Here is a 57,671-nt window from a genome sequence, read left to right as displayed (position 1 = left end):
GCGATCCGGAGCAACCGATATGCCCAGATCCGTTCATTGTCCGTAATGTGTCCGAGCACTTCCTTAATGCTCCATTTGCCATCGGCATAACGAAATTCAGATTGCTCTTCGTTAATCGGCTCAAGCAGCGCGGATAACTGTTCGGACTGCTGTGCAAGAATATCGGCAAAGTTGCCTTCAGGCACAAGTTTCGTATAGCGTTCAAAATAAGGGGCGTACTCGCTTGGTTGCAGACGTTCGTTGGTAGACATCGGTTACTCCTCCATTCCTATAATTAGACATTACTATAAGGAAATCCGATCCATTTGGCAATAAAATGTTAATGCCTGCCCATGAATGCCTGCATGAATGCAGCTAACGCTTCGCAAGCTGCGGCCGGAACGGCGTTATAAACCGAAGCGCGAAGGCCGCCGACGCTGCGGTGGCCTGCCAGCCCTACGAAGCCCCGTTGCTCCGCTTCTAATACGAATTGCCGCTCGAGCTCCTCACTCGGCAGCCGCCAGGTTACATTCATATCTGAGCGGTGTTCTGGATCGATCATTCCTTTGTAAAATCCGCCGCTCCCGTCGATCACCGAGTAAAGCAGAGCTGCTTTGGCTCGGTTACGCTCCTCGAGATGGCCGATCCCGCCTTGCTGCTTCGTCCATTGGAGCATGCGCTCTAATACATACAGCGAGTGAACAGGGGGCGTATTGTATAACGAATCGTTGCTGGCATATGTTGCATAACGCCATATAAGCGGTATTTGTTTCGAGCAGCGTGCAAGCAGCTCCTCACTAAGGATAACGGCGGTAATTCCCGCCGGACCGATGTTTTTCTGCGCCCCGGCATAGATCATATCGAACTGGCGATAATCGATTCGGCGGCTTAGCAAATCACTTGTCATGTCTGCGATAAGCGGTACGCTGCCTGTCTGAGGAATCGCGTTGAAACGCGAGCCTTCAATTGTGTTGTTTGTCGTGATATGCACATAAGCCGAGTCCGAAGGAATTGCAATGTTGCCTACATCAGGCACTTGCCGCCAGTGTATCGCTTTGGTGCTTCCAGCAATGCGAGTCTGTCCGATGAAACGGGCTTCCTGCACGGCCTTCTCCGAGAAGCTGCCCGATAGGATATAGTCCGCTGTAGCGCCCTCAGCCAGCAGGTTCAATGGCAGCATCGCGAATTGCATGCTGGCGCCGCCGCCCATGAACAGTACGCGATAGCCGCTAGGAAGTTCCATTAGCTCGAGCAGCAGTTGCTCCGCGGTGGCGGCCAGCGCCTCAACCGGTGCACTGCGATGCGACATCTCCATAATAGAAATGCCTCGCCCGCCGAATTCCACAGTCGTATCCCGCACTTCCTCAAGTACGCTTAGCGGCAGGGCAGCCGGTCCCGGATTAAAATTGTACAGCCTTGCTTGCATGTCCCCGTTCTTCTTCATTCCGATGCGCCTCCTTCAAAATAAACAAAAAACGCCCCTCATCCCATTGGGACGAGGAGCGTATGCTCGCGGTGCCACCCAAATTCGGAGAACGGTTTCGTTCTCCATCTTTGATCCGCTATAACGGGCGGGCCCGGTTAACTTAGGACAGCACGCGCGGAAGGCGCAGGCTTCTTGGCGAAAACGCCTCGAGGTTGGATTCCCGTCATCGGCATAGTGCATGTAATGAAGTTGGTGCCATTATAATCCGCATCCAGCTTCTGGTCAATAGGTGAATCTGGTATACTGATAGGAATGGATTCCGAGAGGGGAATGGCGTGTGGCTTTTAATCGATGGTTTGAAAAATGGATGTTTCTGCTTATCCCTGGCTCGCTAGTTCTAGGGTTTCTGTGTTCGCATGTGTTATCGCCATTTACAGGCGCAGTGCCTTATTTGTTCGCATACGTCACGTTAACGATGGCAATTGGCTGCGGGCTGTCGCAGCTTAAGGAGGTTATGCGCAGGCCGGTTGTAATGGTGTGGACATTTGCATTGACGCATATTCTAGCTCCGTTTATTGCATACGGCATTGGCTCGGCTTTTTTTGGCTCAAAGTCGCCTTATGTCGTTGGGCTTGTCTTATTCGCTATTATTCCACTAGGTGTTTCCTCTGTCTTATGGGTGGGCATGTCAGGGGGCAGCGTACCGCTTATGCTAGCGCTGGTCGTACTGGATTCTGCGCTTAGCCCCCTCGTCGTTCCTGCGGGCATTCATCTGCTGTTCGGGGAAGTCGTGCAGATCGATACGATGCGCCTCATTCGAGATCTTGTGCTTATTATTGTTGCGCCTACCGCCGTCGGCGTATTGCTGCATCAGCTGTCGCGCGGGCGGCTTCAAGCTAAAGTGCAGCCGTATGCAGCGCCATTGTCCAAGCTTTGTTTTGTCGGTGTAGTTGCGCTTAATGCAGCCGCGATTGAGCCGCATGTGCAGCAGCTGAAGGATGATATGGTGCGTTTAGTGCCGCTCTGTATTCTGTTAGTAGCGATCTGCTATGCGATTGGCTATGTCGGGGCCATGCCGCTGCGAAACCAAGAGACTCAAGTTACGATGTCATACGCTTCAGGAATGCGCAACATCTCGCTTGGCATCGTCCTGGCTATGGGCTATTTTAGCCCACTGTCTGCGGTTCCTGTCGTGCTGTCGATTCTGATCCAACAGCCGATGGCGACGCTGCACCATTATGTTTTACAAAAACTTAACAAACGTGGTGCTGGCGCATCCTCGCCCCTGCATGTACGATAGAAATCGTATGTTGAACAAACGCGACGAACGGGGGATGACACGAAGCATGAATCACTTTCGCACGCGGTTAACGCTAATCATGATTGCATTAATCGGCTTATCCGTGCTGGCATCGGGCCTTATTATGGCACAGACTTTCAAACGCAACCATATTCACGCTTTAGAGGAAAGCATGGTACGGGAAATTCATATTATCGCTTCGAATACGCAATGGGCTTCGGATAATGTGGAGCTGGGCTCACAGTATAGTTACTATACCGAGATCGCCAAAAGCTTGAAGAAAGATGCAGGGTCACGCGTCACCTTCATACGGGCCGATGGTGTCGTATTAGGCGACTCTGATCATGACCCTCATGGAATGGACAACCATTTGCAGCGTGTCGAGGTACAGCAAGCGCTGCATGAAGGGGTTGGGCGGGGAATACGGCTCAGCGACACGGTTAATCAAAATATGCTGTACGTTGCCGTGCCAATTACGAAGGGCAATCACCAGTATTTTATCCGGCTCGCCATGAGCCTGCAAGATGTCGAACAGAGCGTTCGCGACCTGTGGACAGCACTCATTATTTGGCTTCTTGTCCTGTTTGTCGTCGCAGCGCTGGTCAGCTACCGCATTGCGCTTGGCATGACACGGCCACTGGAGCAAATTACGAAGGTGGCTAAGCGCATACAGCGGATGGATTATCTTGCGCGGGTCGAAGTGAAGAAGAATGATGAGATCGGCGATTTGGGCTATGCGATTAATGCGATGGCAGACAGCTTGCAGGTACAGATGGAGCGCATTCGGCAAAATGAAAGCCAGCTGGAGAGCGTGCTCGACAATATGATTAACGGCATCATCATGATTGATCGAAGCGGGCACATCGTGCTTCTAAGCCGCAGGGCTGAAGAAATACTCGGCATATCGGCACGCGAGATGGTTGGCCGCCATTATACGGAGGCCCGGCAACAGCATGAGCTGTCGCAGCTCATTTCGGAAGCGTTCGATAAACAGGCTTATATTCACGAGGAAATGACGTTCTATTATCCGGAGGAGCGGCTTCTTGAGCTGAATATTGTGCCGATGCTGCAGGACAACGATGATTTTGTTGGGGTGCTGCTTGTGTTGCAGGACGTGTCGGCGATCCGGCGGCTGGAGCGGATGCGCAGCGAGTTTGTTGCGAACGTCTCCCATGAGCTGAAAACGCCGGTTGCTGCGGTTAAAGGGTTCGCTGAGACGCTGCTTGGCGGCGCCGTTAACGATGAAGAGACTGCGCGTTCGTTCCTGCAAATTATTTATGATGAGAGCGAACGTCTCAATCGGCTTATCGGCGATATTTTGGAGCTGTCCAAAATCGAATCCCGGCGAGTGCCGCTTATGTTATCGCCAGTGGAGATGGATTACTTCGCAGCGAAGACGGTCCAGTTAATGGAGGCGGAGGCCACTCGCAAAGGGATTACGCTGGAACTGAAGGCCGATGGCGAAATCTATGTAGAGGCTGACGAGGACCGACTGCGCCAGATTATGATGAATTTGCTTTCTAACGGCATTAACTATACGCCTGAGGGCGGCAAAGTGACAGTGACAGTAGAGCCGGTGTGGCCAGCTTCGACAGGCGTTTCGTTGCTTACCGATGAGGGGCGCGATGATTACGACCGGATTCGCATTACGATTAAGGATACGGGCATTGGCATTCCAAAGAAGGACTTGCCGCGCATATTCGAACGCTTCTACCGAGTGGATAAGGCCCGTTCCCGCAGTTCAGGCGGCACCGGGCTTGGCTTATCGATCGTGAAGCACTTGGTTGAAATGCATAATGGATCGATAGCCGTAGAGAGTGAAGTGGGGGTCGGTACCAAATTTATTATCGAACTTCCAGTGCTGCACCCGTAGCTGTTGCAGAAAAGCTTGACCGCTCTTTACAAAAACGTGATAAAATAGTTTTAAAATTGTAATCAACGCAAATTGTCGCTAGCCGGCGATACGCGAGTTGGAGGTTTCCATGTCGCATAAGGTGCTTGTCATCGAAGATGAACCGACATTAGCGCGTCTGTTGTCGTATAACATGACCCAAGAGGGCTATGAAACGACTGTGATTGACCATGGCGCCGAGGGGCTGCAGGCTGCATTGCAGCACAGCTTTGACCTGATTATTCTGGACATTATGCTCCCAGGCATGAATGGATTCGAGATCTTGACGAAGCTGCGCCAGAATGGCATTCGAACGCCGATTATTATTTTGACGGCACGCAATGCAGAAGAGGAAGTTGTGCAGGGCCTGAAGCACGGCGCGGATGACTATATTACGAAGCCGTTCGGAGTAGCGGAGCTTCTGGCAAGGGTATCAGCGGTGCTACGGCGGACGCAGTTGGATGAAGGGAAGTCGGCTATTGAGTCGAATGAGAAAGTGATCTCGGCTGGTGAGCTCTCGATATTCCCTGAAAAGTACGAAGTCATCTTGAATGGCGAATCCGTTCCGCTGCGGCCCAAAGAGTTTGAAGTGCTGCTTTATCTCGTCCAGCGCCCAGGCATGGTCGTAACACGGGATGACCTCATGAATATTGTGTGGGGCTTCGACTACATCGGCGGCCAGCGCACGGTTGATGTTCATGTTAGCTCGCTGCGCAAAAAGCTGGAGCTGGGCCAGCAATCGGTGCAGATTGAATCGATCCGCGGAGTCGGCTATAAGCTGGTCATGCCCAAGAAACTCGGTTCTTCATCGAAATGATGAGGGTACCGGGTTTTTTTGGTTATAGATAAATGTTAAGCCGGCATTAGGAAAACAAAATAATTTTTAACGGTTATTCGTTTTTGATCCTAATAGTCTTGCCTTATAGTATGGGGAGAACGTACAACGGATCGGAATAGGCAACAGTTCGCAAGAACAATTCTCGGGGAAAGAGGATCGAATGAACGGACTTGAACAATTGGAAGATGAGCAATGCCGGTTGACGAAGCGGGAGTTTGAAGTTGTTTCGCTCCTCGTGTTCAATGGCTATTCGAATCAGGAGTTGGCGGAGAGTTTGTGCATTAGCGAGAAGACGGTGAAAAACCATGTCGCTAACATTTTTCGAAAAATGAATATTAACAGCATACGGAAGCTGATGTCGATCTGCATGAGCAATCTGTTAGCAATAGACGAGATCGGCGGCGGAACGGCAGAAAGCCAGAAGGAACAATTGAAAATAGCGTTGCAGAAAACGATCCAGGCGTCTTGATGCAACAAAAATAGAGGGGGATGCCCCCTCTATTTTTTTATATATTTGTAGCCAACGCCCCAAACCGTTTTGATATACTGCGGTTCCTTCGGGTTCTGTTCGATTTTTTTGCGAAGATTCGTAATATGCACATCGATGGCACGTTCATTAATATAGGAATCGATGCCCCTGATCGCATTGATCAGTTCTTCACGGCTGAACACCTTGCCCGGATTGTGGTACAGCAACTTAATAATTTCGAATTCGGAGAAGGTCGTTTCGATCTCATTCCCATTGCAAATAAGCAATCGGCGAGCCATGTCCAACACGAGCGTCCATTCGTCAGCGCTTGGAGCCGCTGGCGGAGCGATATTGGCTGATTGCATATTTGTGCGGCGCAGCACAGCCTCGATCCGTGCCTTTAACTCCTGCATGCTGAACGGTTTGCATAAATAATCATCTGCCCCTTCGCTTAGCGAGAGAATCCGCTCAGACACTTTCGTTTCTGCTGAGATGACGATAATTGGAACCATCGTAAATCCTCGTAGCATCGCGCATGCATTGATGCCCTCTGTATCCGGCAACATCAAATCTAAGAGAACGACATTAGGTGCAAATTCTTGTAGTGCGCGCAGCCCCTCGCCAGCGCTTGGTACGCGTGTGACTTCATACTGCTCTTCCGTTAGATACAGGCTCAGCATGTCACCAAAGATGTTGTCATCTTCAATAATTAGTACTTTCGTCATGAATGCCCCCGCCTTAAATGAAACATTGTTAGCAAAACTAATACTTTCCTAATATTTCATAGGTAAGATCATTATATAATGTCGAAATATGCTCGTCTATTATAATTTGGATATAATAGAATAAGACTTTAGTTGGAACCTGACAGGAGGCAGCCGTATCTTATGTTTGAGCACTTGATATTAAATCTTTCCTTGTTGGCCATCTTTACGTTCATCGGTGTACAGCTGTTTCAACAAAACTTTGTCCGCCGCCGGTCAAATGCTATAAAGATGTTATCGGTCGGTATATATATCGGATTAATAGGAACATCGTTGTTATTTTTTAGCGTCCCATATCATACAGATGCTGAATTGGACTTACGCTCCATCGCGCTATTAGTCGCTGTCCATTTTGGTGGGGGAATATCGGGGTTAATTACGCTCGTGGTGATGACAATGCCAGAGGTGCATGATCCTGCAGTGTGGTTGAGGGCAATAGTGGTTGGCTTGTTCGTCCTGCTCGGAGCAGTCGTATTGAGAAAGCAGGTGCGGTCTTATTGGTACCGCTGGACCTTGCTGTCCCTTATGCTCGTATTCATCTTCATGGCGGCATGCTGTGCCGCAGGTTCCGAAGGGTTTGACCGGCAGCTCGGCGCTTTCGTGCTGACTAGTTTTTTCGGCAACCTATTTATAGCAGCATTACTGCGTTACCTCATGAAAGTGGACGATTGGCAAACGAAGCTGAAGGAAACGAAGGACGAACTAAGCAGTACGCTTCGGCTGCAACATGGCATTACGTTTAAGCTCATTCGAGTGGATGGACAGTTTCAATATAAAATGATTAGCGGAAAGCTGCTGGCAAGGCTCGGAATGCCAAATCGGCCGGAAGAGCATTTTTATGAGGATATGAAACCTTTTACGCTTCTTTCAGAAGAGGCTTCCCGCCGATTGGAGCGGCATTATGAGCGGGTATGGGAGAGTGCGGCACCTTTTGCGTTTGAAGGCATGCTTGGCGGCACCAACGTATGGGCTACATTGGAGCCGATTATCGAGGATGGCGCCGTCACTTCCATCATTGGCGGAGTAGTCGATATTTCGGAACGGAAAGCGGCGGAACGCAAAATGATCGAGAGCGAGGAGCGGTATCGCTCGCTGGCGGAAAATCCGCAGGATTGCATTTTGGAGCTGGATCAGGAAGGCCGCATTTTGTTCGCCAATAGTTATTTTTGCAAGATTGCCCGAATTGAATCTGAGTTAGCTGCTGACCAGCACTTGTTTGGCTTGAAGCTTATTTTTAACGAATCCCAGTGGAACAAACACTTGAATGAGACCGCGACATCCGGCAAAAAATCGCGATTTGAGACGAGCATCGTGCTCATGGATGGCCGCGTAAGCGAGTATTATGTGACGATATCAGAAATCAAAGGGCCATTGGAAAGCTCCAAATCAATGATTTGTAGCATGCATGAGATTACCGAATTGAAACAAGCGGATCAGGAAAACCAGGCGAAGAGCCGGTTCTTAGCGAGGGTAAGCCATGAGATTCGTACGCCGCTCAATGGCATTATCGGCATGACGCAGCTGATGCAGCATACGGAGCTGACGGACATTCAACAAGATTACGCTCACAAAATTTTATCATCGTCCCATTTGCTGCTCGGCATCATTACGGACATTCTTGATTTATCGAAAATTGAAGCAGGCAAGCTCAATATGGAGCAGCTCGAATTCCAGATTGATGAGCTGTTATATGAGCTGACCAGCACGCTTGGAGTGCTCAAGGGCATTAAGCAGATTGAGGTTATTCTGGAGTCGGAAGCGGGACTGCCGGATAAAGTTGTGGGCGACCCGATGCGCTTGAAGCAAATTCTAATGAATTTGTGCAGCAATGCGATCAAATTTACCGAATACGGCCACGTATTGGTGCGTGTAGAACGTGTGATTGAAGCCGATGGCATTGTAAGGTTAAGCTTTACGGTTGAGGATACTGGAATTGGGATGACGGATGACCAGATTAATATGCTGTACGAGCCATTCTGGCAAGCCGAGTATGCGAGCGCTAGCAAGCTGGCTGGAACAGGGCTCGGGCTGCCAATCGTGAAGGAGCTCGTGCAATTGCTTGGCGGTGAGCTGCATGTGGAGAGCAGCCCAGGCATCGGAAGCCGCTTCCGCTTCGAGATGGAATTTGAGGTGCGCCAGCAAGGGGATCGTCTCCAATGGCTGCTTCCTTCACAGGACGAGCCTTACCATATTCATATCGTGGAGGATTATCCGCTGATGCGAGAGGTGCTGGCTCGCTCATTGAACTCCTTTGATTGCCGAGTGACTGCATCATCAAATTGGGAATCGCTCTATCGTTTCCTCGATAAAGCCGAGCGTACAGGGGAACGGATTCATTGCCTGATGTTGGATATGGAAATGGATGATATGTATGGGGAGCATACATGGAATCAGGTCATGGGGCTTATTCGCGACAAGGAGATTGCGGTTATTACGTTTACTTCCGCGTATGCGCGGGAGGAGATTTTGCATATCATGGGCGATCGGTATGCGGATGCCTTGCTTAACAAGCCGACTAGCCGCTTGGAGCTGTTCCGGTCGCTGCACCGAATTGTCCATCGCAAGGAACAATTTGTCGAAGATGAGATGAAGGCTTCTCGTGATTATGGAGCATCAGAGGGACCGGAAAGGGCACATCCAGCAGTGGCCCGCAGAAGCGTTCTGCTTGTAGAAGATAATGTAATTAACCAACAAGTGGCAATTGAACTGCTCAAGATGAGAGGGCTGGACGTGCATGTGGCTGGCAACGGGCTGGAAGCGTTAGAACTGCTGCAGCGCCAAGCCGTCGACCTCATTCTTATGGACATGTATATGCCGCTCATGAATGGTTACGAAACATCCAAGCGGATCCGGGAAAATTCGGCATATGCGGAAGTGCCGATCATTGCTCTGACCGCTAATGCGATGCAGCAAGACCACGAAACCTATTATGAGGTCGGCATTAATGAGATTTTGCTTAAGCCGCTTGAGGCGGAACGGTTAAACCATTGTTTGAACAAGTGGCTCGCCCCACGCTCAAGCAGCAAGAGGGCAATAGAGCAGCGCACTGCTGATGAGGTCATTCAATTAGGCATCCAAGGCATTGAGGCAGGAAGCATTCTACAACGGCTGGAAGGCAAAGTCTCCATACTCATGCATATCCTTCATTTGTTCAAGAAGGAGTATACTTCATTCGCTGATCGCCTGATTGGCCATATGGAAGCCGGACGTTTCCGTGATGCCGAGCGCGAGGCGCATACGTTGATCGGCGTGGCCAAAAACTTATCTGCACATCGCCTTACCGTTACAGCGATTCAGCTGGAGGCGACGCTGCTCGACAGCCCGGCGGCATATCGAACGGCACTGGAAGCCGCTGTAGCTGAAATAACGAATATTATCGATTCCTTGCCAGAGAACCTATGATGGCTTGAAAGCAGAACAGAAGTGAACCGTTTTCCGATTTTGAATCGGGGGACGGTTTTTTTTATGTAGATTAATATCTATCAAATAGTTACAGAAGAACTTTTTTAACAATTAATGCTTATACTTCAAATTGAGAACACGGAGGTGTAACGATGAATTTGTTGCCTTACTATAGGAGTCAATTCATTGCAAATTGTATACAGCATGAGACGGATTGGCGCGAAGAACTGCTAAGCGGCATGGTTAGCCATTGGCATCGCAAGAGGGACCGGTTTGACGAATTGTTCCAAATCTCGGTTCGGGAGGATCAGGTATGGTTTGAATATTCCATTACGATTCTTAAGAAATACGTTCGCACAGAGCAGCTTTCAGGGCTGTCGGCCCGATGCAACGAGGAATATATCCTTCTTACGTATGCAATGGACTGTGAACAGATCGGCGGCTCGGTATTGCGGTTTATGTTCAAAGCGAGAAGCGAGATCGCTCAGAAAATCGATTTCACAGATGCGAATGATTATTGCGGGAGGCAAGATAAAGTCGTGTGAGGGGGCTGAACGTGGATCGGTATAGAGGTGCTGATGCTGCAACGCAATATATCCAGCAGGTGTTGGATGTTCAAGGCGGAGACGGGAGAACGATTGCGTTGTTGTACATCGGGCTGGATCAATTTAAGCGAATTAACCAATCATTCGGGCACAATATTGGCGATCAGCTTCTATACAGCATAGGGAGAAGATTGCATCGGCTTGTTACGCTTCATGCACATGCGGTTCGAATAGGCGGGGATACGTTCGTCTATCTGTTTGCTTATCAAACGGTTGATGATATTCACGAGGTGATTGAGCAGCTTCATGCGCAATTGAGGTTGCCCTTCCGGATGGGCGAACAAGACATTTATATCGGAGCAAGTATCGGCGTTAGCCGGTTTCCAGAGCATGCGGACAATGCTGAACAACTAGTGAAGGCAGCAGAGATGGCGATGGCCGACATCAAGGAGCAGATAGGAAGCCGTGTACAGATGTATGATGAGAAGCTGAATGAGAAGCTGGAACGAAGGTTTCAGATTCATGCCGAGCTAGCTAGAGCTGTACAGCAATGGCCGTTCACGCTCTATTACCAGCCGATCATAGAGTTGGAGGATAAGCGTCCCGTCGGGATGGAATGCCTAATTCGATGGTTTCATCCGGTGCTTGGCGCAATTCCGCCGAGCGAATTCATTCCTTTAGCAGAGGAAACAGGGCTTATCGCACCGATTGGCATGTGGGTGCTGGAGGAAGCCTGTGCGCAAAATAAGCAGTGGCAGGACGCAGGACTGCCTCCTATTGTCATGAGCGTTAACCTATCCTCTCGGCAATTTTACGACCCTAGTTTCCTTGGCGCGCTGATCGGCATTTTGCGGCGAACGGGCCTTGCGCCCCAGTGGCTCGAATTGGAGATTACGGAAGGTGTCATGATGGACATCCACGCGGCTCTGCCGATTCTCAGGGAGTTAGGCGCGCTTGGCATCCAGCTGGCGATTGATGATTTTGGCACGGGCTATAGCTCGCTTAAATATTTAAAGGAGCTGCCGGTCAACAAGCTGAAGATTGACCGATCGTTTATTCAACATATTGAAACCGATGCGGTACATGCGGCAATCGTTCAAGCATTACTGGCGATGTCCGCACAGCTCGGCCTTCACGTCGTAACAGAAGGTGTTGAGCGTCCCGAGGAGCTGGAAGTGCTGCAGCAGCTGGGGTGCAAGTTCGCCCAAGGTTACTTATTCAGCCGGCCTGTGCCTGCTGAGGCAGCATTTGAGCTATTGCAAGGAGTTCCGATATCGCCTTAAAGCTGTACAAAGAGCTGAATTAAGCCGTGATTTCATTGCATTTGTTTTCATCCCCATGCTACGATCAACTTATTCATCCATTTATGGGAGCTGGGGCGTTTTCTTATGAACACCAATGTACTTATCTACTTCGGCCAATATAGCGCGCTGCTAATTGCGTTAATTATTGTGACCCGATGGATCTATCCATACTTGTCGAAATCCGTTGTCGGATGGAAAACGATTAGCTTCGGGCTTCTTTTTAGCATCTTAGGGCTGCTCGTCATGCAGATGCCCCTTGAGACGAAGCATGGGCTTCATATGGACGTGCGATTAGTCAGTGTCGCGCTCTCCGGCATTTTTGGCGGTCCATGGTCGGTGCTTATCACCTCGATTATTGTTGGAGGTTATCGCATATCGCTAGGCGGCGCTATCCTATTCCCGACCGGAGCTTTAATTGTTACCGCTATACTGAGTGCGGCTGCTTATCGCGTGCGGCTGCGCAATGAGAAGCGTTTCCTATACATAGCATGGGCGCTTGGCTTGGTTATTGGGATTCAGACCATTCTATGGTCATTCCTTGCCCCTGCAGAAAGCATGAAGCTGTTCCAAAGCGAGTTCGCTACAACGTTTATTATTTTTCATACGATTGCCGTACCGCTCTTCTACTCTGTTATGAATTATGAGATAAAGCGGTATGAGACGGAGCAGACGCTTATGCACTATAAGGAGCATCTAGAAGAGCTTGTTGCGGTTCGGACGCAAGAGCTGGCCGCCAACAATCATGAACTGGTCGAAGCGAAGTTATCTGCTGAAGATGCGAATCGGGCAAAAGGCGAGTTTCTTGCGAATATGAGCCACGAAATTCGTACGCCGATGAATGGCATTATTGGCTTGAACCACTTGCTTCGCCAGACAGAATTGACGGAACAGCAGCTGGATTATTCGAACAAGATGATGCTGTCCGCGAACAATTTGATCACCATTATTAATGACATTTTGGATTATTCCAAAATTGAAGCAAACAAAATCGTTCTAGAGCATATCGATTTCGACCTGTTCGAGGTGCTCCATAACGTTTCTAATATAGTGAATGTGAAAGCGCACGAGAAAGGGTTGAATTTTCATTTCTCGATCCATCATGAAGTGCCCCAGATGCTGGTGGGCGACCCGCACCGGTTCGGGCAAGTATTAGTGAATCTATTAAACAACGCGGTCAAATTTACGGAGCAAGGCGAAGTTACGGTTGCGATCGACCGGCTGCCTTCGGAAGGTGCAATGCTGCTTCGGTGCGCTGTGCGCGACACGGGGATCGGCTTGTCACAGGAGCAGCAGTCCAAGCTGTTCCGCCATTTTACACAAGCAGATATGTCAACAACCCGGAAGTATGGGGGCACGGGCCTTGGCTTGGCCATTAGCAGGGAGCTTGTGCAACTGATGGGAGGCACGTTAACGGTCGAGAGCGAGCTTGGCCGAGGGAGCTGTTTTACGTTCACGGCGAAGCTTGCGCCCTGCTCGCAAACATTTGCCCATATTCAGCCTGAAAATCCGTTAAGCTTCCTGCATGTCCTGCTCGTATGCGATGAGCCAGAGATGCTAAAGGTGCTGCGAAGCCAGTTAGAGCAATTTCAGTTTCATGTCACTGTGGCGGAAACCGAGCATTCGGCAATCCAGCAGCTGTATAAGGGGACAAGGCATGATCTTGTTATTGTCGACTGGAAGCTGGAGCATGCAGACCCCATTCGGCTAGCTGAACGAATGAGGCAGTTTGGTTCATCGCCGATGCAGGTGATTGTGCTTGTTAGTGCGTATCATGACCTCTCGCTTCAACAACGGGTTCGCCATACGCCGATCGAGAAGGTGCTGTATTATCCGATGAGCCAGTCTCAGCTATACAATGAGCTGGTTGGTTTTTTCCGCAAGCATGTATTGGATAAACAGCTTCCGGGACGGGAGTTAAATCATGCTGAGAAATACCCGGCACTTCGCAATGTGAACATTTTATTAGTTGAAGATAATGACATTAACCGGCAGGTCGCATTCGAGATGCTCCATGGGATGGGAGCAACCGTCTGCCTTGCCTCTAACGGCGTTGAAGCGTTAAGGCAGCTGGAAGATAAACGATTTGATGTCGTTTTGATGGATTTGCAGATGCCGGTAATGGATGGCATGGAAGCATCACGACGGATTCGGGAGCGGGAGGACTTGAACAATATGCCGATAATTGCAATGACCGCCGATGCGATGAAGGGCGTGAAGGAAAAGGTGCTGGAAAGCGGGATGAACGCGTATCTTACGAAGCCGTTTGATCCTGCTTCGCTGTATGAGCTGCTGCAGCGATTGATGCCAGAACGTGAGCAAACGGAGCAGCCTGTTCGCGATACGCCAGCGATACCCGATCAATTGCCTGGGCTCCAGCTGAAAGAGGCGATTCATCGGCTGGGCGGCAATGTTAGGCTCTATCTGGGGATCTTGCGCCGCTTCGCAAGCGATCATGCGGGGGATGTTGGGAAAATCCAAGCGGCTCTAGCGGCTAGCGATAATCGCCAAGCAGAGCTATTGGCGCATACGCTCAAAGGGGTAGCGGGCAACTTAGGCGCAGTTGAGCTAATGGATGCGGCAGCAATGCTGCATGAATATTTGCGTAGCGATGGAGCTGAACATACGGTTCAGCTAGTGGGCCAATTGGACGCGCATCTTAGCCTTGTGCTTCAATCGATTGAGGAAGCTGCACCGTCGTTGGAAGCAGCCATGCGGGGAACAGCATGAAGGATACAGGTGACGTAAAATATAACCCCATTATCGGCTCGTTGTCCTCGCGCACAGGCGACCGGACCCAGCAGTCCAACCAGGCTGTTGCAGAACAATGCTTAGCTGATCCGGCTTTGCTCATGCCGATCGCGGAAGCGCTAAGCGGCAAGGACAACGCATTGGTCGGTGATTGCTGTGAAGTGATGGCGCTCGTTGCTGCCCAGCAGCCGGAGCTGGTTGCACCGTATACATCACTTATCGTGGCGTTATTGTCAAGCAAAACGACGAAAGTAAGATGGGAAGCGATGCATGCCTTCTCCTTAGCTGTACATCTCGTTCCAGAGACGGCAGTGGGGATGCTTACGCAACTGCAAGCAATTATTCAAACGGATAAAAGCGTAATTGTGCGGGATTACGCGACGGATGCTTTGGGGAATATGGCTAGAGCAAATAGGGAAGCAGCGCAGTCGGCTTATCCATTGCTTCGGGAGGCGCTGCTTGCCATGGATGGCAAGCATGCGGGACGGGCGCTTGCGGGGCTTTGCCATGTGATTGCATCGGTTCCAGCATTAGCGATTGAAGCCCGTGCCATTGCGGAAGGCTATCTCGAGCACGGCAAGCCAGTTGTTCGAAAAGCGGCTAAAGCGCTGGCGAAAGCTTGCGATAAGAGTAGCAGGTAAACCAAAAAGGGTGTCCCTAAAGTGTTGTGAACTTGGGGACACCCTTTTTCGATCGATATGTGAAACAATGAAAAACGCCTGTTGAACATTCTAACGGACTGAGGAGCCGTTATTTGACTCAAATTAGTCGAATTTGTGTTCTAACGGACTGAGCCGCCGTTATTTGGCCGATTTCGCCTTCTTAAGGCAGCAAAATGGCTAAATAACGGCTGTGGTGTCCGTTACGTTTGCAACGGGCACTTTTGGAGGGGAATAGCGGCTCTGGAGTCCGTTAGAAAGAGGCCAAGTTGCCCTTGGCTGCTGGCTTCTGCTGAAGCTCTTACCCACGGCCCCATGCGAGCATCTTTTTCTGGAATTCCTTCGGCGAGCAGTCATTGTACTTCCGGAACATTTTGTAGAAATGCGCCATGTTCGGCATGCCGATCCGTTCGCCAACTTCCGAAATGCTAAGATCCTTCGTCAGCAGAATCCGTTCTGCCCACTTGATCTTGCGGTAGTTCACATATTCAGTGAACGATAAGCCGATTGATTTTTTGAAAAATTTGACGAAGTAGTAATAGCTCATATTCGCAAGCTTACACACCTCTTCGACCTGAATGCGATCCGTCAGGTGGTCTTCGACGAACGTAAGCACCGGCCGAAGCCGTGCGCGGTCGAAGTCGTCTTGTTCGCTGAGCACATTGCGCGTATCGTTCCGAAGGACGATCAGCAGCAGCTGCTTGATGAGCATGCTGACGGCGATTTCGTATCCGATCTGCTTGTCCGTTGCTTCGCGTAGAATCGCACGAATGCAGTCCGCAGCTTCTTGCCGTACTTGCGGATTCTCACGGAAAATATAATTGGCCTGGCTCAGAGGGTTCTGGGCCTCGGCAAAATAGCGCATAAACGGTATGGTGCTGCCGTCAAAAAATTGCTCCAGGTCAAACTGCAGCACGATATAGTCAAGCGGAGAGCTATAGCTGCGATCGCGGTGAAGCTGGGAAGAACCAATTAACATGAGATCGCCAGCGTCTAATTGGAATTGGTCTTCTTGCACATGCACTTCGAGCCCGCCTTCGTTGACGAGCAGCACTTCCACCTCCCGGTGGTAATGCCAGTTGATGTAAGCATCGTGATCCCGCATTGTCGAGTAGATGCGCAATGACAATAAAGGGTTTTCATAAGCGACTTTCTCGTTGTATATCTCCAATGGCATTTCCTCCGAATGACAAAATCGCATAAAAGCATCGCTACAACAAACATACCATTATCATACGCGCTGAACTATACTAAGTCTAGTGTTCAGGCAAGCCAATAACACATGAACAGCTCTGAGGAGGATTTGTCAATGACTAAATTACGCGTCGGCATTATCGGGTGTGGCGGCATTGCAAACGGCAAGCATTTGCCAGCACTCGCTAAAGTGAATGAAGTTGAGATCGTAGCATTTTGCGATATCGTGTTGGAGCGTGCAGAACAAGCCAAAGAAAAATACGGCTCCTCTGAGTCGAAAGTATATGAGAACTACGCTGATCTTCTGAAAGACGGTTCGATTGAAGCGGTGCACGTGTGCACGCCAAACGATTCGCATGCTGAGATCGCGATCGCAGCAATGGAAGCTGACAAGCACGTGCTGTGCGAGAAGCCAATGGCGAAGACGGCAGCAGACGCTCGCCGCATGCTGGAAGTGGCAAAGCGTACAGGCAAGAAATTAAGCATTGCTTACCAAAACCGCTTCCGTTCGGATAGCCGCTACCTGAAGGATGCAGCTAATGCAGGCGAGCTCGGCGAAGTATACTTCGCGAAGGCGCATGCGATTCGCCGCCGTGCAGTTCCTACGTGGGGCGTATTCTTGGACGAAGAGAAACAAGGCGGCGGACCGCTTATCGATATCGGTACGCATGCGCTTGACCTCGCGCTTTGGATGATGGACAACTACAAGCCTAAAGCGGTTCTCGGCCGTGCATACCACAAGCTGTCGCAACGCGAGAACGCAGCGAATGCTTGGGGTCCATGGGATCCGAAGCAATTCACAGTTGAAGATTCCGCATTCGCAATGATCACGATGGAGAACGGCGCATCGCTCGTGCTGGAATCCAGCTGGGCGCTGAACACGCTCGAAGTTGATGAAGCTAAAGTGACGCTTTGCGGTACGGAAGCGGGCGCTGATATGAAAGGCGGCCTTCGCATTAACGGCGAGAGCAACAGCCGCTTGTATACGAAGGAAATCGAGCTGAACAGCGGTGGCGTTGCTTTCTATGAAGGCGAATCCGATGATCCAGCCGTATTGGAGCAACGCAACTGGGTGGAGCATGTGCTCAATGACAAGGAGCTTGTCGTGAAGCCAGAGCAAGCGCTCGTTGTGTCCGAGATTCTCGAGGCAGTTTACGAATCGTCCCGTACGGGCAAAGCGGTATACTTCGAATAGAAGCTAGTTGAATAGACGCTCGTGCGAATGCGCGGGTGTCTTTTTTATTTTTCCCTATAAACAACCTAAAGATTCCACAAATCGTCATGGAAAAATTGGAAGATTGATCTAATGATTGATAGAATAATAGAGTATGAATGAGAGGAGAGGGATCATGAATTCGGTACGCAGCAAAAGATTGTCTAGATGGGTAGTTGTGTTATTGGCTCTGGCGCTCTTGCTTCCGGCAATTCCAGCCGCAGCTCAAGCAGGCAATGGGGCGCTTACGCGTGGGGATGCAGCGGTGCTGCTGCAACAAACGCTAGGCCTTGAGGCGCCTGCGGCACAAGACAGCTTCGCAGATGTTGGCGTTAGCGACAAAGCAGCATCAGCTATCTATGCATTGAAGCAGCAAGGAATCGTTAAAGGCGATGCAAAGGGCTTCAAGCCTAACGACCCATTAACGCGTGAGCAGATGGCGTCTTTAATTGTTCGGGCATTTGGGCTTCATGACAATGGCATTCAAGTAACCTATAAGGATGCACAGAAGATTGGCAAAGCCCATCAGGCCGATGCGGTTCGATTGAAACAGTATTTTGTTGTGGAAGGCTTGGCATTCGATCCGAAGCATCATGTGAATGCGAATGAATTCGTTACCGCATTGGAGCGTGCGGCCGGCTCCGACGTTGAGAAGGAAGGCTCGATTCCACTGACGGACTTGTTCCGCCAGCCAGCCCAGTTCAGCTTCCAAGCATCGCCGGACGGGAAGAAGATTGGGTATATTCAGCCTTGGAACAATCGGCTTAATGTGTTCGTGAAGCAAGCAGGCAGCAATGAAGCAGTCCAAGTGACGAAGGAAACGGACAATAACATCGCCGGCTTCGTTTGGAAGACAGATAATACGTTGTTGTATGCAATGGATAATGGCGGCGACGAGAACTATCATATTTATAAAATCAACGCGGATGGCACGGGACGCAAAGATTTGACGCCATATGCGAATACGCGGGCGCTGCTCGTGGATGGGCTTGCGGACCAGCCTGGCTACCTGCTAGTTGCGCTGAACAAGCGCGATCCACGCGTGTTTGACGTTTACCGTTTGAATATGGAGAGCGGCGCGCTGGAGCTCGTCGCAGAAAATCCAGGCAACATAAGCGGTTGGATGACCGACCACGACGGCAAGCTGCGTGTGGCGATAGCGTCTGATGGCATTATTTCCTCTGTGCTTTATCGTGAAACCGAGGACAAGCCATTCGAGGAGCTGTACACAACGAATGTGGGCGACCAATTCTCCCCGATTATGTTTACGTATGATAACAAGCAATTATATGCGCTTAGCAATGTTGGCCGCGACAAGGCAGCTATCGTTCAGTTTGATCCTGCCGCCAAGAAGGCAGTGAAGACAGTTTACGAGAACGCTGACGTCGACGTTTCCGGCATTTTCTTCTCGAACAAAACAAAGCAGGTCACCGGTGGATATTACACATCGGATAAGGTGCATTATGAATTTACCGATGCCGATTGGAAAGCGAAGTATGAGCGGCTGCAAGCGAAGCTTCCAGGCAAATCGATCTCATTCCTTAGCATCGATGATAACTTAGAGAACGTTATGATTCTCGCATACAGCGACAGGGCGATGGGCACTTACTATGCGTATGATGCGAAAGCTGACAAGCTGACGTTGATCGCAGATACAGCGCCTTGGCTGAAGGAAGATTCGTTAGCAGAGGTTAAGCCAGTCACTTATCAAGCGCGTGATGGCTTAACGATTCACGGCTATCTCACGCTGCCGAAGGGCGCAGATCCGAAAAACCTGCCGCTCGTTGTCAATCCGCATGGCGGGCCTTGGGCGCGCGATGAATGGGGCTTTAATCCTGAAGTGCAATTGCTCGCGAATCGCGGCTATGCGGTGCTTCAAGTTAACTTCCGCGGATCAATAGGTTACGGCAAAGCGTTCCTCGATGCAGGCAACAAGCAATGGGGCAAAGCGATGCAAGATGATTTGACCGACGGCGTCAAATGGCTCGTAGGACAAGGCATCGTTAACAAGGATAAGGTTGCGATTTACGGTGCGTCTTATGGTGGCTATGCGGCTCTTGCCGGTCTTGCCTTCACGCCAGATGTATATGCTGCAGGCGTTAGCTATGTAGGGCCATCCAATCTGTTCACGCTGCTGGAGACGATTCCTCCTTACTGGTCGACCCAATTGCAAGAGTTTTATACGCGGATGGGTGATCCCGTGAAAGATAAGGATTTGCTCACCGCTGTATCGCCATTGTTCCACGTTGACCAGATCAAAGCGCCGCTGTTCGTAGCACAAGGGCAAAACGATCCACGCGTGAAGCAAGCGGAGTCTGACCAAATCGTCAAAGCATTAACCGATCGCGGCATCGATGTGCCGTACATGCTGAAAGCGAATGAAGGGCATGGGTTTGCATTGCCAGAAAACCAATTGGATTTCTATTTGGCACTGGAACGGTTCTTGCACCGCCATTTGATGGAGTAGGAAAGCACAAAAGCCTTGGAGAGCTGCCGCTAGGCGGCGCTTCAAGGCTTTTTGCCGGCTTCATTCTATATTAAGACGTATGAAAAACAGAGGACGCCAGAGCGGCGGCCCCTGTTTTTCTATGCTTGCGTCACAATATGGCAAGTTTAGGCTTTTGCTGCCGATTGCTCGAACAGCTTAACAATCTCGATAATAACATTCGTTGCTTTCTCCATATTATCGACCGATACATATTCGTATTTGCCGTGATAGTTTTCTCCGCCTGTGAAAATATTAGGTGTAGGCAGGCCCATATAGGACAGCTGCGAACCATCCGTTCCGCCGCGAATCGGGATGATGTTCGGTTCGATCCCAAGATTGCGCATCGCTTGATCGGCAATATCGACGATATGTTTGCCGGGTTCGATTTTGTCCCGCATGTTGTAGTACTGGTCTTTCAAAGCCAATTCGATACGCGACGTGCCGTATTTCCCTTGGAGTTCGTTTACGATTTGCTCCATATAAGCTTTCTTGGCAGCGAATTTGGCATTGTCATGGTCGCGAATAATGTAGATGAGCTCAGTTTGGGACACATCGCCCTCCATATGAATGAGGTGATAGAAGCCCTCGTAGCCTTCTGTATATTCAGGCGCTTCTTGTTGAGGCAGCTTCGCATGCAGCTCCATTGCGATTTTGGCGGCATGCACCATTTTACCCTTAGCAGTCCCCGGGTGGACGTTCGTTCCATGCACGGTAATCCGCGCTTGCGCTGCATTAAAGCTTTCATATTGCAGCTCACCGAGCGGACCGCCGTCCATCGTATAGGCGTACTTGGCACCGAATGCCGCAATGTCGAACTTATGCGGGCCCCTGCCGATTTCCTCGTCTGGGGTGAAGGCGACGCGGATTTTGCCATGCGGAATTTCTGGATGCGAAATAAGGTAATGCATCGCTGTCATAATTTCTGTGATGCCGGCTTTATCGTCTGCACCAAGCAAAGTCGTGCCGTCCGTCGTAATAAGCGTGTGCCCAGCGTAGCCTGCGAGCTCGGGGAAATCCTGCGTGGACAGGACAACACCGAGCGCTTCGTTCAGCACGATATTGTTGCCGTCATAATGCTCGACGACTTGCGGCTTTACATTTAGCCCAGTGAAATCAGTCGCCGTGTCGATGTGAGCGAGAAAGCCAATCGTGTCGACTTGCTTGCTCGTGTTAGAGGGCAACGTCGCCATGACATAGCAGTTATCGTCGATTGTGACCTCTTGCATGCCGATTTCCTTCAGCTCTTCGACGAGTTGGCGCGCCAGCACCCATTGTCCTGGGGTGGATGGGCATTCAGGGCTGCTGTCGTTCGCTTGCGTATCTACCGTCACATATGAGGTGAAGCGTTGAATGAGTTCCTGTTTCATCGATTGAATGCCTCCATATATCCGATTTTCTCTATATTTTAGCATGACCAAGATCGGGATACGAATGCTAGGAAATTACAGTTGTTTATTTTTGTAAAAAGTGATATCATAAAAATATCAATAAGATACCGTTTTGCAATCATAGCTGAAGGAGTGTTGAAAGTGATGAAGGAATACAAAGCTTGGCACATTAACGGGTACTTGGCATTGTTGTTGTCGCTCGTCGCAATTGTTGGTGGGGTGGTGCTGATTGCTGTAGGCGGCAGCATGGAGCCAGAGCCTAGCCTTGCGTTAATTTTGGCGGGAATCGCATTGTTCGTTTTGTTTATCGTAGGCGTATCGTCATTAACAATCGTGCAGCCAAACCAAGCGAAGGTTGTGACGTTCTTCGGCTCGTATAAAGGAACGATTCGCGACAGCGGGCTTTGGATGGTCATTCCGTTATCGAATAAAGCAAGAGTCTCTTTGAAAGTCCGTAACTTTAACAGCCAGACGCTGAAAGTGAACGATGAGGAAGGCAATCCAATCGAAATCGGCGCCGTCGTTGTATTTAAGGTGCTGGATACGGCAAAAGCGAGCTTCGACGTGGATAATTACGAACGGTTCGTGGAAATCCAAAGCGAGACGGCGATCCGCCATATCGCAGCTAAGTATCCGTATGATACGTTCGGCGACACGCCAACGTCCTCGCTTCGCGGCAATGCGGATGAAGTAGCGGCTGAGCTGCAGCAGGAGCTGCAAGAGCGCTTGGTCGTCGCTGGCGTACAAGTGGTCGAAACTCGGTTGACTCATTTGGCTTACGCACAAGAGATCGCAAGCGCCATGCTGCAACGCCAACAGGCAACTGCTATCGTATCGGCACGCCAGAAAATTGTTGAAGGCGCCGTAGGCATGGTCGATGCAGCGCTTAAGCAGCTGGAGGCTAATGGGATTCAGCTCGATGATGAGCGGCGTGCAGCGATGGTTAACAATCTTATGGTGTCCATCGTATCGGATCGGGCGGCTACTCCGGTCATCAATACGGGCTCGCTCTACAGCTAGAGGCAGCCGATGGCCAGCAAGGATAAGAAAGCTTTTCCGCTCCGCCTTGACCCGGAGCTGTACCGAGCGCTGGAGAGATGGGCGGGCGATGAATTTCGCAGCGTGAATGGGCATATCGAATTTCTGCTCCGTGAAGCATTGGCGAAGTCCGGCAGGCTGAAGCAGCCGCCGCGCCCCACGGAAGACATAGAGTAATCGGAACGTTATCGTATTCTATCTAAAAAAGCTATACAGGCCGCGGGTTGCGGCTTGTATAGCTTCTTTGTTATTTCCATCTGCCTAGCCTCTAGCCCGATGCTCCTCAAACTCGCTTCGCACACGCGCTAACAGCTTCGGATCTGCACACACATCATAGGCAGTCGATGCTAGCATTTTGGCGCCGAAGATGAGGCCTTGCATGGCACGCTCCTGCATTGCGGCATCGCGGAACTCAATTGTATGGAGTTGATAAGGCTCATCCACGACTTGAATATACGGATGGATGGCAGGGCATCGTATCGAAACATTGCCTAAATCGAGCGACCCGTTATCTTTGCCTGACGTAATCGCGGATCGTGGAATGCCGCCTTCCATGAGATTAGCCGAGAACAGCTCGGAGAGCGTCTCATTCGTAAGCAGTTCGTCATAAGAGAACTCATAGGCATTCGTCTTGAGCGTGCAGCCGGTTTGCAAGGCGGCCCCTTCGGCGCATCGGATCGCCTTTGCCGTTAATTCATTCGTATAGGCGCGCTCGGCAGAACGAAAATAAAACTTAGCCGAAGCGTAATCCGGGATAATGTTTGGGGCCTGGCCGCCAGCATCGATAATGCCATGGATTCTCGCGTCACTGCGCACCTGCTGCCGCAGCGCATTCAATGCGTTGAAGAGCAAAATGACAGCGTCCAGCGCATTAATGCCTTCATGTGGGTTAGCGGCCGCATGTGCGGTTTTGCCAGAGAACTCGAACTGAATTGCATCCATGGCGAGGGACTGGCCGGATTTCTCGTATGTATGGTATGGATGCGCCATTAATGCAAAAGAACAATCATCGAACAGCCCGGCTTGTGCCATCGTCACTTTGGCGCCCTTTGTTTCTTCCGCAGGGGTGCCATAAACACGAATGGAGCCGCCTGTTTGGCTAATGATTGCCTTCAATCCAACGGCTGCAGCTACGCCCATAACCCCGATAATGTGATGGCCACATGCGTGACCGATTTCAGGCAATGCATCATATTCGCATAAAAAAGCAGCGGTTGCGCCCGGCTGGCCCGAATCAAAAGTGGCGATAAAGGCGGTCGGCAGGCCAAGAACGCCCCGTTCGACGTTGAAACCATGCCGTTCTAACTCTTCTGCGAGCAGAGCTGAAGAACGAAACTCCTCATGTCCAAGCTCCGGGTGTGCCCCGATATCGAGCGAGAGTGATGTCCAATGCTGGGCATTCGCATCAATCACGTCGACGATTTGCTTAGGAATGGTCATCTTATTATGCCTCCCGTAGAGTATTTAATTGTACAGCAATAATTTCATTATACTGCTCTATGCAGGGGAGGAGTCAAAGGGGGGAGGGCTGCCGCCCTTAAGCAGGCGTTAGGAAGCTGCGCAAGGGCGGCAGATTTTTGCCGTTAATGTGTTGAATCGGGCGTTTGGTCCGGCATGCTTGGTCCTTTGGCATTCGCTAATGAAGCTGGCAGCGTTCCTGGTTCCTCGGCAAGCTCGGCGAATGATTTAATTTTGCCGTGTGGCGGATGCTGGTTGTGCTTGCGTTGGTGCCAAGCGTTGACGCGGCGGTTTTTGGACGTAGTCATGTTGGGTACACCCTTTCGATTCAATAATGAGTTCGCTCCACTAGGTTCTTCCCGAATGGCTCGAAACATGTGCAGCTGGCGGCTAACAATCGTTAGAAATTACTCGAAAGCTGTCGAAAATTTACACTCCGTAAACAAAAACGTGGAGTTCATTTGAACTATGTGACCTATAGTTGTGCTATATATACACAATTTTCTATTTGAAGGAGTGGTAATTTTATGGTGCTCAACATGAAAAAAAGGCCGGAAGAAGCAACAAAAGAGAACATTAGCTCCAAAGTTACGCCCTCAGACCCATATGCCTCAGAAGCAGGCAAAACATCTCCCATGGACTTGCGCGAAATTTCGCTTCGCCATTATACAAGGACCTGCACGACAGTAAAGGCAGATATGACATGCCTTGCTATGCTCCAGGCTTTCAAGCGAAATGTGGCAGCGGAATGTGCTGTTGTTGTGGAACAGGGGAAGCCGATTGGATTGATTATGCGGAATCGGTTTTATATGCATTTGAGCCAGCGGTTCGGAGCGGAGCTCTATTACGACAAGCCCGTTACGAAGCTGATGGATAGCAGCCCATTGGTTGCCCAAGTGGGAATGCCGCCGTCCGTGCTCATAGGTGAGGCGCTCGGGCGTGATGAAGCGACGTTATATGATTGTGTCATTGTGACGGAGAATGGTGTCGTGAACGGCGTGTTAACCGTTGGCGATTTGCTGCGGCTCTCCCGGGATGTGCAAGAGGAGGCCGTTCGGCGCCAGTCGGCAACGCTAAGGGAGGCTAGGGAGCTGATGGCGGCAATCGACCAAGCAATAGCGGAGGTGAAGGTTTCGACTTCCGAAGGTGAGCGGATGTCAGGCGAGATGGTAGAGATGACGCTGCAGGGGAAAACAGAGCTTAACCAGGTAAAAGGAGCATTCGAGCGGCTAATTGGCCAAACGCAGGAGCAGGCAGCGCAATTTGCAGAATTGCAGGATGTCGCCAACGATGTAGGCGATGTCACCGTACTGATTCGCGATATGGCGGAGCAGTCCAATCTGCTTGCGGTGAATGCTGCGATTGAAGCGGCAAGAGCGGGAGAGCATGGGAAAGGTTTTGCCGTTGTAGCCGATCATATGCGCTTGATGGCAACGGAGACCAAACGTTCGGCGGACCGAATCGCGGGTCTGGTTCAAGGCATACAAGGAGCAATAAAGCAGACGGCAGAGCTTACTGGCCAGAGCCAATTGGAAACATCCAAGAGCAGTGAGCTTGTCCTGTCGGCGTCTGCAGCATTCGAGCGCCTCTTCCGTTCTGCCGTACATAACAGCGAGAGCAGCCGGCAAGTCGCGGCCTTGTCAGATCAAGCTTATGTCCGCTCCGCAAGCGTGCAGGAACGCATGTCAGCATTAGCGGGAGCAATGAAATCCAATGGATAAGTTTACTAGACCTTCATATGAAGATAATTTTCCCTTAACAGACGAGCAGTAAGATCAATCTTGTAGAAACGAACCTAATTCGAGGAGTGGTCATTCTTGTTTAAGAAATTAACTTTAAAGCTCGCAGTCGTTGCTGCTTGCTTATCGCTGCTGGTGTCGGCACAAGCTGGCGCAGCTAGCAATCTCAAAGGCACGATTGAAATCGACGGCTCCAGCACGGTTTACCCGATTACGGAAGCAGTCGCTGAAGAGTTCGGCAAAATTAACAAAGACGTTCGCGTAACAGTAGGCGTATCCGGCACGGGCGGCGGGTTCAAACGTTTCTGTAACGGCGAAATCGCAATCGCGGATGCATCGCGTCCAATCTCCAGCGCAGAGAAAGACGCTTGTAAATCGAAAGGCATCACGTATACAGACTTAACGGTCGCTTACGATGGCATTACGGTCGTTATCAACAAAAACAATACGTGGGCTTCGAAGCTGACGGCTGCCGAGCTCAAATCGATTTTCCAAAAAGATTCCAAAGTGAAAACGTGGGCAGACGTTCGCAGCGGCTTCCCAGATGAGAAAATCAATATCTATTCCCCAGGCGCTGATTCCGGCACGTTCGACTTCTTCACGGAGAAAGTAAACGGCAAAGCAAAAGCGAGCCGCAGCGACAAGCAAATTACGTTCAGCGAAGACGATAACGTGCTTGTAGAAGGCGTTACCAAAGACAAATATGCAATCGGCTACTTCGGCTATGCGTATTATGTAGAAAACAAAGCGAAGCTGAAATCGGTAGCGATCTATATGGCTAACGGCAAAACGCCAGTAGGCCCTACGGCTACGACGATCGCCAACGGCACGTACTTCCTGTCACGTCCAATCTTCATCTATGTCAGCAAAAAAGAGCTGGCTCGTCCAGAAGTAAAAGAGTTCGCGAAGTTCTATATGGCGCATGGCGCTGAGCTGTCGAAGGAAGTCGGCTACATTCCGCTTTCCTCCGGCTGGTATAAATCGCAAGCTAGTAAACTGGACTAATCCCAATTATTAGTATAAAACAAGCCTAACCGATAGGGTTAGGCTTGTTTCTATTTTTGTTTCCTATTCCTTGATAAGTAAAAAATAGGGTGATATAATGATGGCACTCATTTGCTTAAATAGATAGGATTGCAAAGAGGGGGGACAAATGAATATACTCGTATGGTCTTTCGACACACCTCTTACTTTTCTGCTTACTTCGTACTTAGCCACTCACAAATGTTTAATTACTGTCGTTACCGATTACGGGCATGTGGATGAACTCCCTGACCAGAATTGGACGTTTATGCTCCTTGTTAATCCGACCTATGACCAACTTAGCGCAATTACAGATCAACTAGAACGATTGGGATGCTTGCCGATTTATTTATTCACCAACCGATTAGAGCCACGGCTTTGCGAACTTTCGAATGAAGTGGGGATAAACGGCGTATTTGAAGAACCATTAATGAAGCTATTCGGTACGATGGTGAACGATCAACCGAAGGTGCGGGAGCCTACGGCTGAACGTTCGGAAGGAAACGAATCACCGATATGCTTGGGGGAATTTAAAGTCGATTTGCCGCGGCGGGTGTTGTATAAGCATCATGAGCGGGTTGAATTAACCAAGCGGGAAACGGAAGTGCTGTCTTATATGCTCTGTAATCCGAATCGCGTTATTGATCGGGAAGAGTTATTGATGGCGCTCTGGGATAATCTCGGTGCCGATTCGAATGTGTATATCACGATTCGCAATTTGCGCAAAAAATTAGAAGATGACATTAACGATCCCAAAATTATTATTACGAATCGCGGCGGGGGATATTCGTTGCGGAGGTAGACGGCATTAATGGAATCTACTTCGAAATTTTAGGTGTTGTTTATGTTGAATCGATAGCTGTAATGCTATTATGAAAGTGCTTTCACACTAGTGATAGAAAGGAGGGACTCATACAATGGCATGTCCAAGTGGTTATAATAGCACTGGTTCTTGTACGGCAGTTTATATTTGCGATACATTCAGTTCTTGCACCTCTAAGCAAGGGCGTTATGTAGTATTGTCGGAATTTTGCCACCGTGATTATCCAACTGTTGATGGTTATTGCAAGGAAACATCACGCTCAATGATCGGTTGTTGCTAATTAATGAAATGGGGGAGAATTTAAATGGCATGTCCAAGCGGATATTATCCTGTTAGTGGTTACTGTTCTACTGAATATGTATGCTACTATTACAGCGGCTGCACAGGCGATTCTGGCCGTTATGTACAGACGTATGATAAATGCGGAATAAATGTGTCGAACGGCGTTCAAACGTATTGCTTTAAAGGCAGCGCTTCGATGATCGGTTGCTGCTAACTATCAATTTGTCTTTTCACTAGTAGTTAACTAGTGAGCTTTGTGCAAACGTATGCGCGGCTTTCCTGCTAAGGAGAGCTGCGCTTCACGAGGAGGCCATCATTGATGGATAGGAAAATGAGCCCGTTTTTAAAGCCTATCGAGCAATTTGAGGTGGGAGACTATATGACAGATATATCGGTTGGTGATAGGCATGGGGACATTATCACGCTTCACTCTCTTATTACCGATCATCTCATGCTTATCATCCTAAGCGATTCGTGCGAACCCTGTTTTGAGAGCTTGAATGCGGTCGCAGAGTTTGCTGAAACGAGAGAACAAGCGAACATTGTTGTTTTGCTTAGCTCGGATGAAGAGACCATGCTGCAAGTTAGGCAGGGGCTTCCCGAAAGTGTGAAGCTATTTGGTGTTGATTATGCTGATATCGGGCGGAAGTGGAAAACCTATCGTTTTCCATGGGGATATTGCTTAAATCGCAAAGGCCAAATATTGACGAGTAAGGGAGTAGGGGCGGTTGATTTGCTCGCTGAAGCATATCGGCCATTTTTGCGGCAAATCGATCCTGTTCCTAGCCCGTGAGTGATATGGTTCGGCTGCTCCGCCTGTTATGGGTGAATAACAAAACGTATATTGTACTGATTGTATCTGCATTGGTAGTGATGACGGTCGCTTCTAGCAGTTCGGTTATCGTCACGCAAAGGCTGATCGATTCGTTAACTGGCGCTGAGGGAATGGCGGTGGCTGGGAAGCTAATGTTGCTCACTTTAGCGATTCGGGCCGTTTCATTGCTGGCTGGTTATGTGCGCAGCTATTCGGAGAGTGTGTTTGCGCTTAGAAGCCAAAATGCGTTGCGGGAATATTTGCTAAAATCGCTCCGTTTCAACACGATTACGATGGTCGAACGCCCAGCATACCGTAACGATTTATTTCTTGTCTCCATGGGCTTGACGAACATGCACCAAATGATCCAGACGATCTTCAGCTTCGCTCAGCATACGATGATGCTCATTACTTATGGCTGGATGCTTATTCAATTTCATTGGCTGCTGCCGCTTATTGTGATCGCTTATTCCATTCCGAATATAAGGTTTGAGTATGCGATTTCTAAGGATCGGATGCTTCAGATGGAAGCGCTAATTGAGAAGGATCGGGGCGCCCAGACCGTGTTTGACGTTCTGACCCGGCCTGATGCCCAGAAAGAATTGCTTATTTTTATGGCTCGCCCGTTTCTAGGCAAACGGTGGGCGAGTAAGGCGACTGATTTATTACATTGCAAAATGTCGTACGAACGGTCAAACACGATCCGGCAATTAAGGGCTAGCCTCCCGGCATTGGTCGGTTTTTGCGCTGTTCAACTCGTTCTCATATATCAAGTTGCTAAAGGGAATGCAACGATTGGCGCCTACGTCGCAATGACTTCAGCGATTGCTGTCACAGAAGGCTCATGGGTCGGTTTGTTCCACGCATTCGGAGGGTTCCGCCAGACCGCACATGTGAAGGATCGGTATTTTGAATTTATTAATCGATATGGCACTAATAGTGCAAACGATACCACCACTTTGGGAACTGGCGAGGGCGATTCGGCCACGGAGAGTGAAGCCCCTCGGGAGCTGCGGCTTGCTCATGCAACGTTCCGTTATCCAGACAATGAGAAAGCTGCATTGAGGAACGTTAACTGCTCCGTTCGGCTAGGCGAGGCTGTTGCGATTGTAGGCGAGAATGGATCGGGCAAGTCGACGCTCGGCAAGCTGCTATTCGGGCTTCATGATATACCGGATGGGATGCTCTATGTTGGGGAAACCGATATAAACGCCAGTGACCGTTCGGACGTGTTTCGGCATCAATCGGTAGTGAATCAAGATTTTGCCCGCTTTCCGTTCGACGTATATGACAATGTGGCCATGCAAGAGCTGGACGACAATCAACGCGAGCAATTTATCGCATTCATCGATCATTATCCGCAATTGTTTACCGAGGAGCTGCGAAATAACTTGTCCATTCTGCTCGGCAATGAATTCGAAAATTCCCGGCAATTGTCTGGGGGGCAATGGCAGCGGATCGCAATTGCAAGAGCGCTTTATAAGCCAGCCGCATATTTGCTGTTGGATGAGGCAACATCGGCGCTTGATCCGGAATTGGAGCTGATGCTCATGACAGGCATCGTGAAGGCCCGCCAAGGCTTGGCAACGGTGTTTGTCACGCATCGCCTGGGCTCTGCGCAGCTAGCTGACCGAATCATCGTTATGCATGAAGGCCGAATCATCGAAGAAGGCTCGCATGCGGAGCTAATCGATAAGCGGGGCAAATATTATGCCATGTGGCAAGTACAACATAATTGGATGGAGGATACTGATGAGTCGATTCAATTTTCTGTCTCTCTATAAGGAACGGAAGGAGGAGCATGCCGTCTGGCCGATTGGAGAGCGCTTTCCTGTTCCGGTAGGGAACGAAATTCATACAGGTTTTTTTGTTTTCGTATCGTTCTCATGCGGACATTGCATCGACCTCTTCCCGCACTTGAATGAGCTGCAGGAAGAAACGGAAATTCCATTCCTGCTTTTCTGTGCGGCAGACCAGGAGACGATAAGGGAAGCTGCCGATCACTTCGGCTTTTCGTTCGGTTGGGAAGCAGTCGAATTCGATGAGCTAAAGAGCGTATACCGCGTGTATGAGACGCCTTATATCTATTACATTCGGGATGGGGTAGTGGCTGGAAGCCAGACAGTTGATACAGCAGAGGAATTTAGCCGGTTTATTCAAGCCTCTGCCGGGAAGTGAATGAGCCTGATGCTGCATGATTTGAAAATGATCCTAAACGTTGCGGCGGCTATTTTATTCGGCATATCTTTTATGAGCAAAACGCAGACGCTTGATGATTTCAAATACCATCTGCATAACTATCGTTTCATTCCTGTCCGCTTGGCTGCAGTGGCTGCTTATGCTGTATTGGCAGCGGAGCTATTGCTCGCCCTATTGCTGGCTGGCCAGTGGTTTTCGCCTTGGCCGGAAGTTGCTGCTATCGTGATGCTGGTGGCATTTAGTGCTGGATTAGCTTTCTTGGCCAAATCGAAGCAAAACGGAACATGCGCTTGCTTCGGCTCGATTGAGCTTCTCAATCGGCGGCCGTTGCTCCGTAATGCGGTGCTAGTCGCGGCGTTATTGATCAGCATGTGGCTGCCAGATTTACATGAAGGGCTATGGTCCCGAATGGACGCGATGCTGTTCACAGCAACATCAATAGCCATAGCGGGATATGTGCTTGTTGGCAAACAATTGAGGGAGGTGAGCCGGTGGAAGCCCTATTGATTCGAACGGCATGGATGATCGGCGTGCTGATGCTATTCGTTCTGGTCTTCCGGAAGCGGCGGCTTGCTTTCCAACAGGCTGTGAGCCAACAGTTCGAGCATTTATCCGGCAAATTCGGAACAGGGACGGCGATGCCGGAAGCAATTGTAGTGGCTAATTATGCATACCCCGATTTTGGAGAGATGGACAAGCTGTTGGCGGCACATGCCAGTGTGCCGTCCATCGTTGTATTTTTCGGTCCCGAGTGGCTGAAGGACATTAAGTGCAAGCAATGGCATTCGCATATCGTCATTACTCCCCGTGAAGCGGGCTGGCCCACAGAAGAGAAGTTGCTCTTTCGGGTGCTAGCGAAGCGGCGGGGAATGTTTGTATTGGTTAACGAAGCGATGGCCTATTTAGCCGAACAATTGAAGGGGAAGGTGAGCCCATGAGTACTGGCATTCAAGCTCAAATTATTGCGGGAGACGAAATTGTGTTCGACAAGGAAGCGGGGTTGCAATCCATTGTGCGCATTCGCAATCGGGCAGAGGTGGAGCTGCTTCCAAGTGTTGTTGTGCTCCAGTGCCTGTATAAGCTGTTATTTGACCAAGATGAAACGACAGTTAATCTCGATATATTTTGTCTAAATGAGAGCGGACAAGTTGTGTTTCATGACATGCTTACTGAAATTAGCAACGTTCGGGAGCCGGGCATGCCGCCTGGAATCGATATTGCAGCGTTCGTTCGGATTCTCGTTATGGAGGAAGGCGTTCATCTGATTCGGCTGGAAAGCGAAGGAACCGTGCTAGCGCAGTATCCTTTGTTGATTCAGGCATCTGGGCATCAGGAAGACGCGGCAAGCTGATGGTCAAACGAACTTTGCTCACTGGCACGTTAGTCATGGCACTTGTTTCGTCCATGCTGATTGGCTGCCAATCTGCAAGAGAGAGCGGACTGGAGTCTGAGTCTGGCGAAAAAGAAGCACTCACGCTTAAAATTGTAGATTTTAATAAATTGTCGTTTGAAAGCTGGGGGGGAGAAGACCTTCGGCATCAATTCCCACAGATTCGATTTGAAGTGGTCCCAATTATACAGGGCGAAACAGGTTTGAATCAACATAATAAGATGAAGCCTGCTAGCGAGCTGCTGGAGGAAAGCCAGCCAGATATTCTTGTTTTGTCGCAGTATGAATACGAGAAGCTATCAGGTGAAGGCAAGCTGCTTGAGCTTGATCCCTTAATCAAGCAGGACAACTATGATATGGAAGGTTTCGTACCGATCGTTACTGATTTCTTAAGAACGGCAGGGAAAGGGAAAATGTACGGGTTGTCGCCTACATTCGCGGGAAGCGGCATTATTTATAACAAGGATTTGTTTGATCGGTATAACATTCCTTACCCGTCAGAGGCAATGTCGAAGGAAGAGCTGTTCCAGCTGGTTAAGCGTTTCCCTGTCGACGGCCAAGGGAATGAGCGGATATTCGGATACTTGTCTAACTCGGCAGGCGTCAATGCGTTGATGAGCCAAATCATCTATTCAGGTCATATGGAAGGCTTGTCTGCCGTCGATCCAACGGGAAAGACGATGCAGATTTCTTCGCCGGAATGGCGGCGCATCTTCCAGATGGTGTTAGACGCTGCTAGCTCGAAGGCTTGGCTAGACGAGGGCTTTACCGATCTGATGAAAAATGCGAAAGATATGCGAATCTACGATTGGTTCCCAAGCGGACGTGTCGCAATGACGTCGACCTCCTATCAAGATTTGCTGACACTACAAGCGTATTGGGATAGCCATCCTAATGTGAAGCCTTTCAAATACGGTTTGACACGGTCGCCTGTTGATCCAGCAAATCCAGATACGGGCAATTCCGTATCATTGAATTTTATTCTCGCCATTAACGCAAAATCTCCTAATGTCGATGCAGCTTGGGATGTGATCCGCTATGTGACGGGCGAACAATGGGCGGCAAAGCACGCCAAAACCTTCTATCAGCTATCGTCGCGCTCGGCCTATGTTACTTTATGGAACGGCGTGAGTTTGCTGCCGTTTTATGAAGGGCAGCGGATCGCTAATCGTTATGACGAGCCTTATGAGTTACTTCCGGAAGGATTTATCGATGCTTGGGTGGTGGATGCCGAGAAAGAGCTGCAGAACGTTATGAACAAAAAGGCGACTTTAGATGAAGCGATCAAGGCGATTGAGGAGCTAGGGAGGATGCGAATTTCAACTGGCCATAGCGAAGGAGGCAATCCATGATTAAGGTACACAATGCGTATCGCAAATATATGAGAAAAAGCATGATCACGGCTTGTACACTTGCACTGCTTCTGGCAGGATGCAGTAGCGGGACGGGTTCTTCTGCAGATCCAGTGAGTAAGCCTCGAGATGTAACGAAATTGACGGTTCTTTATGCCAGTCAAGATAGTTTCAATCAGGTTTATGGAGAAATGCTCCATGAACGGTTTCCAGAATATGAGTTTGAAGTTATTCCTCGGGAAGCGGGCACTACGGAGACATCGTATGGTTATATGATCAATACGATTCCTTTGGAAGAGATTCTAGCCAAACAGCAGCCGGATCTTCTCATGTTGTACCAGCCCGAATACGGCAAGCTAGCACAGCAAGGCCAACTTCTCGGACTGGATTCACTGGTTGCCCAGGATAAATTAGATCTAGGGGCGCTAGTCCCTCTTGTCACCGATTATTTGAAATCGGAGGGAGGCGGCAAACTGTATGGCCTCGCGCCTACTTTCCACTCTGAGGCACTATTTTATAACGCATCGTTATTCGACCAGTACGGGATTCCATATCCGAAGGATGGGATGACGAATAGCGAACTGTTGCAACTAGCGGAGCGGTTCCCTACAGATGGGGATGCAGCCAACAGAGTTTACGGATATACAACTTTCCCAGTTATTTCTAATCCACTGCGTACGCTTATGGATCAGATGATACTGATGGGACATCGCCAAGGATTATCCGTCGTGGATTCCACAGGAACGAAGATTATGAGCGATGGCTCACGTTGGCGCGATCTATTTAATGCGATGGCGAGTGTGCTTCACAAAGGCGCATGGCATCTAAATTATGCGCCGAAGGATGATTTGCCTGACGCTGCGACAGAGTTGTATTATTCGGGACGCGCCGCTATGATCGATGGCTCCTATACTATGCTTACCGAATTAGAAGACTATCGAAGCCAGCATCCCGATGCGCCCCAATTCCCAAATAAATTGGTCCGGATGCCAGTTAACCCGGATGATCCGGATGCAGGAAGTCCTCTTCAGTTATCGGAAATTATTGCAATCAACGCGAAATCAACGAACACAGAAGCTGCATGGAAAGTGCTGCAATATTTGAATGGCGAAGAATGGGCCAAATCGTTAGAAGCGTTGGGAAGGGCGATTCCGACTTATAAATCACAGGCGGAAGCGCGCAATGGCGTTAGCCTGCTGCCGTTCTATGAAGGGCAGCGATTGGCTGATCGGGATGATGAGCCTTATGATCAAATGCCCGAGAAGTTTATGGTCCGGTTCGAAGAAGAGGGTGAGCCTATTTTCCGTGATGCGGTAGAAGGGCGAAAGCCGCCGGAAGAAGCGTTCGATGAAATCGTCGGGCTTGGGCAGCAATTGCTCGAATCGATGAAAAAATGACGGCTTGGGATATGAACAACAAGGAGTTGAAAATATGAATCGAAAGAAGCGATGGCAATACCTCTTGCCACTGTTAGGTTTGTCCATTGCGGCTGCAGGATGTTCGGGCGGAGGCAACGATGCGGATACGGCTTGGAAATCGCTAGATTCGGATGAGAAGCAAGCATTGACAGTTGCTTATTTTGACGAGTCCGTGTTTAAGGCGCAGTATGGTGATTTAATTCGGGAAGCTTATCCAAACTTGGACATCAAGGTAGAACAGATTCCTAATTTATACGACGGGACGAAGACACCGACAGAGCTATATGAAGCTTTTCTGCGCGAGAAGCAACCCGATTTGTTATGGGTCAATGAAGAAGTGTACCGTGATCTTGCTTACGAAGGCAATCTAATGAGCTTGGAAACCGCCGTTAAGCAAGGAGGCTTCGATCTGGAGCAGCTGCATCCGAATGTAGTCGAGGCGCTTCGCCAGCTCGGCTCTGGCCAATTGTATGGGTTGTCTCCGACATTTGCGACGACGGCGTTATTTTATAACAAATCGCTGTTTGACCAAGAGGGCATTCCGTATCCTGACAATCGGATGAGCTGGGACGAAACGCTGAAGCTTGCAGATCGATTCTCGACGGAAGGTGATGGGGGCAACAAGCAATATGGATTGGCGGTGGATAGCTTCGGTGTTCTTGCCAATCGCATGGCCAAAACCGGCCGCCTGACGCTTGCGGACGCAGCTGGTGAGCATATCGGGATAAATGATAAACCTTGGAAAGCACTGTTCCAATCGATAGCCGATTCTTATTGGTCTGGCGGACTGTACCTGGGTTCGTTGGATGGGGCGAATGGCTCAGATCTATTTTTGAATGGACAAGCAGCTATGGCAGTCAGCACGCCTGATTATATGAACAAGCTGTCGAATGCGAGCTGGGAATGGGGAATTGCAACGGCTCCTATTAACCCTGATCGGCCTGATGAAACAACGTTTATGAATATGACAGACATATACGCAATTAATGCGAAGTCATCCCATTCGAATGTTGCTTGGAATGTATTGAAGTTAATTAACAGTGAGGCAACGGCGAAGAAGATGCCAGGAATCGCGATGGGCCTTCCAGCGAGGCAGGCGATTGTTCCTGATTTTAACGGGCATGCATTAGCACCGTTCTATGAGCTGAAGCCAGATGTTTCTGCCGGTGATGCTGTTGCTTCCTTGCCATTGGGCTTCATCGCCCAGATGGGGCAATTGATTGAAAATCATATGAACAGCGTTTTATCGAAGAAAACAACGCTTGATGAAACGATTGAGAAACTGCAAACTGAGGGGCAATCGCTGCTTGTTTCGATGCAGCAGGAGTCGCAGGACGGCAAGTGAATGGGGGCAAGGAGTTGAACAGACACAACAAGGCCGGAAGCCGCAACTTTCGGCAAACAACGATCAAGCTGTCGCTCGGGCTACTGCTCACCCTGCCGTTTCTTGGGGGCTGCTCTTGGCTTCCTGCCGATGAACAGACCGAAACGCTTCTCCCGGTTGATGTCCCGTCATTCGAGCAGAAGCCTGTCTACACCGTAGAGAAAGGCAAATTTGAACGGCAAATTACGGTATCAGGCTCATTAATGTCCGCATATAAAGAAACCCTCTATTATACGCTGGATAATCGAAGAGTGAAGAAGGTTTACGTGAAGCCGGGAGATACGGTAAAGAAAGGGCAAGTGCTGGCAGAGCTTGATATGGGGACGCTAGAGGCTGATATCCGTAAAACGGAGCTGCTCGTCATTCGCCAAGACTTGATGATGCAGCAAACGATCGCGAACGATCCGACGCAAGCGCTCTTGCTCAAAGTAGATAAAGAGCTTCAGAAGGAGGAATTAAACCGGCTGAAGGAAACGCTGACGCAGTCGAAGCTGACAGCAACAATAAGCGGAACGCTTGATCGGTTCGAGCTGCAGAAGGGCGATCTGATCAAAGCGAATGAAGCCGTTGGAGAAATTGTGGATACAAGTGAATTATTTGTTGCAGCCAAACTTGATCCTGAGCAGCGAAAAACCGTCACCGTCGGCATGCCTGTTACGGTGCAGATCAATCGCAATAGCGGCGAACTGGCTGGAACGGTAAAGCAGCTTCCTTCTGCAGAAGCAGATAAAGCCGGCGCATCAACTGAGGGACAGGACCGAATCGAGCAGTACGCGATTCTCGACATCGGCCGAATGCCATCGAAAGCCAAACTTGGGACGCCGTTAACTGCTACGATTACCGTAAAGCGGCTTGAAGGCGTATTGCTCGTGCCACTGTCGGTGTTGCGTACAACAGGTGGCAGGAGCTATGTCGTCGTAGAGGATCAAGGGGGCAATCGCCGGGAAGCTGATGTGGAGATCGGGGAGAAGGACAGCACCAATGCGGTTATCGTAAAGGGGTTACAAGTCGGGGATAAGGTAATCGGCCGATGAAGTTCGCCTTACGGTTCATCCTTAGGAAGATGGTCAAAACCAGATGGCTGACGCTGGGAACGCTGCTAGGCTTGACGCTTGCCGTATCCTTCGTTATGAGTATCCCCATCTACGCGAATGGGTCGTTGTTGAATGTCATCAAACGTACGCTTGACCAATATGATACGCGGACTTCCCCGGGGTCGCTCGTTGTCCGGTACCAGAGCGTGGGCGGAGAGAAGGCGGGTATCCCGTCGATCCAAAGCGTGGATGCGTATATACGGGAGCAAGTCCCAACGAAGTTGGGGCTGCCTTATCAGGTGCGCGCAAGCCAGTTTTCGCTGCGTCCTGCCAATCTGCAGCCAGCGGATCCCGTTTCGTCCGATGGAACGATTCGCAGGCAAATGGCGTTGACAACCGACATTGAATTAATGTCGCATGTTCAGCTGGTTTCGGGGAAAGCCTTCACAGCAGGCAAAGCAGGCGAAGAGATTGAAGCAGTCGTAATGGAGGAAGCGTTGTACCGTTATGATATCCGGGTCGGTGACCGATTTATTTATCGGTTGCGGGAAGGCTCCAAGACAAAGTCGATTCCGGTCGTCATTACGGGCGCAGTGAAGCCGAAGTCGAATCAAGATCCATATTGGTTCAAGGGCATGGATGATGCAAACAATCAGCTGTTTGTTGGAAAGCCTGCGCTGCTCGATGAACTGGTCGGCCGGCAAAATGTTCAGCTAGGATCGGCCTATTGGTTCTATTCATTTGAATTGGGGTCGGTTACAGGCAATGATCTGGAGCGGCTGAGCCAGACGCTGCTTCGCATCGATAATGAAGCTTACCAGCGGCTGCCGAATACAAAGACGGACATTACCTTCCTCCCATTATTAGAGCAATTCAAGAAGACGAACGACGGGATCAAGCGATTACTGTTCGCGGTATCCGCTCCAATGGTCGGGCTTGTCCTCTATTTTGTTTGGATGAATGGCCAGCTGTCGTTGGAGCGGCAGCGGGGTGATATGGCTGTACTCCGCAGCCGCGGCGCTAGCGTCAGGCAGCTTGTCATCATTGGGTTATTGGAAGGTACGCTCGTAGGCGTAATTGCAGGGGCGGCTGGCTCGTTGATCGCTGTTTACATGGCTAGAACGATTGGCTCGTCGAGCGGGTTTCTCTCTTTTGTTGACCGGAAGCTGCTGGCTACTCCTTTAACAGGGGAGGCGATCGGTTATGGGGCGGCTGCTATTTTGCTAGCCATTGGCGGGCAACTGTTCAGCACTTACCGGTTTGCCAAAGCGTCAATCGTCCAATACAAACGCCGTTCCTCACGTGGAAATGCAAAGCCGATTTGGCAACGGTTTTATCTTGATTTTGTGCTCATCCTTGCTGTTGTGTACGGTTACTACACGATGTCCCGATCCCAGCCTCTGCCAATCGATCCATCTGATCGGACAGGTCTTGGCCAATCGTGGGATCCTGTGCTGTTTTTCTTGCCATCGGCAGCCGTGCTTGCGTCTGCGCTATTGTATATCCGCCTATTCCCGATCCTGCTGACGATCATTCAGCGCATCGCCTCTCGCAGGATGCCAATTCCGCTCTATCTGAGCATTATGCAGATGGCGAGGTCGTTCCGCACTTACCATGGGTTAATTACGCTGCTTGTCATGACATTGAGCCTCGGCGTTTACCACGCATCGACCGCAAGATCGATTGGTGTCAACGATACACGTTCAATCATTCATCAGCAAGGCGCTGATGCAGTGCTTGAGTTAGCTTGGGAAGGCAAACAGGAGGATAACGGAGCGGGAGAGGGTGCACAGGGAGGCGGCCAAGGAAGCGGGACGATAGCGTACAACGAGCCGCCATTTGAATTGTTCAAGCAATCCGAGGGGGTTGAGGCGGCGGCGCGCGTCCTTCATAAGAAGGTGCCTATAACGGTATCAGGCAAGGATGCAGGGGAAGGTAACCTCATGGGCATTAACCCTGTCGATTATGGCCGCACCGTTTCTTTTCTCAAATCAATGATGCCTGCGAGCCCTCATTTGTACTTGAATTTATTATCCCATACGGAGCAAGGCGCTTTAATTCCGCAATCGCTTGCCAACGCCTACCAGATTAAGCTTGGCGACCACATTCAAGCGAATATGCAACAAGGGGCGATCGAATTTACGGTTGTCGGGATCGTCCCCTATTGGCCAGGGGAGTACCCGGAAAAGCTGCCGTTTGCAATTGTTAACTTAACGTATTTGTTCCAAGAAGGGCCGCTTATCCCGTACGATATATGGCTCAAGATGAAGCCTGGCGCTAAGCTGGCTCCTGTTATCGACAATTTGAATGCCGGCGGAATCGATCTACTATCTATAAAGGATACGCGCTCCGAAATTGCTGACCAGAATAAACAGCCGGCACGAGGCGGGCTGTATGGCATATTGAGCCTCGGCTTTATTGTTTCGGTATTCGTAACCTTAAGCGGGTTTGCGTTATTTTCCTTCTATAACTTGTCTTCTCGAATCGTACAGCTCGGCACGCTCCGAGCCGCGGGCCTTACACGAAGGCAACTGGCATTCTCTCTTGTGCTGGAGCAGTTGTTTGCAGTAGGCTTCTCGATACTATTCGCTTTACTGAACGGGACTGCCGTTTCAGAACTGTTCTTGCCTCTGCTTCAGCCTCGCGGGCAAGTTCCGTCTTTCCAAATCGTATTTGAGCCTTCCGATGCACTTAAGTTGGCGTATGTTGTTGCTTTTATGTTAATCGCAGGCGCTATGCTTCTATTCTGGCATGTTCGCAGATTGCGTATTCAGCAAGCTTTGCGGATGGGAGAGGATGGATAAGCCACATCTTAATCCGTTGATTCGACAAAGCCTTCGTTTGGCCCTCAAGGCCTAACGAAGGCTTTTTTGCGCTGCCCCTTACACAAATTTAATCTAGCGATGCAAGAGTTCAATATTTTTAACATGGCGTTAACAAACAAAAGATACTCGATTTACATTCGGCCGTTAATATAAAACCCATGAAGGACGTGCCATAAAACAGAGGGTAGAGGAGTGGTTGAGTTGTTGAAGGGGAAAGGCCGTAAAGGAATCGTATTGGTGATGATGATGGCGCTGCTCATGATGTTGGTGGCAGCATGCGGTGACAAAGAAGAAACGAAAGGTTCCACGGAGCCTGCAAATACGGAGCAAACGGCAACGGACGAAAAGAGCGGCGATGAAGAAACAGCTGCGGTCGGCCTGAAAGGCGAAGTAGAAATCGACGGTTCGAGTACGGTTTATCCGCTGACGGAAGCGGCTGCAGAAGAGTTCGGCAAAGATAATCCAGATGTTCGCGTAACGGTAGGCGTGTCCGGTACGGGCGGCGGCTTCAAACGCTTCTGTAACGGCGAAACGGCAATCAGTGATGCTTCCCGCCCAATTAAAGGCGAAGAAGCAGATGCTTGCAAAGCTAAAGGCATCGAGTACACGGATCTGCAAGTCGCTTATGACGGCCTGTCGATCGTCGTTAGCAAGGACAACGACTTCATCGACCACCTGACGGTTGAAGAGCTGAACAAAATTTTCGTAACGGGCTCGACGGTTAAAACATGGGCTGATGTACGCGCTGGCTGGCCAGCAGAAGAAATCAAAATGTACTCCCCAGGCGCTGATTCCGGTACGTACGACTACTTTAACGAAGAAATCCTTGAGAAAAAAGGCATTCGTAACGATACGCAAATCTCGTTCAGTGAAGATGACAATACGCTCGTTCAAGGCGTAGAAGGCAGCAAATACTCAATCGGCTACTTCGGCTTCGCTTACTATGAAGAGAACGCTGATAAGCTCAAGCTTGTTCCAGTTGACGCTGGCAAAGGCGCAATCTCGCCAACGGTTGAAACGATCAAAGACGGCACGTATGCACCATTGTCCCGCCCGCTGTTCATCTATGTGAACAAAAGAGAGCTGGAACGCCCTGAAGTTAACGCATTCGTAGATTACTACATCAATAACATCGGCGAAATGGCAAAAGAAGTGGGTTATGTGCCACTGCCAGATGAGAAGTACGATGCAGAAGCAGCTAAGCTTCAATAATTAAATAAAAGCACTTAACATCGAGAAGAATGTGATGTCTGAGACGGACATCACATTTTTCACGAAAAATAAGTTAACGAATTGTAAAGGCAAGGAGAGAATCCAGCATGCCGAGCGAAGTTGTGCAAACCGCCAACAAGAAGGCGACAGCCGCCAAACAACAAGGGCTGTTCAAAAACCGGAAAAAGCATTTGATGGACAAAATCATGCCAGTGTTATTGTTTCTCTGCGCAGGCGTATCCATCGCGACAACGATAGGCATTGTTTTCACGCTAATCGGGGAGACGGTATCGTTCTTCCAACAAGTATCGATCGTCGAATTTTTTACGGGGACCAAGTGGTCGCCGCTTATTGAGCCGAAGAGCTTCGGCATCTGGCCGCTGATCTGCGGCACGCTGCTAATTACGGTAATCGCTTGTCTGGTTGCCGTGCCAATCGGGCTGGCGAGCGCAATCTACCTGAGTGAGTACGCACCTAAGCGCCTGCGCAAAATCGTAAAGCCGATTCTCGAAGTGCTCGCCGGCGTTCCTACGATCGTATACGGTTATTTCGCGCTCAGCCTCATTACGCCGGTCATTCGGGCGATGTTCTCGCAAGCTGGCGTATTCAACGCTTTGAGCGCGGGTATCGTTGTCGGCATCATGATCATTCCGATGGTCTGCTCACTGAGTGAGGATGCGATGTCCGCGGTGCCGCGCAGCTTGCGTGATGGCGCTTATGCGCTAGGGGCTACCCGATTCGAAGTCGCGCTCAAAATCGTTGTTCCGGCTGCTTTCTCTGGCATTGTTGCATCGGCCGTGCTGGCATTCTCCCGCGCTATTGGCGAGACGATGATCGTGACTGTCGCTGCGGGCTCGACGCCTAAGCTGACGGGCAATCCGCTTGAAAGCATTCAGACGATGACTGCGTATATCGTGCAGGTGAGCCTCGGCGATACGCCGCATGGCAGCGTAGAGTACGGTACCATTTTTGCTGTAGGCATGACGCTGTTCGTCATTACGTTCTTATTGAATATCCTTGCCCAGTATGTGGCTAGACGGTTCCGGGAGGAGTACTAACATGACCATATTCGAAGATGCGAACCGCAAGCAAATCGCCAAACGCCGTCGAATCGATTGGGTGCTGCGCATCCTGTTCTTGTTCGCAACGTCAATCGGCGTTTTGGCGCTAATGGCGCTCTTAACGGATATCGTAATGGACGGCCTCTCCCGGCTGCAGCCGGAACTGTTTAACAATTTCCCTTCGCGCAGAGCAACGCAAGCAGGCATGAAATCCGCAATCGTCGGGACGCTTTACATGCTTGCCATTATGCTTCCGCTCTCGTTTACGCTTGGCGTAGGGGCTGCGATCTATCTCGAAGAATATGCGAAGAAAAATCGCCTTACACGCATCATCCAGCTCAACATTAGTACGCTGGCGGGCGTTCCGTCGATCGTCTATGGCATCTTGGGCCTTACGATCTTCGTCCGCATGATGCACTTGGACCGCAGCTTGCTCTCCGGCGCGTTCACAATGACGCTGCTGGTGCTTCCGATCATTATCGTATCGGCGCAAGAAGCGATTCGTGCGGTACCAAAGTCGCGGCGCGACGCGTCATTCGCCCTTGGCGCAACCAAGTGGCAGACGGTTGCCCGCTCGGTGCTGCCATCGTCAATTTCCGGCATTCTGACAGGCGTCATTCTTGCAATGTCGCGGGCAATCGGGGAAACGGCCCCGCTCGTTATGATCGGCGCATTGACATTCGTTGCCTTCTTGCCGGATAGCCCGATGGACTCGTTCACCGTTATGCCAATTCAGATTTATAACTGGGTATCTCGTCCGCAAGAAGCGTTCCAAGAGCTTGCTGCCGCAGGCATTATCGTCCTGTTGGCGATGCTGCTGCTCATGAACTTCTCGGCGATCATGCTGCGCAACAAATACAACAAGCATATTTAATCAACGATACGAACGAATCGATTGCGGAGGGATACGCGATGCAAACCTTAATTGAAATTAACAGGCTGAACCTGTTCTATAGCGCTTTTCACGCACTGAAAGATGTATCTATGAAGATACCGGAGAAAGCCATTACGGCTTTCATCGGGCCATCGGGCTGCGGCAAGTCGACGCTGCTTCGTACGCTGAATCGGATGAATGACATGATCCCCGGCACGAGAATCGAAGGCGAAATTGCGATTTCCGGCACGGATATTTACTCCGGCGATGTCGATGTAGAGACGCTTCGCAAGAAAGTCGGCATGGTGTTCCAGCAGCCGAACCCGTTCCCGAAATCGATCTACGATAACATCGCCTACGGCCCACGGCTGCATGGCATTCGGGACCGCAAGGTGCTGGATGAGATTGTGGAAACCAGTTTGCGTTCGGCTGTATTGTGGGATGAGGTAAAGGATCATTTGAAACGCTCGGCATTCAGCTTGTCCGGGGGTCAGCAGCAGCGCCTTTGCATTGCGCGTGCGCTTGCGGTTAACCCGGATATTCTGCTTATGGATGAAGCAACTTCGGCGCTTGACCCGATCTCAACGCTCAAAATCGAAGAGCTGGTGCAAGAGCTGAAGGACCGGTATACGATCGTTATGGTGACGCACAACATGCATCAAGCGGCTCGTGTATCGAACCAAACGGTGTTCTTCTTGAATGGGGAAGTCATCGAGTATGACGAAACAGAGAAGCTGTTCTCGACCCCGGCGGATCAGCGGACAGAAGACTATATTAGCGGCCGGTTCGGCTAAGGCAGAGGGAGAGTGTAGAGATGTCGCCGCGCAAAGAATTCGATCAGTACCTCGGTGAACTGCATCAGATGCTCGTTGAAATGGGCGAACGCGTTGAGCAAGCATTGGCGAAAGCGATGGAGTCGCTGCAAAAATTGGACGTGAGCTTAGCGAAGCAGGTTATCGCGTCCGATCCAGAAATTAACCGTTTGGAAGAGCGGATCGAAGAGCTGGGTTCTAAGCTGATTTTGACACAGCAGCCTGTTGCGAAGGATCTCCGCCGCATTCTGTCTGCGTTCAAAATCGCTAGCGATCTTGAACGGATGGGCGACTTGTCGCTTGACGTAGCGAAAGTAACGATGCGCCTGGAAGGCCAAACGCTCATTAAGCCTTTGATCGACCTGCCACGCATGGCGGATATCGTGCAGACGATGATTTATGAGTCGATTCAAGCTTTCGTGCAGGAGAACGTTGATCTCGCTTACAAAATGGCGAAGGACGACGACCAGGTCGATGCGTTGTATAAGCAAATTACGCGGGAGCTGTTCTCGCTCATGCTCGAAAATCCGTTAACGATCTCGCAATCGATGCAGCTTAGCTTCGTAGGCCGCTATATCGAGCGGATCGCTGACCATGCGACGAACATTGGCGAGAGCGTCGTGTATCTCGTTACGGGCAAACGTCCGGATTTGAACTAATCCGTCATTCATAGACGATTTGAAGAGGTTGTCCTATAAGCCAATGCAATTGGCTTTCGGACAACTTTTTCATTTGTTTCAAGTGGGCAAATGCACCGCAGTTGCGGTTGTTTATTGCCTTGCATTGCAGTTTGTACAATGGAAAAGGTTGGAATAACCTGCCCGAGTGATTCCCATTGCAGTCCATGCAATGAGATGCGGTTCAAAAGTGCCACAATGTGACCAAAACATAGGGTAGCCGTCTTTACCGTTGCACGATATGCAATGATGCCTCTTCACCTTCCAATTGGAGTGAATTCTATTGTACAAACTGCAATGAGCAGGCTGTACGCACAGCAGAAGCTGATGCCGGCATAGCCAGCGTCAGCTTTTTTATTTCTACGGCAAGCGATCTGGCAAGCGCAGCTCCATCGGGAAAAGCCCCCTCATTTTGTGGTATGATAGAAGGCAGTGAAAAGGCAGACCATCAATATGAATTGCAGGAGAGATGCCGCCAATGGAAAAGTGGGTATTAATCGACGGCAACAGCATTGCGTTCCGGGCATTTTACGCGTTGCCGCTGTTGACCAATGCAAGCGGAATATATACGAATGCGGTATATGGATTCACGACAATGCTGCTGAAGCTGCTGGAAGAAGAGCAACCAACGCATATGTTAGTCGCGTTCGATGCAGGCAAGGTGACGTTCCGGCACGAAGGCTACAGCGAATATAAAGGCGGGCGGCAGAAGACTCCTTCTGAATTGTCCGGACAATTTCCACTTATTAAAGAGCTGCTGCAAGCGTTCGGCATCAGCCAGTTTGAGCTGCCTGGCTATGAGGCGGACGACATTATCGGCACATTAACGCGCATGGCGGACGAGCAGGGTGCAGAGGTGCTGGTCGTATCAGGCGATAAAGACATGCTCCAGCTTGCTTCCGACCAAGTGACCGTCATGTTTACTCGCGTCGGTGTCGGCGATGTCGATCGGTATTCACCGTCGCTTATTCAAGAGCGGTATGGGCTTAAGCCGTTACAAATCATTGATTTAAAAGGCCTGATGGGCGATAAATCCGATAACATTCCGGGCATTCCAGGCGTTGGAGAGAAGACTGCGCTTAAGCTGCTGCATGAATACGGCTCGGTCGAAGGCGTTCTTGAACATATAGATGACCTCAAAGGAAAGATGAAAGAGAAGGTCGAGCAGCATAAGGACGATGCAATGATGAGCAAAAAGCTAGCGACGATCTTCCGCGAGGTGCCGCTCGATAAGGGAATCTCAGAGATGGCCTATAACGGCTACGCGAAGCCGGCGCTTGCCGATGCGTTTCGTAAGCTGGAATTCAAATCGCTGCTGGAGCGGCTTGATTTGGCCGGAGAAGGCACGGGCAGTACGGTAGCTGCAGCTGAGCTGAACGTCATATCGGTAACGGCTCATGACGAAGATGCGCTGTCTGCGCTTGCAGCGGGCCTGAAGTCGGTTCAAAGTGTCTACGTAGAAGTGATTGGAGATAACCCGCATCAGAGCGAGACCATTGCAATCGCGCTTGCGACGCCAGATGCTATCTTTGCCGTGCCGCTGGCTGAGCTGCAAACCTCAGCGCTAGGCTTCGTACGGGAGTGGCTGGCGGACGCTGGCACAGAAAAGTCTGGGTTCGATCTGCACCGGACAGAGCTGTCGCTTGCTTGGCACGGCATTGCGATGAAGGGCATCAGCTTCGATGTGCAGTTAGCGGCTTATTTGCTCGATCCAACGGATTCCACGCAATCGATAAGCGGGCTATGTGGCAAATACGGCTTGCCGGCCGTTCAAGCGGACGAAGCCGTTTATGGCAAAGGCGCCAAGTTCAAGCTGCCAGACATCGCAGCACTGCACGGGCATATCGCGGCGAAGGCGGATGCAGTCCGCAGCATAGCGGCAATCCAGCGCGAAGAGCTTGAGAAGACGGGCATGCACAAGCTGTATTATGACTTGGAGCAGCCATTGTCCCGCGTCCTTGCAGGCATGGAGCTGCAGGGCATTCGTTGCGATGCAGGCGTCATTGAGCAGCTCGGTGCAGAGCTGGAAAGCCGCATCTCAGAGATCATGGCCAAGGTGTATACGCTGGCGGGTATGGAATTCAACATTAATTCACCGAGGCAGCTTGGCGAAGTATTGTTTGAAAAGCTCGGCCTGCCGGTTATAAAGAAGACCAAGACAGGCTATTCGACCGATGCCGATGTGCTGGAGAAGCTGGAGCCGTATCACGAAATCATCCCGTCCATCCTGCTGTTCCGCCAGTTGGCGAAGCTGCAATCTACGTATGTTGATGGGCTATTGAAGGAAATTCGACCGAATACGGGCAAAATCCATACGTATTACCGGCAGACCATTGCGGCAACGGGACGCCTGAGCAGCCAATACCCGAATTTGCAGAACATCCCGATCCGCCTGGAGGAAGGGCGACAGATTCGCAAAGCATTCGTGCCGTCGGAGCCTGGCTGGTTCATGCTCGCTGCCGACTACTCACAGATCGAGCTACGCGTGCTTGCACATATTTCAGGTGATGAGGGCTTGAAGGAAGCGTTCGTTAAGGATCTGGATATTCATACGAAAACAGCATCGGATGTCTTCGGCGTCCGGCCAGAAGATGTGGATGCCAACATGCGCCGCCAAGCCAAAGCGGTTAACTTCGGCATCGTATACGGCATTAGCGACTTCGGCCTTTCGAACAACTTGAACATTACGCGGAAGGAAGCAGCGCAGTTTATCGAACAATATTTTGCCGCCTTCCAAGGCGTTCGCCGGTATATGGACAACATCGTGGCGCAAGCGCGCACAGACGGTTATGTAACGACACTCTTGGAGCGCCGGCGCTACTTGCCAGAGATTAAAGCGTCTAATTTCAACATTCGTTCCTTCGCGGAGCGGACGGCGATGAACACGCCGATCCAAGGAACTGCAGCCGATATCATCAAGCTGGCAATGGTTCGCATGGATGAAGAGCTGCGCGCGCGGGACCTTCAAAGCCGCATGCTGCTGCAGGTGCACGATGAACTTGTGTTCGAAGTGCCGGCTGATGAGCTGGAATTAATGAAGCAGCTTGTGCCGGAAGTGATGGAGAGCGCGATTCAGCTGGACGTGCCGCTCAAGGCAGACGTTAGCTTTGGCGACAATTGGTACGAAGCGAAATAATCTGAGATGCGCCAGATAGGAGCATCAAGCGGCAGAATGCGTTATAATGGGCAATGAGGTGAATACAACATGCCGGAATTGCCAGAGGTGGAGACTGTCCGCCGAACGTTGAATGAATTGGTCGCAGGCAAGAAGATCGCGCGTGTTACAGTGAGCTTGCCGCGTATTATAAGAAGGCCCGCTGAGCCAGAGCAGTTCGCAGCTGCGCTGGCCGGCCATACCATTATGTCCGTCGAGCGCCGAGGGAAGTTTTTGCGATTGGTGCTCGACGGGCTTGTTCTTGTCTCCCATCTGCGGATGGAGGGGCGCTACGGCGTGTACGGCCAGGACGAGCCAGTCGAGACGCATACGCATGTCATTTTCCATTTTACAGACGGATCTGAGCTTCGTTATAAAGATGTTCGCCAGTTCGGCACGATGGACTTATTCCTGCCGGAGGAAGAGCTGGCCATGCCGCCATTGAACAAGCTAGGGATGGAGCCGTTGGATGACGGCTTCACGGAGAAGGCGCTTCGCGAGAAGCTGGGCAGCAAGACGACGAAGATTAAGCCGTTGCTGCTCGATCAAGCGTATGTCGTCGGGCTTGGCAACATATATGTAGATGAGGCGTTGTTTCAGGCGCAAATTCATCCGGAGCGTACGGCCGAAACGCTTAAGAAGGCTGAGTGGACGCGACTGTATGACGCGATTCGCGATACGCTCGGCCGTGCGGTCGCTGCGGGCGGATCATCCATTAAATCGTATGTGAACGGGCAGGGCGAGATGGGCATGTTCCAGCATGCGCTGCTTGCTTACGGTCGTGGCGGAGAGCCTTGCTCGAACTGCGGCACGATCATCGAGAAGTTCGTCGTTGGCGGGCGCGGCACGCATATTTGCCCACGCTGCCAACCGAAGCCCAGTGGCGCATCCGCCAAGCCGGCTGTACGCCAGAAGCGCCCGGAGGGTGTTTCGCCTAAGATCCATTAACGGATGCCTTTGTAACGAATAAAGTAACTAAAAAGCACGAGATGGGATTCCCTGCATATGATGTTCCTATCGAACATAGGCGAATGTTCCGGTAAGGAACAGTCATCTGCGGGGAGGGACATCGGTTGTTCGCGCATTTCGCATCACTGCTGTTGCTATCTTGTGCCGTCAGTTTGGATGGATTCGGCGTCGGCGTCACGTATGGGCTGCGGCGAATCCGCATACCTATCATTTCCATTCTAATCATCGCGGCTTGCTCCGGCATTATTATATGGCTGTCGATGGCCGTTGGAGGCTGGATGACGGCATATTTGTCTCCGGTCGTCGCTCGCATGATTGGCGCATCGATTCTGATCGTGATCGGGATCTGGGCGCTCATGCAGCTGCGGCGCGAGAAGGGCCGTTCACAGGAAAGCGTTGACGAACAGGAACAACTACAAGATGAACAAGTGGAGCTTACGCCAAGCGAGAATACGTTAATTCGTTTTGAGCTAAAGCGTTTGGGCATCGTGATTCAAATTTTGCGAAAGCCGCAAGTTGCGGACGTAGACCGGTCTGGCAGCATTTCGTCGTCGGAGGCGGTACTGCTCGGCGTAGCTTTGTCATTCGACGCATTCGGAGCGGGGCTTGGCGCGGCATTGATTGGGCTTTCGCCGGGCGTTACGTCCGTGGCGATTTCGTTGTCGAGCGCGATTTTTCTGCTGGCTGGCATGCGTGTTGGGCTCCGGTATGCGGGACTGCAAGGGATGCAGTTTCTGTCCGCTGTTCCAGGCATGATGTTAATTGTTATTGGCATTATCAAAATGTTCTGAATCACAACGGTTCATGAGCGGTGAATGAATACGGAGGGACGAACGATGAGAATCGGCTTAACTGGCGGCATCGCCTGTGGCAAAAGCACCGTTGCGGCCATGCTGGTCGAGCTTGGGGCGCATCTGGTGGATGCTGACCAGGCAGCCAGGGATGTCGTCCTTCCGGGCGAGCCGGCGCTGGGCGCCGTCGTTGCGAAGTTTGGACAAGCTATACTCCATGAGGATGGCTCGTTGAATCGGCAGGCGCTAGGCGCTGTCGTATTCGGGCAAGCGGAGCGGCTGAAGGAGCTGGAAGCGATTTTGCATCCAGCTATCCGCCAGCACATGAGGAAACAGATGGAAGCGTATGAGAAAGAAGATCCGAATGCGGTCGTCATTGCGGATATTCCCTTGTTATATGAGACAGGGCAAGATGAGGCATATGAAGGTGTCATCGTCGTGTATGTACCGAAGGAAGTACAGCGAGAACGGCTAATGGGCCGCAATGGGCTGTCTGTTGAAGAAGCAGACAGGCGCATCGGGCTTCAAATGGATATTGAGCGCAAGCGCGAGCGCGCGCAGTGGGTCATTGACAATCGAGGGACGCTGGAGCAGACACGCGAGCAAGTCGCGGCGTTTTGGCGGGCAATCGGCAGATGAGAAGGAGCTGACGCATGAAACGAAGGAAGCGCCAACGGCTGCTGCTTTTGCTGATAGTTGGATTCGTCGCCTTTCTTTTCATCAAATCGGACTGGATGGCTCGGTGGATGTACCCGATTCATTACAAGGAAGATATACGTGCCAGCGCGTGGGATTACGGTCTTGATCCACTCTTAATTGCAGCAGTCATCCGAGTAGAAACCAACTACAAAACAGGCAAAGAATCGCATAAGGGCGCATTAGGGCTCATGCAGATCATGCCTGATACCGCAGATTGGGTAATCAACAAGGCCGGTTTCTCCAATGTAACCGAAGACACGCTCCGCCATCGGGCGGATATTAGCATACAGATTGGATCATGGTATCTTAGCAACTTGCACAAGCAGTTTGATGGAAACGCAGTGGCGGCCGTTGCAGCTTATAATGCAGGACCGGGCAACGTGAATAAGTGGCTGGACAATGGAGTGTGGGATGGCGCGATGGAGTCCGTCAGCAATGTGCCGTTCGGAGAGACGAGGCACTATGTACAACGCGTCTTTTATTATTATAATAAGTACAAAGACTTATATCCGACGTTCGAGTAAATGGCGTCGGACAAACCCGCCGAGAACTAATGTCCCGGCGGGTTCGCCCTAGCTTGGTGATGAAAGTCAACGTTTAGTGGCCTGCAAGCGATTGTTCTGCGATTTGTACGAGTTTACGCGTGATGCTACCCCCGATGGAGCCAGCGTCTTTCGTCGTGATGTTCCCGTAATAACCGTCTTGTGGAATCGCGATACCCAGTTCTTGTGCAACCTCGTATTTCAGTTGGTCGAGTGCTGCAGAAGCTTGTGGTACAACCAATTGGTTACTTGCGCTCATTGTCGTTCACCTCCTTGCGGTTGGTAAATGTATTATGTGCGTTTTTGCGAACTTCATTACAGGTAAGGTTTGGGAATTTTTTGAGATGGCGCCCTGGAGGGTCATGGAGGTAACCAAATGAGATGTCCTTATTGTGATTATGCCGGTTCCAAAGTGCTCGATTCGAGACCGGCCAACGAAAACCGTTCGATCCGCCGCAGGCGTGAATGTGAAAAATGCAGCCGCCGTTTCACAACGTTCGAGATGATTGAAGAAACGCCATTGATCGTCATTAAGAAAGACGGCAGCCGCGAAGAATTCAGCCGCGAGAAGCTGCTGCGCGGATTGATCCGCGCTTGCGAGAAGCGTCCCGTCCCCGCAGACCGTCTGGAAGTCGTCGTCTCCGAGGTTGAGAAGGAGCTGCGCACAACGGCTCACGCTGAGATCGAGAGCCGCATTATCGGCGAACTGGTCATGCAACAACTGTACCCGGTGGACGAAGTTGCGTACGTTCGTTTCGCCTCCGTGTACCGCCAATTCAAAGACATCGACATGTTTATGAAGGAACTCAATCTGCTGCTCTCCAAGCATCCGCTCACAGGCGGCGCCGGCGCTACGGACGGGTTGAAAAAGGATTGACACTGCGCGAACGCGCATGGTACGATCTAACCTGTCCCGCCTATATTTGGCAGAGACAACCGATTAGGGGCCTTAGCTCAGCTGGGAGAGCGCATCGCTGGCAGCGATGAGGTCAGGGGTTCGATCCCCCTAGGCTCCACCATAATAAAACAGACAAGTCCACGATTAATTTCGTGGACTTTTTTATTTGGTGGACTGCCTAGGGGGTGAGAACCCCTAATGGGGTTCAGTCCGCGCGGACGGAAAGAAGTGAATATGCTTCGAAGGAATACGTCGAATGGAGGAGCACGGCGTTTGAATTTACCGCTAAAAGTCTTCGGTGAGAAAGCTGCGTCAGTATATAATCAGGATTCGGACATCCCATGACGTGGAGACGAGCTGTGCGAGTGGGAGCTTCTAGGCTCCACCATATAACAAATATGAAGCACGCCTTAATCGGCGTTCTTTTTTGTTATATGGTGGAGCCATTAAAGGGGGCGAACCCCGGGGTTCAGTCCGCGCGGACGGAGTGAAGTTAGTGGGGTTCGAAGGAAAGCGTCGAATGGAGGAGCACGGCGTCTGAATCTACCGCTAAAAGTCCTCGTTGAGTATGCTTCGTCAGCATATAATCAGGATTCGGACATCCCATGACGTGGAGACGAGCTGTGCGAGTTTGGAGCTTCTAGGCTCCGCCATAATGTCCACGATTCATTTCGTGGACATTGTGGTGGATTGCAGGTTGCCTAATTCATGCTGTAGGGTCGCTGTCGCGCCCTTGCCCGCGGAGTGCATTGCGGTTCGGGCGTGAATCGCATTCTAGAATCCGTGTTAATCGCATATATTCCCATGGATATTCCGATCTAAAATTCTGAAAGGGAGGGAGTGCTCTGTCTTCCAGTCGGGAAATGATGCATAAGCCAGCGTTGCGTTCGCTTTTTGAACAGCCGCTTGCCTTCTTTTGTGGTGAAAATGAACAAGGGACTGCCTATATCGCAAACGAACAGGGCTTTCAGGGACGTTTTGCTCCGGAATGCGCGGAACTGATGTTTTACCGGTGTTTGGAGCCAGGCTCAAGCTCTCCAAGCACTGATGGATCTCGAAGCATAGATAGAGATAACATCATGATGGAGGGCCTGCGCCTGAATCTCCGGTTTATCGGAGCGAACGCTTCGCCCTTGCTTGAGCCTTTCGAAGAATGTGGAGGCAAACAGCATAGGTTGATCGGTAGCGATTCTGCCAACTGGAGAACGAATCTATCGGCTTATCGGAAGCTGGCCTATCGTCGCCTGTGGCCGGGCATCGATGTTGTTTTCTATGGGGAAAAAGAACGGTTGAAGTATGACTGCATCATGCAACCGGGCGCAAACTTGCAGGATGCGGAGTTTGAATACGAGGGTGCGAGCGGGCTGGAGCTGGATAACGAAGGAAACCTAATTATCCATACGGCGGCAGGCTCCCTGCTTGAGGAGATCCCGCTCAGTTACCAAGAGATCGATGGATTGCGGAAGGATATCCGGTGCCGCTATCGAATCATCGATGCCGCGCGCAATCGGTTCGGCTATGAGATTGCTTCCGTTTTTGATCCAAGACTACCCTTAATTATTGACCCGATGCTCCTCTATTCTACGCTGGTTGGGCCGTCAGGCGTTGGCGTTCAAACGTTCATCAACGCTGTTACAAGCGATGCACAAGGCAATGCCTACGTAACAGGCTCCACGAATTCGCCGAGTTTTATCGTTACGCCCGGTGCTTTCCAGACTACATTCGGGGGCTTTACGGACGCATTCGTCATCAAGCTTCCGCCCAGCGGCGATCCTTATGTATATTCAACTTTTATCGGCGGCGGGCATAGCGACAACGGCATAGCCATTGCCGTCGATGCCGAAGGGAATGCATACGTCACCGGTGTGACGACAAGCTTGAACTTTCCGTTACCCACCGGGGCGCTTCAACTGACCGATGGCGGCCAGAGTAAAGTATTCGTCGTCAAGCTGAATGCATCTGGCAGCGAGCTGATGTATACAGCTTTGCTCAGCGGAAGCACGAGCAGCACCCCGACGGGCCTCGCTCTTGATTCATCGGGAAATGCTTATATTTCGGGCTACACGAGCGCAGCGAATTTTCCGACGACGCCAGGTGCTTTGCGACCCCAATATAACGGGGCATCAGTCGATGCGTTCGTTGCCAAGCTAAATGCCACCGGAAGCGCACTCGTTTATTCCACGTTCCTGGGCGGCTCAAGTAACAATATTGCGAACGGTATCGCCGTAGGGCCGCAAGGCGACGCCTACATCGGGGGAAATACGCTCTCTGCGGACTTTCCGACAACGGCTGGTGCATTTACCGTCCCGGTGTCTAACCAGACGGGATTCGTCTCACGGCTCAACCCAGATGGCACGCAGCTGATCTTGTCCGCCCTCCTTGGCGGCAGCGACGACGACAATATTCAGGGGATCGCGCTCGATCACTTGGGCAACATTTATGTGACAGGCACAACGTACTCGGCTAATTACCCGACGAGCCGTTCGCGTTTGCGACAACGAGCCTAGGTTTGTCAGACGCATTCGTCAGCAAGCTCAATCCTTCTGGATCATCATTGTTCTATTCCACTTATCTGGGCGGCAGCGGCTACGACTTCGGATCCGCCATCGCGGTCGATTCCACGTCTACCGCATATGTCACGGGTTTTACCCAGTCGAGCGACTTTCCGACGCTTCCCGGCGCAATTCAGACAAAGTTTCGGGGCCAATCCGACGTTTTCTTCACGATGGTCAGCATCACGGGAACCGACTTGCTCTATTCGACCTACATCGGCGGTGCGGGTTCGGACGCGGGTGAAAGCATTAGCGTGAACGCGGCGGGACAGGTGTTCATCGGCGGCTCGACTACCAACTCTGATGGCTTTCCCATCAACCTGCAAAATGGTGGAAGGCCTCCAAGCAAAGGGTTCGTGCTAAAATTCGGCTCTCTCTCTTGCTCGTGTCTGTGCCCCCCTGGACCGCAAGGGCCGGAGGGGCCTCCGGGACCACAAGGGCCGCAAGGCCCTCCTGGAACACCTGCTCCGACGCCTCCTATCGTAACGGTTATAGCGGAACCGCCTGTCGTTCCGCCTGGAGGAGATACCCTCATCACGGTCAATATCCAGAACATTGCCAATGTCCCGCTCGTGACGCGGCTGCGTAACCGGCTGCCTGAAGGGTTCCAATACCTTCTTCGTTCCCTGATTGTCAACCAGCGTCCTGACTTAATCGATTTGATCGACAATCTGGATCTCGGCTCGATCCCGCCTGGCGAGACTCGAACAGTTCGTTTCCGGCTGTTGGCGCCTGTCGTGAGCCTGATCGACCGAGGAATTTTGACTTCGATCGTCTCTACCGCATTGGGCGATGTCACGACCCATACGGAAATTACCGTCGAAGAGGAAGAGGAATGAGGCTGAAATAAGCAGGGTTTTAAGTGCAGGGGCTCCACAGATAAAGAGACGGATGATTCTGTCTCTTTTTTTGTTGTAGCATGAATTTTTTGTTTTTGAATTGGAAGTGTATCGATTAAGGAATATGATAGGGATAAAAATAGAGGTGTAAATAATGGGAACCTGGGGATTTGGGGTATTTGATGATGATTTTACACTTGATATTAAAGATTACTACCTGTTATTTAAAGAAGAAGGCGTATCTGTAAACCAAGCGGTGTCAAGAATAAAAAGAATATACAGTGATATTATGAATGACGAAGGTTTAAGCCCTGATTTAGAACCTTTATTTTATATTGGGTTAGCCGCAACTCAACAAGAATGTAATGAATTAGTAGAAGAGATTAAGAATAAGGCGATAGAACACATTACTTTAGGAACTGGATTGGAAAGGTGGAGAAATGCAGGGCTTATATCTCATCTGAGAAGAAAATCAGAATTAAAAAAACTTAAAAAACAATTGATGAAAAGTGAATGTATAACGGATTCAAGTATTGTTGATGAAGTGGATTTAAATTCTGGCAGATTTGATCCTAGCAATCAAAGATATTCCGTTTATGAAATTACATTTCCCACTGGGAAAAAGCTTATAGGCAATACAGTGCATCTAGAACGAAGAGGGAAGCATTTTGAAAAATATCCTCTGAAGTAAAATTATTAGATAAAATAAAAAAACTGCTAGGGTGAGATTCCTGGCAGTTGACTATTAATGAGTAGGAGGTAACTTCTTTAATTCATGAATAGGTAATCCTGTGAATTCAGACACGGATTCCAGATCCATGCCCTTTGCGAGCATCTTGCTGGCAACTTCAAGTTTGCCCTTGCGCTCTCCTTCTTCTCGAGCACCTTCAATCAAGCCTCGTCATGCAGAGCTTTCTGTCTCATTTCATAAAGCCGCCGAGTTTCTTCATCTTTGTGAAATCAAGGATGTTGATCGTGACACATTTCTTGAGGTTCTTATAGGACTGTCCTTCTTCGAGCTGGCTGGTGTACTGCTTACTCCAATAATACAACGTTCGCTTCTCGTTGTCATATCGGTTAAATAACTGCATTTCAATATTAATCAAACTGCCATCCGATGTTTTGGCTTGGATATCGAAGATGGATTGTTTATCATGAGGAGAGTTCTTATCGGTATATTCATAATTACGATATCGGTTAGCGGAGGCCGTTCGGCCGCTTGGAAGGTACGGTTAAGAAAAGCCAGTAAAACGTCTTTATTTTCCTCACTACCGAATATGCGTTTGAATACAAAATCGTTCTTAGGATCGAGTATATCTTTCATGTATTCAGCTCCAATCAAATTTATTATAGCGTGAAGCATATGGTAGATCCATAAAATGTAAAGAACAAGTCAAAGCCGATATTATCAAAAACAAAATAAGAAAACACACCTTAATCGGCGTGCTTTCTATGCAAATAAATCACGAAGCGGATCCGGCACGGGTCTGCTTTTTCGTGTGTCTACATCCATCGTAACGCTCGTTACTTGCGCATCGGCGCAAAGCTCGCCTTGTTCGTTGACGATTCGTTGCAGCAGCACGTAGCTGCTTCTTCCGATCGACTGCGGCTGCGTGATGACGGTTAACCGGTCCCCTTGCCGGCATTCCTTGCGGTAGTTGATATTGATATTGACCGTTACCGTCTGGACACCGTGTTCCTTCAACACTTCGTAAGGCAGCGCATTCGCTTCGTACCACTCCTCGCGGCCCCATTCGAGATACTCCAAATATTTGGCGTTATTCACATGCCCGTTCACATCGATTTCGGTAGAACGAACGATAAGTTCCAAATTAATTTGCATGTTAGGATAGCACTCCTCTCGTTAGCCCCCATTATAGCATGGGCATCAGGCGAACAAGAAAGCCTGCGAGACGGGGAAGTTAGGTTACGCGTGGTTTATCGTAATTTCCCGCTGGGGGCGCATCCTGCCTACCCTAAATTAGCGCCGGTACCAGGTAAAAATAAGTCTTTTTTTACTTATACAGCAGCGATAAAATAATAAAATACAAATAAAGGGAGGCATCTATTGAAGAGACAGGACTTATGCAGTTCACGAGATTAACTGGCAAGTGTGAGAATCTATGCTTGAATAAACCGGCCACCAAGACATAGCAAGCTCAGGTGGCCAGAATTGTGAAATAAGGGTTGCAAAACGGCGAACC

At 50.4% G+C, this 57,671-nt stretch carries 51 protein-coding genes, 1 tRNA gene and 1 pseudogene (1 of these 53 running past the window's edge); 43 read left to right on the top strand and 10 right to left on the bottom strand.

From position 1 onward, the window contains the following. Positions 1-251 carry the 5' portion of a DinB family protein gene (locus tag GON22_RS10795; protein WP_160396104.1) on the bottom strand. Its footprint begins 286 nt before the window's first position, so only the first 251 of its 537 coding nucleotides appear in the window; its start codon is at positions 249-251; its stop codon lies off the left edge, out of view. Between the two features lie 68 nt (positions 252-319). After that, positions 320-1,405 (bottom strand): 3-phosphoserine/phosphohydroxythreonine transaminase, encoded by a 1,086-nt coding sequence (gene serC, locus GON22_RS10790; RefSeq protein ID WP_160396179.1) that lies wholly within the window; start codon positions 1,403-1,405, stop codon positions 320-322. 337 nt (positions 1,406-1,742) lie between these two features. On the opposite strand from serC, the gene GON22_RS10785 reads away from it, so the two are divergent. From GON22_RS10785 to GON22_RS26430, 4 genes are all read left to right on the top strand, one after another. After that, entirely contained in the window at positions 1,743-2,705 is a 963-nt protein-coding gene (locus tag GON22_RS10785) for a bile acid:sodium symporter family protein (protein WP_336604291.1), read from the top strand. 46 nt (positions 2,706-2,751) lie between these two features. Next, the gene (pnpS, locus tag GON22_RS10780) at positions 2,752-4,578 is read left to right on the top strand and encodes a two-component system histidine kinase PnpS (protein WP_160396103.1); all 1,827 of its coding nucleotides are present in this window, start codon (positions 2,752-2,754) and stop codon (positions 4,576-4,578) included. Positions 4,579-4,687: 109 nt separating this feature from the next. After that, positions 4,688-5,413: a response regulator transcription factor gene (locus GON22_RS10775; protein WP_160396102.1), complete on the top strand. Its 726-nt coding sequence runs from the start codon at positions 4,688-4,690 to the stop codon at positions 5,411-5,413. 130 nt (positions 5,414-5,543) lie between these two features. Continuing rightward, entirely contained in the window at positions 5,544-5,903 is a 360-nt protein-coding gene (locus GON22_RS26430) for a LuxR C-terminal-related transcriptional regulator (RefSeq protein ID WP_160396177.1), read from the top strand. Positions 5,904-5,932: 29 nt separating this feature from the next. Here GON22_RS26430 and GON22_RS10765 read toward each other — a convergent pair whose 3' ends face one another. Further along, on the bottom strand, positions 5,933-6,628 hold the full coding sequence (locus GON22_RS10765; protein ID WP_160396101.1) for a response regulator transcription factor: 696 nt from the start codon (positions 6,626-6,628) through the stop codon (positions 5,933-5,935). A gap of 162 nt (positions 6,629-6,790) precedes the next feature. Here GON22_RS10765 and GON22_RS10760 point away from each other — a divergent pair, with 162 nt between their 5' ends. The 5 genes from GON22_RS10760 to GON22_RS10740 all read left to right on the top strand — a co-directional run bounded on the left by GON22_RS10760 (position 6,791) and on the right by GON22_RS10740 (position 15,307). Next, entirely contained in the window at positions 6,791-10,069 is a 3,279-nt protein-coding gene (locus tag GON22_RS10760) for a hybrid sensor histidine kinase/response regulator (protein ID WP_160396100.1), read from the top strand. Between the two features lie 152 nt (positions 10,070-10,221). Beyond that, the gene (locus GON22_RS10755) at positions 10,222-10,614 is read left to right on the top strand and encodes a hypothetical protein (RefSeq protein ID WP_160396099.1); all 393 of its coding nucleotides are present in this window, start codon (positions 10,222-10,224) and stop codon (positions 10,612-10,614) included. An 11-nt stretch (positions 10,615-10,625) separates the two neighbouring features. Then, positions 10,626-11,897: an EAL domain-containing protein gene (locus tag GON22_RS10750; protein WP_160396098.1), complete on the top strand. Its 1,272-nt coding sequence runs from the start codon at positions 10,626-10,628 to the stop codon at positions 11,895-11,897. A 105-nt stretch (positions 11,898-12,002) separates the two neighbouring features. After that, positions 12,003-14,645 (top strand): response regulator, encoded by a 2,643-nt coding sequence (locus GON22_RS10745; protein ID WP_160396097.1) that lies wholly within the window; start codon positions 12,003-12,005, stop codon positions 14,643-14,645. Next, entirely contained in the window at positions 14,642-15,307 is a 666-nt protein-coding gene (locus GON22_RS10740; protein WP_160396096.1) for a hypothetical protein, read from the top strand. Before GON22_RS10745 ends, GON22_RS10740 begins: the two co-directional genes overlap by 4 nt. 319 nt (positions 15,308-15,626) lie before the next feature. Here GON22_RS10740 and GON22_RS10735 read toward each other — a convergent pair whose 3' ends face one another. Next, positions 15,627-16,502: an AraC family transcriptional regulator gene (locus GON22_RS10735; RefSeq protein ID WP_336604290.1), complete on the bottom strand. Its 876-nt coding sequence runs from the start codon at positions 16,500-16,502 to the stop codon at positions 15,627-15,629. 132 nt (positions 16,503-16,634) lie between these two features. Here GON22_RS10735 and GON22_RS10730 point away from each other — a divergent pair, with 132 nt between their 5' ends. Further along, complete coding sequence (locus GON22_RS10730) at positions 16,635-17,714, top strand: Gfo/Idh/MocA family protein (protein WP_160396094.1); 1,080 nt, start codon at positions 16,635-16,637, stop codon at positions 17,712-17,714. 154 nt (positions 17,715-17,868) lie between these two features. Continuing rightward, positions 17,869-20,199, top strand: coding sequence for a S9 family peptidase (locus GON22_RS10725; protein ID WP_160396093.1), 2,331 nt, complete (start codon positions 17,869-17,871; stop codon positions 20,197-20,199). A 146-nt stretch (positions 20,200-20,345) separates the two neighbouring features. Here the strand turns inward: GON22_RS10725 and pepT are convergent, their stop codons facing one another. Next, positions 20,346-21,587 carry a peptidase T gene (gene pepT / locus GON22_RS10720; protein ID WP_160396092.1) on the bottom strand — a complete coding sequence of 414 codons (1,242 nt, stop codon included), beginning with the start codon at positions 21,585-21,587 and terminating at the stop codon, positions 20,346-20,348. A 165-nt stretch (positions 21,588-21,752) separates the two neighbouring features. Here pepT and GON22_RS10715 point away from each other — a divergent pair, with 165 nt between their 5' ends. Further along, positions 21,753-22,628 carry an SPFH domain-containing protein gene (locus tag GON22_RS10715; protein WP_160396091.1) on the top strand — a complete coding sequence of 292 codons (876 nt, stop codon included), beginning with the start codon at positions 21,753-21,755 and terminating at the stop codon, positions 22,626-22,628. Between the two features lie 9 nt (positions 22,629-22,637). Continuing rightward, positions 22,638-22,823, top strand: coding sequence for a hypothetical protein (locus GON22_RS10710; protein ID WP_160396090.1), 186 nt, complete (start codon positions 22,638-22,640; stop codon positions 22,821-22,823). Positions 22,824-22,907: 84 nt separating this feature from the next. Here the strand turns inward: GON22_RS10710 and GON22_RS10705 are convergent, their stop codons facing one another. Further along, positions 22,908-24,086, bottom strand: coding sequence for a M20 family metallopeptidase (locus GON22_RS10705; protein ID WP_202113191.1), 1,179 nt, complete (start codon positions 24,084-24,086; stop codon positions 22,908-22,910). A gap of 143 nt (positions 24,087-24,229) precedes the next feature. Further along, a complete protein-coding gene (locus tag GON22_RS25715) occupies positions 24,230-24,412 on the bottom strand; it encodes a DUF6254 family protein (RefSeq protein WP_202113194.1) in 183 nt (60 codons plus the stop codon). A 219-nt stretch (positions 24,413-24,631) separates the two neighbouring features. Here GON22_RS25715 and GON22_RS10700 point away from each other — a divergent pair, with 219 nt between their 5' ends. From GON22_RS10700 to GON22_RS10580, 25 genes are all read left to right on the top strand, one after another. Next, on the top strand, positions 24,632-25,825 hold the full coding sequence (locus GON22_RS10700; protein ID WP_160396089.1) for a methyl-accepting chemotaxis protein: 1,194 nt from the start codon (positions 24,632-24,634) through the stop codon (positions 25,823-25,825). Positions 25,826-25,921: 96 nt separating this feature from the next. After that, a complete protein-coding gene (locus GON22_RS10695) occupies positions 25,922-26,848 on the top strand; it encodes a PstS family phosphate ABC transporter substrate-binding protein (protein WP_160396088.1) in 927 nt (308 codons plus the stop codon). Positions 26,849-26,996: 148 nt separating this feature from the next. After that, positions 26,997-27,668 carry a winged helix family transcriptional regulator gene (locus tag GON22_RS10690; RefSeq protein ID WP_160396087.1) on the top strand — a complete coding sequence of 224 codons (672 nt, stop codon included), beginning with the start codon at positions 26,997-26,999 and terminating at the stop codon, positions 27,666-27,668. A gap of 325 nt (positions 27,669-27,993) precedes the next feature. Then, a complete protein-coding gene (locus GON22_RS10685) occupies positions 27,994-28,185 on the top strand; it encodes a hypothetical protein (protein ID WP_160396086.1) in 192 nt (63 codons plus the stop codon). Between the two features lie 105 nt (positions 28,186-28,290). Further along, positions 28,291-28,764: a hypothetical protein gene (locus GON22_RS10680; RefSeq protein WP_160396085.1), complete on the top strand. Its 474-nt coding sequence runs from the start codon at positions 28,291-28,293 to the stop codon at positions 28,762-28,764. A 5-nt stretch (positions 28,765-28,769) separates the two neighbouring features. After that, positions 28,770-30,569, top strand: a complete 1,800-nt coding sequence (locus GON22_RS10675) for an ABC transporter ATP-binding protein (protein ID WP_237179108.1) — start codon at positions 28,770-28,772, stop codon at positions 30,567-30,569. After that, positions 30,538-30,963 carry a TlpA family protein disulfide reductase gene (locus tag GON22_RS10670; protein WP_160396083.1) on the top strand — a complete coding sequence of 142 codons (426 nt, stop codon included), beginning with the start codon at positions 30,538-30,540 and terminating at the stop codon, positions 30,961-30,963. Before GON22_RS10675 ends, GON22_RS10670 begins: the two co-directional genes overlap by 32 nt. 9 nt (positions 30,964-30,972) lie before the next feature. Beyond that, entirely contained in the window at positions 30,973-31,491 is a 519-nt protein-coding gene (locus GON22_RS10665; RefSeq protein ID WP_237179102.1) for a MauE/DoxX family redox-associated membrane protein, read from the top strand. Next, positions 31,476-31,922, top strand: coding sequence for a hypothetical protein (locus tag GON22_RS10660; protein WP_160396081.1), 447 nt, complete (start codon positions 31,476-31,478; stop codon positions 31,920-31,922). Before GON22_RS10665 ends, GON22_RS10660 begins: the two co-directional genes overlap by 16 nt. Then, the gene (locus GON22_RS10655; protein WP_160396080.1) at positions 31,919-32,335 is read left to right on the top strand and encodes a hypothetical protein; all 417 of its coding nucleotides are present in this window, start codon (positions 31,919-31,921) and stop codon (positions 32,333-32,335) included. Before GON22_RS10660 ends, GON22_RS10655 begins: the two co-directional genes overlap by 4 nt. Next, positions 32,335-33,726, top strand: coding sequence for an ABC transporter substrate-binding protein (locus tag GON22_RS10650; protein ID WP_160396079.1), 1,392 nt, complete (start codon positions 32,335-32,337; stop codon positions 33,724-33,726). Before GON22_RS10655 ends, GON22_RS10650 begins: the two co-directional genes overlap by 1 nt. Then, positions 33,723-35,123, top strand: a complete 1,401-nt coding sequence (locus tag GON22_RS10645) for an ABC transporter substrate-binding protein (RefSeq protein ID WP_160396078.1) — start codon at positions 33,723-33,725, stop codon at positions 35,121-35,123. The genes GON22_RS10650 and GON22_RS10645 overlap by 4 nt, the downstream gene beginning before the upstream one ends. A 34-nt stretch (positions 35,124-35,157) precedes the next feature. Then, complete coding sequence (locus GON22_RS10640; RefSeq protein ID WP_160396077.1) at positions 35,158-36,489, top strand: ABC transporter substrate-binding protein; 1,332 nt, start codon at positions 35,158-35,160, stop codon at positions 36,487-36,489. A 14-nt stretch (positions 36,490-36,503) separates the two neighbouring features. Further along, entirely contained in the window at positions 36,504-37,562 is a 1,059-nt protein-coding gene (locus GON22_RS10635) for an efflux RND transporter periplasmic adaptor subunit (RefSeq protein WP_160396076.1), read from the top strand. Positions 37,563-37,591: 29 nt separating this feature from the next. Further along, the gene (locus GON22_RS10630) at positions 37,592-40,366 is read left to right on the top strand and encodes an ABC transporter permease (RefSeq protein ID WP_160396075.1); all 2,775 of its coding nucleotides are present in this window, start codon (positions 37,592-37,594) and stop codon (positions 40,364-40,366) included. A gap of 222 nt (positions 40,367-40,588) precedes the next feature. Beyond that, positions 40,589-41,599: a PstS family phosphate ABC transporter substrate-binding protein gene (locus tag GON22_RS10625; RefSeq protein WP_160396074.1), complete on the top strand. Its 1,011-nt coding sequence runs from the start codon at positions 40,589-40,591 to the stop codon at positions 41,597-41,599. A gap of 194 nt (positions 41,600-41,793) precedes the next feature. Further along, positions 41,794-42,657 carry a phosphate ABC transporter permease subunit PstC gene (gene pstC / locus GON22_RS10620; protein WP_237179107.1) on the top strand — a complete coding sequence of 288 codons (864 nt, stop codon included), beginning with the start codon at positions 41,794-41,796 and terminating at the stop codon, positions 42,655-42,657. 1 nt (position 42,658) lies between these two features. Next, positions 42,659-43,534 carry a phosphate ABC transporter permease PstA gene (gene pstA, locus GON22_RS10615; RefSeq protein WP_160396073.1) on the top strand — a complete coding sequence of 292 codons (876 nt, stop codon included), beginning with the start codon at positions 42,659-42,661 and terminating at the stop codon, positions 43,532-43,534. A gap of 38 nt (positions 43,535-43,572) precedes the next feature. After that, positions 43,573-44,328, top strand: coding sequence for a phosphate ABC transporter ATP-binding protein PstB (pstB, locus tag GON22_RS10610; protein WP_202113190.1), 756 nt, complete (start codon positions 43,573-43,575; stop codon positions 44,326-44,328). Between the two features lie 20 nt (positions 44,329-44,348). Then, entirely contained in the window at positions 44,349-45,005 is a 657-nt protein-coding gene (phoU, locus tag GON22_RS10605; protein WP_160396072.1) for a phosphate signaling complex protein PhoU, read from the top strand. A 496-nt stretch (positions 45,006-45,501) separates the two neighbouring features. After that, positions 45,502-48,159 carry a DNA polymerase I gene (polA, locus tag GON22_RS10600; RefSeq protein ID WP_160396071.1) on the top strand — a complete coding sequence of 886 codons (2,658 nt, stop codon included), beginning with the start codon at positions 45,502-45,504 and terminating at the stop codon, positions 48,157-48,159. A gap of 69 nt (positions 48,160-48,228) precedes the next feature. After that, on the top strand, positions 48,229-49,125 hold the full coding sequence (mutM, locus tag GON22_RS10595) for a DNA-formamidopyrimidine glycosylase (RefSeq protein ID WP_160396070.1): 897 nt from the start codon (positions 48,229-48,231) through the stop codon (positions 49,123-49,125). Between the two features lie 125 nt (positions 49,126-49,250). Next, positions 49,251-49,937: a sporulation membrane protein YtaF gene (ytaF, locus tag GON22_RS10590; RefSeq protein ID WP_160396069.1), complete on the top strand. Its 687-nt coding sequence runs from the start codon at positions 49,251-49,253 to the stop codon at positions 49,935-49,937. Between the two features lie 45 nt (positions 49,938-49,982). Further along, complete coding sequence (gene coaE / locus GON22_RS10585) at positions 49,983-50,576, top strand: dephospho-CoA kinase (protein ID WP_160396068.1); 594 nt, start codon at positions 49,983-49,985, stop codon at positions 50,574-50,576. Between the two features lie 14 nt (positions 50,577-50,590). Further along, the gene (locus GON22_RS10580; protein ID WP_160396067.1) at positions 50,591-51,160 is read left to right on the top strand and encodes a lytic transglycosylase domain-containing protein; all 570 of its coding nucleotides are present in this window, start codon (positions 50,591-50,593) and stop codon (positions 51,158-51,160) included. Between the two features lie 73 nt (positions 51,161-51,233). Here GON22_RS10580 and GON22_RS10575 read toward each other — a convergent pair whose 3' ends face one another. Next, a complete protein-coding gene (locus GON22_RS10575; RefSeq protein ID WP_160396066.1) occupies positions 51,234-51,437 on the bottom strand; it encodes an alpha/beta-type small acid-soluble spore protein in 204 nt (67 codons plus the stop codon). Positions 51,438-51,554: 117 nt separating this feature from the next. Between GON22_RS10575 and nrdR the strand changes: the two genes are divergently transcribed. The 5 genes from nrdR (at position 51,555) to GON22_RS10550 (ending at position 56,158) form a co-directional block, all read left to right on the top strand. Next, entirely contained in the window at positions 51,555-52,055 is a 501-nt protein-coding gene (nrdR, locus tag GON22_RS10570) for a transcriptional regulator NrdR (RefSeq protein ID WP_160396065.1), read from the top strand. A 66-nt stretch (positions 52,056-52,121) separates the two neighbouring features. Then, positions 52,122-52,197, top strand: a tRNA-Ala gene (locus tag GON22_RS10565). A 742-nt stretch (positions 52,198-52,939) separates the two neighbouring features. Next, the gene (locus GON22_RS10560) at positions 52,940-54,583 is read left to right on the top strand and encodes a DUF7948 domain-containing protein (RefSeq protein WP_442954371.1); all 1,644 of its coding nucleotides are present in this window, start codon (positions 52,940-52,942) and stop codon (positions 54,581-54,583) included. 2 nt (positions 54,584-54,585) lie between these two features. Further along, positions 54,586-55,467, top strand: coding sequence for an SBBP repeat-containing protein (locus GON22_RS10555; protein ID WP_160396063.1), 882 nt, complete (start codon positions 54,586-54,588; stop codon positions 55,465-55,467). Between the two features lie 154 nt (positions 55,468-55,621). Next, complete coding sequence (locus tag GON22_RS10550) at positions 55,622-56,158, top strand: hypothetical protein (RefSeq protein ID WP_160396062.1); 537 nt, start codon at positions 55,622-55,624, stop codon at positions 56,156-56,158. A 262-nt stretch (positions 56,159-56,420) separates the two neighbouring features. On the opposite strand, the pseudogene GON22_RS10545 reads toward GON22_RS10550, so the two are convergent. Together GON22_RS10545 and GON22_RS10540 are read right to left on the bottom strand one after the other, a co-directional pair. Beyond that, positions 56,421-56,791 (bottom strand): annotated as a pseudogene (locus tag GON22_RS10545) (Rpn family recombination-promoting nuclease/putative transposase); the annotation flags it as partial. Between the two features lie 126 nt (positions 56,792-56,917). Continuing rightward, positions 56,918-57,310: an acyl-CoA thioesterase gene (locus GON22_RS10540; protein ID WP_160396061.1), complete on the bottom strand. Its 393-nt coding sequence runs from the start codon at positions 57,308-57,310 to the stop codon at positions 56,918-56,920. Between the last annotated feature and the right edge of the window lie 361 nt (positions 57,311-57,671).

Origin of the sequence: Paenibacillus sp. MMS18-CY102, from assembly GCF_009789195.1 — a bacterium.
Taxonomy (GTDB): domain Bacteria; phylum Bacillota; class Bacilli; order Paenibacillales; family Paenibacillaceae; genus Paenibacillus_T.
This window is presented reverse-complemented; position numbering and strand designations above follow the sequence as displayed.

What these genes read in the sequence shown, in the direction of transcription:
- serC (WP_160396179.1), bottom strand. Translation starts at nt 1,405, where the DNA reads ATGCAAGCAAGGCTGTACAATTTTAATCCGGGACCGGCTGCCCTGCCG.
- pnpS (WP_160396103.1), top strand. Translation starts at nt 2,752, where the DNA reads ATGAATCACTTTCGCACGCGGTTAACGCTAATCATGATTGCATTAATC.
- GON22_RS10775 (WP_160396102.1), top strand. Translation starts at nt 4,688, where the DNA reads ATGTCGCATAAGGTGCTTGTCATCGAAGATGAACCGACATTAGCGCGT.
- GON22_RS10765 (WP_160396101.1), bottom strand. Translation starts at nt 6,628, where the DNA reads ATGACGAAAGTACTAATTATTGAAGATGACAACATCTTTGGTGACATG.
- GON22_RS10760 (WP_160396100.1), top strand. Translation starts at nt 6,791, where the DNA reads ATGTTTGAGCACTTGATATTAAATCTTTCCTTGTTGGCCATCTTTACG.
- GON22_RS10755 (WP_160396099.1), top strand. Translation starts at nt 10,222, where the DNA reads ATGAATTTGTTGCCTTACTATAGGAGTCAATTCATTGCAAATTGTATA.
- GON22_RS10745 (WP_160396097.1), top strand. Translation starts at nt 12,003, where the DNA reads ATGAACACCAATGTACTTATCTACTTCGGCCAATATAGCGCGCTGCTA.
- GON22_RS10740 (WP_160396096.1), top strand. Translation starts at nt 14,642, where the DNA reads ATGAAGGATACAGGTGACGTAAAATATAACCCCATTATCGGCTCGTTG.
- GON22_RS10735 (WP_336604290.1), bottom strand. Translation starts at nt 16,502, where the DNA reads ATGCCATTGGAGATATACAACGAGAAAGTCGCTTATGAAAACCCTTTA.
- GON22_RS10730 (WP_160396094.1), top strand. Translation starts at nt 16,635, where the DNA reads ATGACTAAATTACGCGTCGGCATTATCGGGTGTGGCGGCATTGCAAAC.
- GON22_RS10725 (WP_160396093.1), top strand. Translation starts at nt 17,869, where the DNA reads ATGAATTCGGTACGCAGCAAAAGATTGTCTAGATGGGTAGTTGTGTTA.
- pepT (WP_160396092.1), bottom strand. Translation starts at nt 21,587, where the DNA reads ATGAAACAGGAACTCATTCAACGCTTCACCTCATATGTGACGGTAGAT.
- GON22_RS10715 (WP_160396091.1), top strand. Translation starts at nt 21,753, where the DNA reads ATGAAGGAATACAAAGCTTGGCACATTAACGGGTACTTGGCATTGTTG.
- GON22_RS10710 (WP_160396090.1), top strand. Translation starts at nt 22,638, where the DNA reads ATGGCCAGCAAGGATAAGAAAGCTTTTCCGCTCCGCCTTGACCCGGAG.
- GON22_RS10705 (WP_202113191.1), bottom strand. Translation starts at nt 24,086, where the DNA reads ATGACCATTCCTAAGCAAATCGTCGACGTGATTGATGCGAATGCCCAG.
- GON22_RS25715 (WP_202113194.1), bottom strand. Translation starts at nt 24,412, where the DNA reads ATGACTACGTCCAAAAACCGCCGCGTCAACGCTTGGCACCAACGCAAG.
- GON22_RS10700 (WP_160396089.1), top strand. Translation starts at nt 24,632, where the DNA reads ATGGTGCTCAACATGAAAAAAAGGCCGGAAGAAGCAACAAAAGAGAAC.
- GON22_RS10690 (WP_160396087.1), top strand. Translation starts at nt 26,997, where the DNA reads ATGAATATACTCGTATGGTCTTTCGACACACCTCTTACTTTTCTGCTT.
- GON22_RS10685 (WP_160396086.1), top strand. Translation starts at nt 27,994, where the DNA reads ATGGCATGTCCAAGCGGATATTATCCTGTTAGTGGTTACTGTTCTACT.
- GON22_RS10680 (WP_160396085.1), top strand. Translation starts at nt 28,291, where the DNA reads ATGGATAGGAAAATGAGCCCGTTTTTAAAGCCTATCGAGCAATTTGAG.
- GON22_RS10675 (WP_237179108.1), top strand. Translation starts at nt 28,770, where the DNA reads ATGGTTCGGCTGCTCCGCCTGTTATGGGTGAATAACAAAACGTATATT.
- GON22_RS10670 (WP_160396083.1), top strand. Translation starts at nt 30,538, where the DNA reads ATGAGTCGATTCAATTTTCTGTCTCTCTATAAGGAACGGAAGGAGGAG.
- GON22_RS10665 (WP_237179102.1), top strand. Translation starts at nt 30,973, where the DNA reads ATGCTGCATGATTTGAAAATGATCCTAAACGTTGCGGCGGCTATTTTA.
- GON22_RS10655 (WP_160396080.1), top strand. Translation starts at nt 31,919, where the DNA reads ATGAGTACTGGCATTCAAGCTCAAATTATTGCGGGAGACGAAATTGTG.
- GON22_RS10650 (WP_160396079.1), top strand. Translation starts at nt 32,335, where the DNA reads ATGGTCAAACGAACTTTGCTCACTGGCACGTTAGTCATGGCACTTGTT.
- GON22_RS10645 (WP_160396078.1), top strand. Translation starts at nt 33,723, where the DNA reads ATGATTAAGGTACACAATGCGTATCGCAAATATATGAGAAAAAGCATG.
- GON22_RS10640 (WP_160396077.1), top strand. Translation starts at nt 35,158, where the DNA reads ATGAATCGAAAGAAGCGATGGCAATACCTCTTGCCACTGTTAGGTTTG.
- GON22_RS10630 (WP_160396075.1), top strand. Translation starts at nt 37,592, where the DNA reads ATGGTCAAAACCAGATGGCTGACGCTGGGAACGCTGCTAGGCTTGACG.
- pstC (WP_237179107.1), top strand. Translation starts at nt 41,794, where the DNA reads ATGGACAAAATCATGCCAGTGTTATTGTTTCTCTGCGCAGGCGTATCC.
- pstA (WP_160396073.1), top strand. Translation starts at nt 42,659, where the DNA reads ATGACCATATTCGAAGATGCGAACCGCAAGCAAATCGCCAAACGCCGT.
- pstB (WP_202113190.1), top strand. Translation starts at nt 43,573, where the DNA reads ATGCAAACCTTAATTGAAATTAACAGGCTGAACCTGTTCTATAGCGCT.
- phoU (WP_160396072.1), top strand. Translation starts at nt 44,349, where the DNA reads ATGTCGCCGCGCAAAGAATTCGATCAGTACCTCGGTGAACTGCATCAG.
- polA (WP_160396071.1), top strand. Translation starts at nt 45,502, where the DNA reads ATGGAAAAGTGGGTATTAATCGACGGCAACAGCATTGCGTTCCGGGCA.
- mutM (WP_160396070.1), top strand. Translation starts at nt 48,229, where the DNA reads ATGCCGGAATTGCCAGAGGTGGAGACTGTCCGCCGAACGTTGAATGAA.
- coaE (WP_160396068.1), top strand. Translation starts at nt 49,983, where the DNA reads ATGAGAATCGGCTTAACTGGCGGCATCGCCTGTGGCAAAAGCACCGTT.
- GON22_RS10580 (WP_160396067.1), top strand. Translation starts at nt 50,591, where the DNA reads ATGAAACGAAGGAAGCGCCAACGGCTGCTGCTTTTGCTGATAGTTGGA.
- GON22_RS10575 (WP_160396066.1), bottom strand. Translation starts at nt 51,437, where the DNA reads ATGAGCGCAAGTAACCAATTGGTTGTACCACAAGCTTCTGCAGCACTC.
- nrdR (WP_160396065.1), top strand. Translation starts at nt 51,555, where the DNA reads ATGAGATGTCCTTATTGTGATTATGCCGGTTCCAAAGTGCTCGATTCG.
- GON22_RS10560 (WP_442954371.1), top strand. Translation starts at nt 52,940, where the DNA reads ATGATGCATAAGCCAGCGTTGCGTTCGCTTTTTGAACAGCCGCTTGCC.
- GON22_RS10550 (WP_160396062.1), top strand. Translation starts at nt 55,622, where the DNA reads ATGGGAACCTGGGGATTTGGGGTATTTGATGATGATTTTACACTTGAT.
- GON22_RS10540 (WP_160396061.1), bottom strand. Translation starts at nt 57,310, where the DNA reads ATGCAAATTAATTTGGAACTTATCGTTCGTTCTACCGAAATCGATGTG.